This is a genomic window from Coprococcus sp. AM100_B19A, from assembly GCF_027662015.1.
Lineage (GTDB): Bacteria > Bacillota > Clostridia > Lachnospirales > Lachnospiraceae > Allocoprococcus > Allocoprococcus comes.
This window is the reverse complement of sequence record NZ_JAQDKN010000009.1, coordinates 227-57,897: the sequence shown is the minus strand read 5'-3', so window position 1 is coordinate 57,897 and position 57,671 is coordinate 227. Positions and strand designations below refer to the sequence as shown.

Here is a 57,671-nt window from a genome sequence, read left to right as displayed (position 1 = left end):
CTGGATCCGGAAGTGCAGGTTTATCCGATGGTACGTCCGGGCGGAACCCTGGAAGATCTTTTGATGGATTAATGGAGAGGAGAGGTGAAGATGGATAATACAATGAAAAAAAGATGGATTTCCTTATATGTGGAAAATCAGGTTGGTGTACTGTCAAAGATTTCCGGACTCTTTTCCGGTAAATCCTATAATCTGGAGAGTCTGACGGTAGGTAGAACAGAAGATCCGACTATCTCCAGAATGACGATTGAGACGAACAGTGATGAAGAGACTTATGAGCAGATCAAAAAACAGCTGAACCGTATGGTTGAAGTCATCAGAGTCATTGATTTTACAGAAGTATCTGTTGTTATGCAGGAGCTGATGTTTATCAAGGTAAAAAACTGTACACCGGAAGATAAGACAGAGCTTTTCCAGATCGCGCAGACCTATCAGGCAAAGGTACGTGATTATGGAAAAGACAGTGTGCTTCTTGAATTTGTACACACGGCACATAAAAATACAGCGATCATCCAGTTTCTACGTTCTGAATTCAATTCAATTGAAGTTGTAAGAGGCGGAAGTGTGGGGATTGAAGCGATCACAATGCCAAAAAGATAAAAAAATCAAAAAAAACAGAGCGCACTCTTGAATTTGAAAAACAGAAGTAATATAATAGCGATATGTAATCCGTAGGATTTAAAATACGGGAAACAAAAATTATAATTTAGATATATGTTACTGTAAGAAGCAACAAGGGAATGGAGGAATTACAATGGAAAAGAAACAGATTGACTGGTCAAGCATAGGATTTGGTTATATCCCGACCGAAAAGAGATATGTTTCAAATTACAAAGATGGAAAGTGGGATGATGGATGCCTGACAGAAGATGCCAACATTGTATTGAATGAGTGTGCAGGTGTTCTGCAGTATTCCCAGTCAGTATTTGAAGGTATGAAGGCATACACAACAGAAGACGGACGCATCGTTGTATTCCGCCCGGATATGAACGCAAAGAGATTTGCTGATTCTGCAAGAAGACTTGAGATGCCGGTATTTCCGGAAGACCGTTTTGTAGATGCGATCGTACAGGTAGTAAAAGCCAATGCGGCTTATGTACCACCTTACGGATCAGGAGCGTCCCTTTATATCCGTCCATATATGTTCGGAAGCAATCCGGTTATCGGAGTTAAACCTGCTGACGAATATCAGTTCCGTGCATTTGTAACACCAGTAGGACCATATTTCAAGGGCGGCGCAAAGCCGATCACAATTAAAGTCTCAGACTTTGACCGTGCAGCACCGCATGGAACAGGACATATCAAAGCTGGTCTTAACTATGCAATGAGCTTACATGCAATTGTAACAGCACATGAAGAAGGCTATGCAGAGAATATGTATCTGGATGCAGCAACAAGAACAAAAGTAGAAGAGACAGGTGGAGCAAACTTCATCTTCGTCACAAAAGATGGTAAAGTAGTTACTCCGAAGTCAAACAGTATCCTTCCATCTATTACAAGACGTTCTATTCTTTATGTGGCAGAACATTATCTTGGACTTGAGACAGAAGAAAGAGAAGTATATCTTGATGAAGTAAAAGACTTTGCAGAATGCGGACTTTGCGGAACAGCAGCAGTTATATCACCGGTTGGAAAGATTGTAGATCATGGTAAAGAAATCTGCTTCCCAAGCGGAATGGATGAGATGGGACCTGTTATCAAGAAATTATATGAAACACTTACCGGAATTCAGATGGGACACATCGAAGCACCGGAAGGATGGATCCAGGTGGTTGAATAATGGATAAATTCGTTACAAAGCGAAATGATCTGCTCGCTGAGCAGGTGATAAAGAATTTGAAGTCCCGTCAGATGGAGGGACATTATGTACAGACCAAAGAAGAGGCACTTGCCCTTGCACTGGAGCTGATTCCGGAAGGAAGCAGCATCAGTTGGGGAGGGTCTATGAGCATTAAGGCAATTGGTCTTCCTGAAGCACTTCATAAAGGAAATTATAAAGTGCTGGACAGAGATCTGTGTGCGACACCGGAGGAAAAAGCAGAGATGATGCATCAGGCACTTAACTGCGATTATTTTCTGGCAAGCTGTAATGCAATCTCGGAAGATGGGATACTGGTTAATATAGATGGAAATGCAAACCGTGTGGCAGCTATTTCTTACGGACCGGAAAATGTTCTGATGATTGTTGGTATGAATAAAATTGTAAGAAGTGCAGAGGATGCATATGCCCGTGCAAAGTATGTGGCAGCTCCGATTAACGGACAGCGTTTTGAAGGACTTCCGTGTGCGAAGACAGGTGTCTGTTCCAACTGTAAATCTCCGAAAAGTATCTGCTGTCAGACGTTGATTACGAGATTCAGCCATGTTCCAAACAGAATAAAAGTGATTCTGGTGAATGAAGAACTGGGATTCTAAAAAATACGAAGAGAATCAGGGGATTTTCCCTGGTTCTTTTTGTGCCTGAAAAAGAAAATTCCGAAAGGGAAAAAGTTCTCATCATAATATGACTTTTCTATAAGAAAATCCTGTGTTATACTATAGAATAATCTGGATGTCAGGATACGCAGCGGAGTGGTCCGTGGACATCGGTCAGTGCTGCTTATGGGCATTGATGGCGAATCGAAAGAGAGGAACAACAGAGTATGGAAGCGTATACAAGCTTTGCACGTGTATATGATACCTTCATGGATAATATTCCCTACGAAGAATGGTGTGAATATCTCACCGGTCTTATGAGAGAATATGGTGTCAGAGATGGACTGGTACTGGATCTGGGGTGTGGTACCGGGAATATGACAGAATTGCTTGCAAAGGCAGGATATGATATGATTGGTGCGGACAATGCGGAAGAGATGCTGGAGATCGCAATGGAGAAACGAGACAAATCCGGTTATGATATTCTGTATCTTCTGCAGGATATGAGAGAATTCGAACTGTATGGTACGGTAAGAGCTGTCATCAGTGTCTGCGATTCAGTCAATTATATTACAGAGCCGGAAGAACTTCAGGAAGTATTCCGCCTGGTCAACAATTATCTGGATCCGAAAGGTGTTTTTATTTTTGATTTTAATACACGTTACAAGTATGAAGAGATTCTTGGGGATCGCACAATTGCGGAGAACCGGGAGGAATGCAGTTTTATCTGGGACAACTATTATTACGAAGATGAGAAGATCAATGAATATGATCTGAGTCTTTTTATTGAGACAGATAAGGACAGTGGGCTTTATCGCAAATATGAAGAGACGCATTATCAGAGAGCGTATACGCTGGAGGAGATGAAGGAACTGATCCGGAAGTCGGGGCTGGAATTTGTGACAGCATACGATGCATTTTCAAAGAATGCGCCGATGGACACAAGCGAGCGCATTTATGTGATCGCAAGAGAACAGGGAAAATAGAACAGGAGAGAATTGTTATATGAAAGATTATATTGTAAGAGCAACTGCGGGAGACGGACAGATCCGTGCATTTGCCGCAACAACCGGAAATCTGGTGGAAGAGGCAAGAAAGAGACATGACACAAGTCCGGTAGCAACAGCGGCACTTGGAAGACTTCTGACAGCAGGAGCAATGATGGGAGGCATGATGAAGAATGAGACAGATGTGCTGACGCTTCAGATCAAAGGTGATGGACCACTTGGCGGAATTACGGTGACTGCAGATGCAAAAGGTGACGTGAAAGGATACGTCGATCATCCGGAAGCAATGATGCCGCCTAAGAATGGCAAGCTGGATGTTGGAGGAGCTGTTGGAATCGGTCTTTTAAATGTTATTAAAGATATGGGACTGAAAGAACCATATGTTGGACAGACTATTCTGCAGACAAGTGAGATCGCAGAAGATCTGACGTATTATTTTGCAACCAGCGAACAGGTTCCGTCGTCTGTGGGTCTTGGAGTATTGATGAACAAGGACAACACTGTACACTGTGCAGGTGGATTTATTGTGCAGGTAATGCCGTTTATATCGGATGAGGTGTTGGATAAACTGGAAGAGAATATCAAGAAGATCTCTTCTGTTACCAGTATGCTGGATAACGGACATACACCGGAGCAGATGCTGGAGCAGGTACTGGATGGCCTGAATGTGGAATTTACAGATACAATGGATACACAGTTTAAATGCAATTGTTCGCATGAGAGAATCGAGAAAGCCATCATCAGCATCGGAAAAAAAGATATCCAGGAAATGATCGATGACGGAAAAGAAGTAGAAGTAAAATGCCATTTCTGCAATACGGCGTATACATTTAGTGTAGAAGAACTGAAACAGATTTTAAAACAGGCAAAAAGATAAAGAGGTAAACACATGAAACAGGGATTTATCAAAGTTGCAGCGGTCACAGTTGATATTCGTGTGGCGGATGTCTGGCACAACTGTAAGGAAATCTGCAAACGTATGAAAGAAGCTGAGAAGGCAGGCGCAAAGATCATTGTTTTTCCGGAGCTTTGCCTGACCGGGTATACTTGCAGCGATCTTTTTACACAGGATATACTGTTAAAAGAGGTGCGCAGAGCACTTGCAAAAGTTGCAGAAGAGACCAGGCATACAGAAGCACTTGTATTTGTTGGGCTTCCACTTGCAATTGATGGAGAGCTTTATAATGTTGCGGCCGCATTAAATGACGGAAAGATCCTTGGCTTTACAACCAAGACATTTCTTCCGAATTATGGGGAATTTTATGAGATGCGTCAATTCCGTCAGGGACCGAAAAAAGCAAGAGTGATTTCTTATGAAGGGGAAGAAATCCTGTTTGGGCCGCAGATCCTGTATCAGGCGGCAGAGATGGATGAGCTGGTCGTATCGGCAGAGATCTGTGAGGATGTCTGGTCACCAGTCCCGCCGAGCATTGAGGCGGCAAGAGAAGGTGCGGTCATCCTGGTCAACTGTTCAGCAAGTGATGAGACGATCGGAAAGGATAGTTACCGGGAAGAACTGATCAAGGGACAGTCTGCAAGACTGATTGCAGGTTATGTCTATGCAAATGCCGGGGACGGAGAGTCTACGACGGATGTGGTATTTGGTGGACACAATATTATTGCAGAGAACGGGACGATTCTGAAAGAAGCAAAGCGGTTTGCCAACGAGATGATCGTCAGTGAGATTGACATTTTCCGCCTTTTAAGTGAACGGAGAAAAAATACAACTTTCCAGACAACGGAAGAACGTCATCTTCCAAAAGTACTGTTCCACATAAGTGTGGAAGAGACAGCACTTACCAGAAGCTTTGCACAGACCCCTTTTGTTCCACAGAATATGGCAGAGCGGGAAAAGCGCTGTGAGGAGATTCTGATGATCCAGGCAATGGGACTGAAGAAGCGTCTGGTGCATACTCACTCGAGAACAGCAGTCGTTGGAATTTCCGGCGGTTTGGATTCAACGCTGGCACTGCTTGTGACGGCAAAAGCGTTTGACATGGCAGGAAAAGACCGCAAGGATATCGTTGCAGTGACGATGCCTTGCTTTGGTACGACAGACAGAACCTATCAGAATGCCTGCCTGATGTCGAAGAAGCTGGGAGCCACTTTGAAAGAGGTGCCGATCGCGGATGCAGTTCATGTGCATTTCCGTGATATCGGACATGATGAAGAGGTACATGATGTGACCTATGAGAATTCACAGGCAAGAGAGCGTACCCAGGTGCTGATGGATATTGCTAACCAGGAATGGGGCATGGTCATCGGAACCGGAGATATGTCGGAGCTGGCTCTTGGGTGGGCGACTTATAATGGAGATCATATGTCTATGTACGGAGTCAATGCATCTGTTCCGAAGACACTGGTACGCCATCTGGTTCAGTATTATGCGGATACATGTGAGGATCAGGAGCTGAAAGAGGTACTTCTGGATGTTCTTGACACACCGGTAAGTCCGGAGCTTCTTCCACCGAAGGATGGCGAGATCGCCCAGAAGACAGAAGACCTTGTAGGTCCGTATGAACTGCATGATTTTTATCTGTATTATGTTCTGAGATTTGGCTTTGAACCGTCAAAGATCTATCGGCTCGCAAAGCTTGCGTTTGAAGGAACTTATGACAGCGAGACGATCATGAAATGGCTGAAGACCTTTTACCGAAGATTTTTTGCGCAGCAGTTTAAGCGCTCCTGCCTGCCGGACGGACCGAAGATCGGTACGGTGGCACTTTCTCCGAGAGGAGACTGGAGAATGCCGAGCGATGCGTGTGCGGCAGTCTGGATGCAGGATCTGGAAGCACTGGAGAAATAGAAAAGAATGTACAGGGGGTACATTCTCGCATAAAGTGTCAGTGATACTTATCAGGCAATGATAAAGGGAAGTCTGCGAAAGTGCAGGCTTCCCTTTTTTAAATTATAATTTTTAAAGCTTGATATTTTTAAACAGATCCCCAAGGCTGGTTCCGATTGCTTCTACTTTCGGAATTTCTACGTGTTCCAGCTCTTCCTCCTGTTCTTTTTCAGCATCTTCGGCAAGAGCCTTGATACTGAGGCTGATCTTACCGTCTTTGATACCGATGACTTTGACATCTACTTCGTCCCCAACGTGAAGTACCTGGTCTGCTGATTTGATTCTTTGGGTACTGATCTGGGAAATGTGAACCAGACCGGAAAGACCGTTCTCGAGACGTACAAAAGCACCGTAGGACTGAAGCGATTCAACGGTACCTTTTACAACACTTCCAACCTGTACAGATGCAAGTTTTTTTGCATCTTCTGCTTTTTTCTGTTCTCTTAAAATCTCACGTGCAGATAAGATCAGGCGTCCTTCTGCCTGGTTTGCTTCGATCACGCGGACATCAATTTCTTTTAGAAGATAAGTCTCCAGATCTTCGATATAAGAAAGAGAAAGGCGGGATGCCGGGATGAATCCTCGAAGTCCTTCGACCATGGCGATGACACCACCATTTACGATTCCTTCTACTTTTACGTGAAGATTGGTTCCTTCTTCCTGATAACGTGCGACCACATTCCATGGATTGGCATCATCGAAATGTGCTTCGTAGTCTGCCATGCTTTCTGTCTGTTCCTGTAATTTTTCGTTTTCCATCTTAACACCTCTGTTAGTTTATTTTTCTGAACGTATGCTCAATATGTTTATTAGTATAACACATTTTTGTATAGATAAAAAGTATGGATTCCAGATGGTTAGACGGTTAAATTGTGCTTAATGAGAAAAAATCGTTATTATGTACGAAAATTGTGGTAAAAATTTGTGTATATTTTGAATAGTAAAATTTATGAAAAAAGTTGACAAAAGAAAAAATAAATTGTATATTACCAACATAAGGACATGTTAAGGACAGTGTTCTAAACTAAAAGGCAAAGGAGAATTTAAAATGAAGGGAAACGTGAATTATCTGGAACTGGCAAACAGCCCTCTGATGTGGGTGAGTGCCGCAATAGCAGTAGGAATCGTAGTTTTTCAGTCCGTACTGTTTTTCAGGAAGTCGCTCAAAGCAGCAAAAGAGATTGGAATTGAACAGGAAAAGATCAATATGGCAATTAAGAGTAGTGCCATTTCCTCAATTGGACCATCTATTGTAATCCTGGTAACAATGATCTCTCTGATCGTATCAATGGGAGCACCTGTTTCATGGATGAGACTTTCTTTCATCGGATCCGTTAACTATGAAGCAATGGCAGCCGGATTTGGCGCACAGGCAATGGGCGCTACACTGGAGAACCTGACACCGGTTGCATTTGCCTGCGGTGTATGGACCATGATCTGTGGTTCACTTGGATGGCTGATTTTCACACTCCTTTTCACAGATAAGATGGATAAAGTAAACCATCTGATGTCAAAAGGAAATTCCAAAATGGTTCCGATCATTTCAGCAGGAGCGATGCTTGGTGCATTTGCAAACCTTGCATCAGGAAACTTCTTCAACGAAAAGAATCAGTTTGCATTTGGCGGAGCACCGGCAATCGCAACAATCGTAGGATGCATTCTTATGATGATCCTGACAAAGTTAGCGAAAGAAAAGAATATTGGATGGCTCAGAGAATGGGCCTTTGCAATTTCCATGTTCTCAGGCATGCTCATTGGTTACATCTGGAACACTGTATTTTAATAGGAATGAGAGGATAAAGATATGAATAAAGAATACTACAACAAAGTCTATATACCTGATATTGTTAAATGGGGAAAAATCACCATGTTATTAGGTATCATTACATGTTTTGGACCGGCACTTGTTATCTCAGTTGTGTACGGATGTATGCCACCGGTATCCGCAATCATTGCAGGTACAATCGCACAGATCAGTGTAAGTGGAGCATTTTATATTGTAGAACCGATTTCCTATTTCCCGATTCTTGGAATCCCGGGAACTTATCTGACATTCCTTTCAGGAAATACATCCAACATGCGTGTTCCGTGTTCTTCTGTTGCACAGGAAGCAGCAGGCGTTGAAATGGGGAGTGACAAAGGTTCTGTTGTATCAACCATCGGTATTGCTGTATCGATCATTGTAAATATTGTGATTCTGACAATCGGAGCAATTGCAGGAAACGCAATTATTGGTATGATGCCAGAAGGATTCAAGCAGGCCCTCAACTTCCTTCTTCCGGCACTTTACGGAGCTGTATTCGGACAGTTCGCAATCACAAGACCGAAGCTTGGTGTAGTTGCAGTAGTTATTGCATTTGCAATGAACTGGCTGATGAAAAACGGATTCTTATCCTTCTTCCCTGGAACACCGTCATACGTTGTTATCCTGGTAGCCGTATTTGGATCTATTTTCGCAGGAAAGATTATCTACAAGAAAGAGCTTGAGGACTAAGTCCGGAAAGGAAAAACGATGTTATCGAGAGAAAGATTACAGGAAAGATTTATTGAGATGATCAAGATCTACAGCCCGTCAAAAGGGGAAAAAGAGATGGCGGACTGGATAGAAAACTGGCTGAGAGAGCGGAACATTCCGTTCCAGTCAGATCATGCCGGGGAAGCTTATGGTGGAAACGGCAGAAATATCGTTGCATTTGTAAAAGGAAATACGAAGGAACGTCCACTTGGATTTGCAGCACATATGGATCAGATTGAGCCTTGCAGAAATGTAAATCCGGTGATCAATGGAAACATCATCAGTACCGACAAGACAACAACACTTGGCGGAGATGACAAAGCTGGAATTTCAGCAATCATGGAAGCGGTAGAAGATATCATTGAAAGCGGTGTACCGCACAGAGATATTTATCTTGTATTTACCTGCTCCGAAGAGATCAGTATGATGGGAACAAAGCACATGGATATGTCTATGCTGCCATGCAAGGAATTGGTTGTTGTAGATGCAACCGGTGGAGCAGAGACTCTCGCATACAAAGCACCGGCAATGGAAGCGATTGAGATTACTTTCAAAGGAAAGAAAGCGCATGCCGGAATTGAACCGGAAAAAGGAATCAATGCAATTGTTGTGGCATCAAAGGCAATCAGTAAGATGCACATCGGACGTATTGATTATGAGACAACCTCTAATATCGGACATATTGAAGGTGGATCTGCAACCAACATCGTAACAGATGAGGTTACATTTACCGCAGAGATCCGTTCACACAGTATGGAAAAGCTGGCTGCAGAGGTTGCACATATGGAACAGTGCTGCAAGGAAGCTGTAGAGGAAATGGGAGCCTGTTATGAGATGAAGCATGAGATGGCTTACCCGGTCCTGTCGCTGGAAGAAGACTGTGAATTGATCCAGGATACTGTAAATGCAATGGCAGAAGAAAGAATTACAGCAAATAAAATGATCATCGGTGGCGGAAGTGATGCAAATGTGCTTGCGGGACACGGATATAAGAGCGTCATTTTGGGATGTGGAATGATCAATGTACACACAGTAGAAGAAGCGCTTGATACAGATGAGACCTGGAAAGTGACAAAAGTACTGAGAAGACTGATGGGTGCAGAATAGGAGATGGACGACATAGATGGAAAAAGAAGAACTGAAGCAGAGATGTCTGGACGCGATTGACGAGAACAGAGATCTGATCATTCAGCTTGGTGATGATGTATATAAAACGCCTGAACTTGGCTACAAAGAATTTAAGACTACAGAAAGAATGATAAAGGCATTTCAGGAGATTGGAGAAGAGCCGGAGACGGAAATTGCATATACTGGCTGTAAGGTTTCAACTCCGAAAAAAGGGAATACAAGAATTGCCGTGATCGGAGAGCTGGACTGTATCCAGTGCAAAGAACATCCGGACAGTACGCCAGAAGGAAATGTTCATGCCTGCGGTCATCATGCACAGCTTGCAGATCTGTATGGATGTGCGATTGGTCTTTTAAGATCCGGAGTGATGAAGGAACTGGGTGGAGCGGTTGATTTTATTGCGATCCCTGCGGAAGAATGCGTAGATTATGATTATCGCGACAGTCTGATCCGTGAAAATAAGATTAGTTTTTACGGCGGCAAGCAGGAATATTTAAAACGTGGTGGCTTTGATGATGTGGATATGGCATTGCAGTGTCACATGATGGAAATTGGAAATGGCAGGCATTGCACGATTGATACCGACTGCAACGGATTTGTGACAAAGACGGTAACATTTATCGGAGAAGCTGCGCATGCAGGTTTCGCACCACATGAAGGAATCAATGCGTTAAATATGGCAGAGTTGGCACTGAACAACATTCATGCACTCCGTGAGACTTTTCAGGAGAAAGAAAAGGTTCGTGTAAGTGCAATCATTACAGAAGGCGGAGATCTGGTAAATGTAGTTCCTGCTGTTGTGAAGATGCAGATCATGGTACGTGCTTTCACAATTGATGGAATGCTGGATGCCAGTAAAAAAGTGAACCGTGCGTTAAAAGCCGGAGCACTTGCAATCGGAGGAAAAGTCGAGATTGACGATAAGATCGGATATCTTCCGATGAATACCAACCGTGAGCTTTCAGCATTATATAAAGAAAATATGATCGAATATACAGGGGCGGAAAAAGATTCATTTGTAGAGCTTTATGAGACAGCAGGTTCTACAGATCTGGGGGATCTTTCTCAGATCATGCCGTGTATGCACATCTGGACAGAGGGAATAACCGGAGGACTTCACTCCAAGGATTACCGTCTTGCGGACCCGGAACTTGCTTATATCGTTCCGGCAAAGATGATGGCGCTTACGATCATTGATCTTCTTTATGATAACGCAAAAAAGGCAAAACAGATTCTTGACAATTTCAAACCGACGCTGACAAAAGAAAGTTATCTGGAATTAAAAAAAGAGCATTCTAAGCTTGTGGTTTTTGATGGCTCTGAGTTATAATAAAAAGGAATCCCGTTTAAGGGGTTCCTTTTTTAAAGCAATTATTCAGATATAGAGAGAGAAGCTGCCAACGGCAGGTTCTCTGGATAGAAGATCGCAATACGGGGGACAAATTTGTGAAAGTTGGAGTTATCGGATCAAAATCATCTTGTGAGGTTGTTAAGAAGAGTATAAAAGAAATCGACAGTTCAGTAGAAGTAGCTTCTTATGAAGAGGAACAGGTTAACCGAAGTGACCGGCTGATTGAGGAATGTGAACAGGAGTGTGATGCGGTACTGTTTACGGGTTGTGCGATCGAAAGTTTTGTGGGGAGAAACTATCATTTCACCAGGCCACATGTGTCGGTGGAAAAATCGGTAGTCAGCATTGCGGGAGCATTTCTGCAGATGCAGAAAAGTAATATTGAACTGGATGCATTTAGTATTGATATTGTAGAAAAACAGGTCATTGAGGATTTGCTGGATGCATTTGACATCCTGGCAAGAAACATTTATTCCTGTCCGTTTCAGGCAGGAGTGGAAGAAGAACAGTATGTGGAGTGGCACATGAAGCTTCTGGATGAAGGAAAGGTCAATGTGGCACTGACTTCTCTTCGGTGGGTGTATAAGATACTGCAGGAAAAGGGATACCATGCAATTTATCTGCCTCCGACCAGGGCAAAAGTGAGAGTGGCACTGGAGAAATTAAAAAATGAATGTGCGCTTCAGGAAGCAGAATATGCGCAGGCAGCAGTTGAGATTTTTCAGCTGACGGATTATAAGAGCAGAGAAGAGAATTATTATTCAAGTATGCTTGCAAAAGCAGATATTGAAAAAGAAATCATCAAATATACAGAAGGGATTCAAGGTGCAATTTTTGCATCAGGAAGAAGAGAATATATTGTATTTTCCAATTCCGGGGCTGTACAAGAAGAATTTAACCAGCGGAAGCTTCTGAATCTGCAAAAAAAAGTGCAGGAGGAGAATAAAATCAGCCTGAATGTAGGGATCGGAACCGGAGGCACGATGAATGAGGCGGAAATGAACGCAAGACGTGCACTGGATTTTTCCCTGAAAAATGCAAAGCAGGAGATTTTCTGGATTGATGCCGGTCAGACACAGCACGGACCGCTTGGAAAGGAGATCCAGCTGGAATATCAGCTCATTTCTTCCGATCCGAAGCTACAGGAAATTTCAGAAAAAACCGGGCTCAGCACAACGTCAATTCTGAAGATCATTGCCATTGCAGATGTAAGAAAAAGTTATATTTTCGATGCACATCAGTTGGCGGAGTGTCTGGGAATTACGGTCAGAAGTGCGCGCCGGATCATGAATAAGATCATGGAAGCCGGTTATGGAAAAGTGTATGCAAAGAAGACAGCGGCAGCGGGTGGCAGACCGAAGGCACTGGTAGAGATATTGTTTAAAATTTAGTGTAATGGTCTTTTATCCGAACAAGGGTTGACGAACAGTAAAAAAAATGGCATTCTGAAAAGTAAAGGAACAAGAGATAGTAATGGAGTAATATAAAATGGATCAGAAAAAACCAAAGAAAGTATATGTGATCGGACATAAAAATCCAGATACAGATTCTATTTGTTCGGCAATTGCATATGCAAATCTGAAAAATAAAATCACAGGAGAAAAATACATAGCGAAAAGAGCGGGAGAGGTAAATGGTGAGACAGCATATGTTCTGGATAAATTCCAGGTAAGTGTGCCGTCTCTTCTGGACAATGTACACCTTCAGGTAAAAGATATGGATATCCGTCATATTGAGGGCGTATCTGGTCACATGTCCATTAAAGACGCATGGGCAAGAATGAAAGATGAGAATATTAAGACACTGCCGGTAACAAGAGGTGAGAAGCTGGAAGGGCTGATCACTATCGGAGATATTGCTACGTCATATATGGAAGTGTACGATAATAATATCCTTGCAACAGCGAGAACCCAGTACCGCAATATCGTCAAAACACTGGACGGAACACTGATCTCCGGGAATGAGCATGGCTATTTCCTGAATGGAAAAGTTGTCATTGCCGCATCCAGTCCGGATCTGATGGAGAATTTTATTGAGAAGGATGATCTTGTCATTCTTGGAAACCGTTATGAGTCACAGCTGTGCGCGATCGAGATGGATGCAAGCTGTCTGGTCATCTGCCAGGGAGCCAATATTTCCAAGACGATCAAGAAGATGGCAGAGGAGAGAGATATCGTGATTATTCAGACACCACATGATACTTTTACTGCTGCAAGGCTGATCAACCAGAGTATTCCGGTCAAGTATTTTATGAGCCGTGATAATCTGGAGATTTTTCATTTGAATGATTATGTGGAACATGTGAAAGAAGTTATGTCAAAGACGAAGTACAGAGATTTTCCAATTCTGGATAATAAAGGAAAGTTCTGTGGTTTCCTCTCCAGACGAAGACTTATGACATCCCGTAAAAAACAGGTGATTCTTGTGGATCATAATGAAAAATCACAGGCTGTGAATGGAATTGAAGAGGCAGAGGTGCAGGAGATCATTGATCATCACAGACTGGGCGGTCTGGAGACAATCGGACCGGTATATTTCCGGAATCAGCCGGTTGGATGTACCGCTACGATCATTTACCAGATGTATCAGGAAAGTGGTGTAGAGGTAGAGCCACAGATGGCGGGACTTCTGTGCTCTGCAATTATTTCGGATACGTTACTGTTCCGTTCACCAACCTGTACGATGGTTGATCAGGCGGCAGCAGAGGCACTGGCGCGGATTGCCGGGATTGATATGGAAGAACATGCAAAAGAGATGTTCAATGCGGGAAGCAATCTGCGTGGCAAATCCGTAGAAGAGATCTGTTTCCAGGACTTTAAGGTGTTCAATGTAAAAGATATCATGTTTGGAGTCGGACAGATCACATCCATGAATCAGGATGAACTGGATGAGGTGAAAGGACGTCTGATCCCATATCTGGAAGAGGCGAGAAAGACTCAGGGACTGCATATGTTGTATCTGATGATGACTAATATTCTGGAAGAGTCTACAGAACTCCTTTGCTGTGGTGAAAATGCAAAGGAACAGGTTCTTGAAGCGTTTGAACTGCCGGGAGATACGGAAAAAATTCTCCTGAAAGGTGTAGTATCAAGAAAGAAACAGATGATCCCTGTTCTGGTAACTTACCTGCAGCAAAAATAAAAACAGATGACTCTATAGGAGAGATGACTTATGGCAAAACAGATCTGGAAGCCGGGAAATATGCTGTATCCACTGCCTGCAGTTATGGTCAGTGTGGCAGATAAAGAAGGCAATCCGAATATCATTACCGTGGCGTGGGCGGGAACGGTCTGCACAAACCCGCCGATGGTTTCGATTTCCGTGAGACCAGAGCGGTATTCTTATCACATGATCGATGAGACCGGAGAATTTGTAATCAATCTGACGACGGAAAAACTTGCGTATGCAACGGATTATTGCGGTGTGCGTTCGGGAAAAGATATGGACAAATTCAAAGAGCTGCATCTGACACCGGAAAAGGCAGAATATGTGAGTGCGCCACTGATTGCGGAGAGTCCGGTCAACATCGAGTGTAAGGTGGTCAAAAAAGAAACGCCGGGGTCGCATCATATTTTCCTTGCCGAGGTAAAAGCGGTTCATGTAGATGATGCCTATATGGATCAGAAAGGGCGATTTGCATTGGAAAAGACCGATCCGATCGTATATGTGCACGGACAGTATTATAGTCTGGGTAAGTTGCTCGGAACATTTGGCTATAGCGTGAAAAAGCCGACAAAGAAGAATGGAAAGAAAAAGAAGAAATAAAAACAGAAAATCCTCTTGACAAGAAAATGACAGAGGGTATATGCTGTGTAAGTAGAAACTCAAGGGCGAGACTGCTAAGGTGCGGTCTCGTCTTTTTTTATAGGAAATTCCGAAGGAACTTCCTATGAAAAAAAGGCACTGCGTGCCGGAGAGGCGCACTCGCACGAAGATGAAGAATGTCGCAAGCGGTCTACGCTCCGCTTCGGTCGTTGCTTAACGAGCGCCACTGGCACTCAGCAACGCGCTCGGCGCGAGAATGTGCCGAGGCACATTCTTATTTAAAAGGAGTAGTAGATGATGAAAGATTTTACATTCAATGTACCACAGGATATTATTTTTGGAAAAGGCAGTTTAAAAAGACTTCCGGAGCTTCTTGAAAAAAGTGGTTCCAAGAAGATGCTTCTGATCTCCGGACCGGTTTTGAAGAAGATCGGAATGGTCGAGAAAGTCGAAGAGATCGTGAAGGCTTCCGGTATCGAAGTGGAAGTATTTACTGATGTAGAAGCAAATCCATCTGTTGCAACGGTAGATAAAGCAACAGAAGCATACAAAAAAGCAGGAGCAACCAGTATTGTAGCTTTCGGTGGCGGAAGTCCGATGGATGTGGCAAAGGCAGTTGGTGTTCTTGCAAAATACGGCGGAGAGATCGGAGATTATGAAGGTGCACACAAGGTACCGGGACCGATCGTTCCGATCATTGCGATCCCGACAACTGCAGGTACAGGAAGTGAAGTGACGGCATTTTCTGTTATTACCGATGAAGCAAGAAATTATAAGCTGACTGTGTTCAGCTATGAGCTGATCCCAAGCTATGCACTTCTGGATCCGGAGCTTGTTATGACTTCTCCGGCATCGGTAGCCGCAGCATGTGGCGTAGATGCACTGATCCATGCATGGGAGGCTTACACTTCAAGAGATGCATCTCCATTTTCTGATGCAATGGCAGAAAAGGCAATGGAACTGATCGGTGCAAATCTGCGCAGATTCGTAGCAAACCGTCAGGACGAAGAGGCGGCGGCAGCCATGCTCTCCGGAAGCATGTTCGCAGGTATCGCATTTGCATGGGCAAGACTTGGAAATATCCATGCTATGAGCCATCCGGTAAGCGCCTATTTCCATGTGGCACACGGTGTGGCAAATGCGATTCTTCTTCCAACGATTGTGGAATATAATGCACTTGCAGATCATGGACGTTATGAGAAGATCTACAATTATATCAGCAAAGAAAAAGACCCGGTGATCGATTTTGTTCCGGAAATGTTGGTAGATGAAGCGAGAGATCTGCTTCGTGATCTTGGTATTCCGCAGCATCTTGCCGATGTTGGTGTAACGGAAGATAAGATTGAACTGATGGCTGCTGATGCCATGAAGAGCGGAAATATCATGGCAAATCCGAGACAGTCTACGATCAGGGATATCATTGAACTTTATAAAAAAGCAATGTAGATCATTCAGGGGATATGAGTCAGCAGAAGCTGGTTGATATCCCCTTTTTTGATCTGAGTATAGAAAACAGGAAGAGATTGGTGTTCTGTATAGATTTTTTTAATGCAAGAGTACCGGAGGAAAGAAAGAATAAATGCGAGTACATAGGTAAAGAATCTCCCGCATATAGTAAAAAGAGAATGGGAAAAGAGGGATATCCGTATGTGGTACCGACTGCTTTATGGAACAATCAGTTTTTTATGCTTTACATGGCTTCTGTTTACCTGGGGAGTGATTGATAACGGAAAGATCAAACTGATAAGAATGAATGATGAAACGGTAGAAGCATCCTATGAGGCAGGTGGAACAAACGAGCAGTATCAGGAAAAGCCCAAGATCGCCCTCACATTTGATGATGGCCCACATCCTTCCAGTACGCCAGTGCTCCTTGACGGGCTTGCCGGGCGGAATGTGAAGGTTACTTTTTTTGTGATCGGGGAAAATGTAGTAAAATATCCGAAAGTTGTGAGCAGAGAGGCTGAAGAAGGGCATATTATTGGAAATCATACTTACAGTCATGTAGATCTCACAAAAATGTCTCAGGAAATGACAGAGTGCGAACTCGAAAAGACCAATACCGCGATTGAAGAAATTACCGGAAAAAAGACGGAATATATGCGACCGCCCTATGGAGCCTGGAAGAAGGAGATGGAAGAGAATACCGGCATGATTGCGGTGCTATGGAATGTGGATCCGCTTGACTGGAATACGGATAATGAGACAGAAATTGTCAATAAAGTAGTGACGGAAACGGAGGAAAATGATATTATTTTATTACATGACTGTTATCTGTCTTCAGTAAAGGCGGCACTTCGCATTATCGATATCATGCAGGCGAAGGGATATGAATTTGTGACAGTCGATGAATTGCTGCTGGATTAAAGGAGAGGTTTTGATGGATTTATTTGATTATATGCGGGAGACGACAAAGGAGAAAGAATCGCCCCTTGCCTCCAGACTGCGTCCGACGACTCTGGATGAAGTGGTTGGACAGCAGCACATTATCGGAAAGGACAAGCTTTTATACCGTGCGATCAAGGCGGATAAACTGAGTTCTGTTATTTTTTACGGACCTCCGGGAACCGGAAAGACTACGCTTGCAAAGGTGATCGCCAATACTACAAGTGCAGAATTTACCCAGATTAATGCTACGGTTGCCGGGAAGAAGGATATGGAAGAAGTGGTGAATAAGGCGAAAGAACTGAAAGGGATGTACCAGAAAAGGACAATCCTTTTCATCGATGAGATTCACCGGTTTAATAAAGGACAGCAGGATTATCTGCTCCCGTTTGTGGAGGACGGCACAATCATTCTGATCGGTGCGACAACAGAAAATCCTTACTTTGAGGTGAATGGTGCGCTTCTTTCCAGATCCAGTGTATTTGAACTCCGTCCGCTTTCACAGGAAGAAGTAGAGACCCTGATTCTGAGAGCGGTGCAGGATGAGAAAAAAGGAATGGGAAGTTATCATGCGGTGATCGAGGAGAACGCCCTGCATTTCCTGGCAGACCTTGCCGGCGGAGATGCCAGATCTGCGCTTAATGCGGTGGAATTGGGTGTTCTCACCACCCCAAGAAGTGAGGATGGAATGATCCATATCACGTTGGATGTTGCATCTGAATGTATACAGAAGCGGGTTGTGCGATATGATAAGACAGGAGATAATCATTATGATACCATATCCGCATTTATTAAAAGTATGCGCGGTTCCGATCCGGATGCAGCAGTATACTATCTGGCAAAGATGCTGTATGCCGGAGAGGACATTAAGTTTATTGCCCGCAGGATCATGATCTGTGCATCGGAAGATGTGGGAAATGCGGATCCGATGGCACTGAATGTTGCAGTCAGTGCAGCACAGGCAGTGGAGCGGATCGGAATGCCGGAGGCACAGATCATTTTATCACAGGCAGTTCTTTATGTGGCAACAGCACCGAAGAGTAATTCAGCATGTAATGCTGTCTTTGCTGCGATGGACAATGTGAAAAAATATAAAACGACTGTTCCAGTGCATTTGCAGGATGCACATTATAAAGGTTCTGCAAAGCTGGGGCATGGAATTGGTTACAAATACGCACATGATTATCCGAATCATTATGTAAAACAGCAGTATCTGCCGGATGAGATCAAAGATGCCGTATTCTATGAAGCGAGCGATAACGGCTACGAACAAACGATCAAAGCGCATATGAAGCGGATTAAGGATGAAGCGTAACCTATTCGCACAGGAAATCACTGCATTCACGCAGAAGGGATTGATTTGACACAGACACTCTGCTACCATATCTGTAAGCAGAAAGGAGTGAAGAATATGGGAGCAGTTCAGGACAGCTATATAACTGTTGCATGGCTGGTTCTTCTGGTAGTACTTCTGGTGATCGAGATCATAACGGTGGGACTTACAACGATCTGGGGAGCAGGAGGTGCGCTGGCAGCACTGATCCTGAATATTCTGGATGTACCGTTTGCCGGACAGGTGGTTGCATTTTTTATTGTGACAATTTTACTGCTTGTATTTACAAGACCATTTGCAATGCGTTTTATCAACACCCGCCGTCTGAAGACGAACTATGAAGGAATCATCGGAAAGACGATCCGGATCAGCCAGAAAGTAGATAACATCGGGCAGACTGGTATGGCGGTGGTAAATGGTACAGAGTGGACGGTAAGATCCGAACAGGATGACGTGATCCTGGACCCCGGAACACTGGCGAAGGTGGTTAATATATCCGGAGTAAAGTTAATTGTAAAAAAATATGAGGAGGACTAAAAGATGACGGGACTTATTATTTTAGTAATTATTATTGTGATCGCATTACTGCTTCTGACTTCCTGCATTAAGATCGTGCCGCAGGCAAAGGCACTGGTTATCGAACGTCTTGGTGCATATCAGGCAACATGGAGTGTAGGACTTCATTTTAAACTGCCGATCATTGAACGTGTGGCAAGAAGAGTAGACTTAAAAGAGCAGGTAGTTGATTTTGCACCGCAGCCGGTTATCACAAAGGATAACGTAACCATGCGGATCGATACCGTTGTATTCTACCAGATTACAGATCCGAAGATGTTCTGCTATGGAGTAGCGAACCCGATCATGGCAATCGAGAATCTGACAGCGACCACCCTTCGTAACATTATCGGTGATCTGGAACTTGACCAGACACTGACATCAAGAGAGACGATCAATACGAAGATGCGCGCATCTCTGGATGTGGCAACGGATCCATGGGGAATCAAAGTTAATCGTGTGGAACTGAAAAATATCATTCCTCCGGCAGCAATCCAGGATGCAATGGAGAAACAGATGAAAGCAGAACGTGAAAGACGTGAAGCTATTCTCCGTGCAGAAGGTGAAAAGAAATCTACTGTCCTTGTTGCAGAAGGTGAAAAAGAATCTGTGATCCTGAAAGCGGAAGCTGAAAAACAGGCAGCGATCCTCCAGGCAGAAGCAGAAAAAGAAAAGAGGATCAAAGAGGCTGAAGGTGAAGCGGAAGCCATCCTTAAAGTACAGCAGGCAAATGCAGACGGTATCCGTTTCATCCGTGAAGCGGGTGCAGACCAGGCAGTGCTTACGATCAAGAGTCTGGAGGCATTTGAAAAGGCTGCAGACGGCAAGGCAACGAAAATCATCATTCCGTCAGAACTGCAGTCACTTGCGGGGCTTGTAAAGAGCGCTAAAGAAGTGATTAAGGAAGATTAGATTAAAAAAAGAGAGAGGAAAGGTGACAAATAGATGACGGATGTATTGATCCTGGAAGATGAACTGACTTCGCTGCAGGCATTGTCAGAGATTCTTACCACATATTCAGATGATATCCGTGTCCACAAGGCATCTTCCCTGAAAGAAGCAAAAGACCTGCTGGATCAGGAAATCCGGTATGGTCTTTTCCTTTTGGATGTAAATCTAAGCGGCGAGGACCGGGAGGATATCGGTGGGATTTTGTTCGCAAGAGAGATACGGGAGAGGTTTGAATATACTTTTACCCCAATCGTGATGGTGACTGCCATTGGCAATATGGAAATGCAGGCTTACCGGGAGCTGCACTGTTACCAGTACATTATGAAGCCATTTCGCAGGGAGCAGGTGGAAGAGGTTGTTCAGAAGGTGCTGGAAAAAGAGAGCAGGGAGAAACCACCGGTGATCGTTGTGAAAAAAGACGGGATCAATTATCAGCTGAAATGCGAGGATATCCGTTATCTGGAAGCGATACCGAGAGGAACAAGACTGCATCTTGTGACGGAAAACTGGGATGTCCCTTATGTGACTCTCAGACAGATGCTGCTTAAGATGCCAAAAGGGATGTTTGCGCAGTGCCATCGGATGTATGCGGTCAATAAAAATGAAGTTGAATATTACGATACCGTCAACCGGATCATCCGGATTAAAAATTGTCCGGATACGGTAGAAATCGGTGTGACTTACAAATCGGTGATCGGAGGACTGTTAAATGGCTGATTGGGTACGCAAATTTTTATATCGTATTTTCTGCGTAATGGCACTTATGGTATCAGTCTATCTGATCGTGGATTTTCTGATCAGCGGTACCTTCGATTACCGGGTGTTTATCATGTTTGTTCTGATGGTGATCGTTGTGATCTGGGGAATTGTGGACTGGCGAAGTAATTATGTACTGATACGCCAGAAGGAAAATGAACTGCGGCTTTATCAGAACTATCTGATTCCGCTGGAAGAACTGGTCAAAGAAATCCGTGCCAAACAGCATGAATTTGACAATCATCTGAATGCAATCCTGAATATGCATCTGACCATCGACAATTATGAAGAACTGGTAGCAAAGCAGTCTGAATATATTACGGAAATTGCCAGAGAAGATGACAGCAGGAAGTATCTCCCCCTTCTGAAGATCAGCGATAAAATCCTGGCAGGATTTATCTACAGTAAAATTGTCCGTGCGCCGGAATATGTCCGGACCGATATCCGCGTGTGGAACAAAGAAATCGTTTCCGGCATTTCCGAACACCACCTGATCGAGATTGTTGGAACCCTGATCGACAATGCATACGAAGCCTGTACCGAAGAAAAAAATCAGGTACTGATCGAAATTGATTCCCAGAATGATAAGCTTATCTTCACGATAAAGAATCAGGTCGAAAATATAGGACTTGGCGAGATCAGTCATTTCTTTGAAAAAGGATTTTCTACGAAAGAAGATGGAAAAAAGCATGGACTGGGACTTTATAATGCAAAGATGCTTGTGAACCGTTACCACGGAGAAATTACGGTGGGAATGGAGGAAATAGAAGAAAGGAAATTCATCAGTTTTGTGGTGGTTATTTAGGCAGATCGGAATATGGGACGGTCTGCTTTTTTTGTAGGTTGTGGTCGGACGCGGACAGAAAACAAATAGAGCAGATTCCTTTGTGCTGACCATTCCGATGAGCCACTTAAGGCGAAAATTGTGTCAGCAAGGGCTTCCACAATTTTTGTGTCTCATCTCCATAGCACAAACATGGAATCCTTATCCATTTGTTTTCTGTCCGCGCCCGGGATTCAGCTCTTTTGGAGCAGGCATGAGGCTTGCAAGCTTTCAAGAACGCAGCTGAGATCTGCCCAAAGAACAACGTAGAGTTTTCATGTCGTGAGATTCAAGTGTATCATTGTCCAATCACAGCCTTAATTTGCGAACCGTATCATTCACATCCATCACAATAACTGAGACATCAGCCACGCATAGACGACTTGATTTTTTTTCTGCCAGTTGAGTGCAATTGCCGCCGCTTCTTTTTCAGTCGGTACAGAAAGGGTCAGATCGATCAGGGGTTCGTGATTTTCAAAGACCTGACAGCGCACGGAATATTCCTCTCCTGCATTTTTCATATAATCCGCTTTTACGGAAACTTCATTTTTCAGATCATACTGTTTTGTCTGTAAAAAGTGGTCAATATCGTCCTGGATTGGCTTTGAGATTTTATCCTGGAAAAGATGAATCGTCCCTTTCCCATCTTCCGTCAGATGGAAAAGAGTGCGGTTGTGAGTGGATTCTTTCAGGATGAGACCACCGTCCGCAAGTTCAGAAAGAGCCTGCTGGAGTTTGAAATAATCGGTATATCCTTTGTCCAGGACAAATTCAGAAATCTGGGAGTTGGTCAGAGGAAAATCAACTTTGTCCAGCATGTATAGAATGATGAGTTTATAAAGTGTAAATGCTTCTGCCATAGGGCTGCCTCCTTAAAATGTAGTATATTCTTTTCCCTGCCAGAGATTCTGCTCTTTTAAATAGCGCTGCATCTGATTGAGTACTAACCGTTTATTGCCGGTCCAGAGCGGTGCGATAAGAAGAGATTTTGGTCCGTCACCGGTCAGACGGTGAATGACAATATCCGGACGGAGCGAAGCGATACATTTTCCGAGCAGATGAAAATAAGAGTTCATATCTGGAATATAAAAAGGTTCCTGCCTGTAAAAATCTGCCAGATCGGTATGCTTCAGAACGTGGAGAAGCTGCAGCTTGATTCCGTCAATCGGAAGAGCGTTCAGATAATGGATGGTTGCGAGCATATCTGCTTCAGATTCTCCCGGAAGAAATAAAATTACGTGGGTGATGATCTGTACCCCAATCGCGTGAAGGGAATAGACCGCCTGCTCAAAGACGGAAAGTGGATAACCACGGCGCATCCAGTTGGCAGTGCGTTCGTGGATCGTCTGAAGTCCAAGCTCTACCCAGACCGGTTTTATGGCATTTAGTTCGGCAAGCAGTGTAAGGATTTCAGGTGAAAGGCAATCCGGACGCGTTGCGATAGATAAAATGCGTACTTCTGGATCAGAAATCGCTTCGGTAAAGATCCGGCGCAGATGACAGGCTGGTGCATAGGTATTGGTATATGCCTGAAAATAGGCGATATAGCTGTGTCCGTTGTATTTGGGGCGGACAAGGCCTTTTCCATAGGCAAGCTGATCGGCAACAGAAAGAGAAGAAGAAGCGGCAAAATCGCCGGATCCGCCTTCGCTACAGAAGATACAACCGCGTGTGCCGCAGGTTCCGTCCCGGTTCGGACAGGAACAGCCTCCGTTTAAAGAAATCTTGTACAGTTTTTCACCGAAATTCTGTTTCAGATAGTAGTCCAGTGCATAGTAGCGCCGTTCTCCCCAGCGCTGAGGAGTTCCTTTTTTGTAAGTAAGCCCGCAGGATATTTCCTGCGGGCGATTGCTATCATAGGTTCTTGTATTCATAAGATTAAATCAGAGCTTTGACAGCTTCGCTTACGACCTGTGATACGCGAGGGTCAAAAGCTTCCGGAAGAATATTGTCCTCGTTCAGCTCTTCATCCGGAACAAGTCCAGCGATTGCTTTTGCTGTGGCAAGCTTCATCTCTTCGGTGATCTGTGGTGCACGTCCCTCTAATGCACCTTTAAAGATACCAGGGAAAGCGACAACGTTGTTGACCTGGTTTGGGAAGTCAGAACGTCCGGTTCCGACAACTTTTGCGCCTGCAGCTTTTGCAAGATCCGGCATGATCTCCGGTACCGGGTTTGCCATTGCGAAAAGGATCGCATCCTTATTCATAGAAGCAACCATTTCCTGGGAAACAATGTTCGGGGCAGATACACCGACGAAAATATCAGCATCCTTGAGTGCATCAGCAAGTGTACCGGTCTCATGGTCGAGATTGGTCACTTTGGTCATCTCTTTCTGCATCCAGTTCAGATTCGGTGAATCAGCTGAGATGATTCCATTGATATCACACATGGTGATCTTCGGGAAACCGTAGGTGAGAAGAAGCTTTGTGATTGCAACTCCGGCACTTCCGGCACCATTCACAACGATCTTACAGTCTTCTTTTTTCTTGCCGGTTACTTTCAGGGCGTTGATGATGCCTGCCAGAACGACGATGGCGGTTCCGTGCTGGTCATCGTGGAATACAGGGATATCAAGAAGTTCTTTTAAACGGCTCTCAATCTCAAAACAGCGTGGGGCAGAGATATCTTCCAGGTTGATTCCACCGAAAGCAGGTGCAATATTGACAACGGTCTTAATAATTTCTTCTGTATCCTGGGTATCCAGGCAGATTGGAACAGCGTTGACTCCGCCGAATTCTTTAAAAAGAACTGCTTTTCCTTCCATAACAGGCATGGCGGCTTTGGCTCCGATGTTACCAAGTCCGAGAACGGCACTACCGTCGGATACTACAGCGATTGTGTTGGCTTTCATCGTGTATTTGTAGGCTGCATCCGGGTCCTTTGCAATGACCTTGCATGGCTCGGCAACGCCTGGTGTATATGCGATTGCGAGGTCTTCACGAGAGTTTACGTGTGACTTTGCAGTAGTTTCAATTTTTCCATTCCATTTTTCATGCATTTCAAGTGCTTGCTCAATTGCTGACATTTTCATACGTCCTCCTTTGATTACAGTTTTGCTGCTCTTTTATGATAACATTCTTCTGATATGAAAGCAAATCAAAAAACTTCTTTCCATTTTGTGCAAAATGTTGTATACTTGGGTTTATCAAAAGCAGATTAGTCAGTTCAGACAAGATTTCCCAATGTTAAAAGTTTAATATTTTTTTGGATAAGAAAAGTAATTGGAATAAAGGAGGAATATAGAACATATGACGAGAGAAAAATATGAGTCCCTGCCTCTTTCTACATTAAAAGAGGTGGCAAAAACGCGCGGACTTCGCGGAATTTCAACGATGAAAAAAGCAGATCTGATCGATCTTATGCTGGAAGAAGATGACAAAGTTTCAATAAAAGAGGCGAAGGAGGAAGTAAAATCCGAAAAAGCCGGAACCGCAGATATTGAACAGCTCGACAGTGGACGTACGGTGAATGGAATTCTGGAAGTCATGGATGGATACGGATTTATCCGTTCCCAGAACTATCTGCCGGGCGAGGAAGATGTATATGTATCACCATCGCAGATCCGCAGATTCAGCCTGAAGACAGGGGATATCCTGACAGGAAATACAAGAGTAAAGACACAGTCTGAAAAATTCAGTGCGCTTCTGTATCTGACCAAGATCAATGGAATGTCTCCGGCAGAAGCAGGACGCAGAATGAACTTTGAAAATATGACACCGATTTTCCCAAATGAACGTCTCAGACTGGAAGCGGGAAAGAGCAGCACTGCAATGCGTGTTATGGATCTGATCTCTCCAATCGGTAAGGGACAGCGAGGCATGATCGTATCACCGCCGAAAGCAGGTAAGACAACCCTGTTGAAGCAGGTGGCGCTTTCTATGAGGAAGAATAATCCGGAGATCCATCTTCTGATCCTTCTGATCGATGAACGTCCGGAAGAAGTAACCGACATCAAAGAAGCCATTGAAGGGGATAATGTGGAAGTTATTTATTCGACCTTTGATGAGCTTCCGGAGCATCATAAACGTGTGTCAGAGATGGTGATCGAGCGTGCAAAACGTCTGGTTGAGCACAAAAAGGACGTTGTGATCCTTTTGGACAGCATTACCCGTCTGGCAAGAGCATACAACCTGGTTGTTCCACCGAGCGGACGAACCCTGTCCGGTGGTCTTGATCCGGCAGCACTTCATATGCCGAAACGTTTCTTTGGTGCAGCGAGAAATATGCGTGAGGGCGGAAGCCTTACTATCCTCGCAACCGCACTTGTAGATACCGGAAGTAAGATGGATGATGTCATCTACGAAGAATTTAAGGGAACCGGTAATATGGAACTGGTGCTTGACCGGAAGCTTTCTGAAAAGAGAATCTTTCCTGCAATCGATATCCCGAAATCCGGAACAAGAAGAGAGGATCTGCTTCTTACGAAAGAGGAGCAGGAAGCAGTGGATATTATGCGCCGTGCATTAAACGGAATGAAGTCAGATGAAGCGGTAGACAGCATTCTGAATATGTTTGACCGCACGAAAAATAACGTAGAATTTGTCCAAATGGTCAAAAAAACAAAGTTTATTTAGAAAATTACTTGCATTTAGAAAAAAACTATGTTATGCTAACATAGCTGTTTAAAGATATTAGCCGCGTGAAAGCGCGTAAAACGAATAAAACAAGAAGAGGTGAAAATCATGAAAGAAGGAATCCATCCAGATTACTATCAGGCAACTGTAACTTGCAACTGTGGGAATACATTCGTAACAGGTTCTACAAGCAAAGAAATCCACGTAGAAATCTGCTCTAAATGTCATCCGTTCTACACAGGACAGCAGAAAGCAACTCAGGCCAGAGGTCGTGTTGACAAGTTTAACAAGAAATACGGAATTCAGTAATAAGAGAATTCAACAGGCTGGGATTGTGAAATCTCAGCCTATTTTGTGTATACGATGAATTAAAAAGGACATAACAGAATATGAAATCTTCGAATATTGGTGGTCAGGCTGTCATCGAAGGCGTGATGATGAAGAATAAAGAACGTTATGCGGTTGCGGTGAGAAAGCCTGACGGAGAGATAGAAGTTACAACAGATACATATAAAAGTGTAGTTGGAAAATATACGGCACTTACGAAGCTACCTTTTGTCAGAGGAATCTTTAATTTTGTTGATTCTCTGGTGCTGGGGATGAAGACTTTGACCTGGTCAGCAAGCTTCTATGAGGAAGAGGAAGAAAAAGAGATGACCGAAGTCGAAGAAAAGAAGCAGGAGCGTACGGAAAAGCTTTTGATGACGCTGACGATGGTTGTATCTTTTGCACTTGCAATCGGTATTTTTATGGTACTTCCGTATTTTTTGTCAGATCTGCTGAAGAAATGGATTTCTTCCTATACAGTTCGGATTATCATTGAGGGAATCATCCGCATTGCGATTTTTGTTGCCTATGTGGGCGGAATTTCGGTAATGAACGATATTAAGCGTTTGTATCGCTATCATGGCGCGGAGCATAAGTGTATCAACTGTATTGAACATGGACTTCCACTGACTGTTGAAAATGTTAGAAAGAGCTCTAAAGAACACAAAAGATGTGGAACCAGCTTCATGCTGTTTGTCATGATCGTGGGAATCGTTCTCTTATTTTTTGTAAGGGTAGAATCTCCGCTGATGAGAGTGATTGTGAGAATTGCACTTCTTCCGGTGATTGCTGGTATTTCTTATGAGTTGATCAAATGGGCAGGAAGCAGTGAGAATCCGGTCGTGTGTATCTTAAGTAAGCCGGGACTTTGGCTGCAGGGGCTTACGACAAAGGAACCGGACGATGAGATGATCGAGGTCGGGATTGCGGCTGTAGAAGCGGTGTTTGACTGGAAAGCGTATTTGAGAGAAAATTTCGGATATAAGGAAGAGGAGTAAAAGCTGTGACCTATCAGGAAGCATATCAGAAAGCCACAGGTGAATTGAAAGCGGCGGGGATTCCGGAGCCGGAAAGTGATTCCTGGATCCTGCTGGAGCATGTGACCGGCATGACAAGGACCAGATATTATGTGGATGGTTTTGAAAGAATGCCGAAAAATGAAGAAGACCGGTTCTTTGAGCTGGTAAGCTGCAGAAAAACCCGGATTCCGGTGCAGCATCTGACCGGGGTTCAGGAATTTATGGGATATGAATTTGCAGTCAATGAACATGTACTTGTGCCAAGACAGGATACTGAGATTCTTGTAGAGGAAGCAGAAAAAAGACTGCTTCTTATGAAAAAGGAAAATCCGGTAAAAGTGCTGGATATGTGTACCGGTTCAGGCTGTATCCCAATCAGCCTGAAACTGAGAAATCCGCAGATTGTCATAGAAGGTGCAGATATTTCAGAAGAAGCTCTGAAAGTGGCTGAAAAAAATGCCAAAAAGCTGGGAGTGAGCGGTAAGTGGATCCAGACTGATATGTTTGAAAATATTACAGGAACATTTGACATGATCACATCGAATCCACCTTATATCCCGACAAAAGTGATCGAAGAGCTGGAAGCAGAGGTACGTCTTCATGACCCGTATGAGGCATTGGACGGAAAAGAGGACGGTCTTTATTTTTACCGGATCCTGGCAGAAAAGGTTCCGGAATATCTGACAGACGGCGGCTGGCTTGTGATGGAGATTGGATATGACCAGAGTGCAGATGTGGAAAAATTGCTGAAAGAGACTGGATTTGAACAGGTTTCAACGCAAAAGGATCTGGCAGGTCTTGACCGTGTGGTATGTGGCGTGTACAATAGGCATAGCAAATAACAGGAGGAAAAGAAATGTTTGATAAATTAGAAGATCTGCTCATTCGTTATGAGGAGATTATGGGTGAGCTTCAGGAACCGGACGTGGTGAATGACCAGTCACGTTTCCGCAAGCTGATGAAAGAACAGAATGATCTGACCCCGATTGTTGAGGCATATAAAGAATATAAAAATTGTAAACAGAACATTGAAGACAGTCTTTCTCTTCTGGAGGAAGAATCCGATGAAGAGATGAAAGAGCTGGCAAAAGAAGAACTCAGTGAGTCTAAGAAGAGAGTCGAAGAGCTGGAACAGGAGCTCAAGATCCTTCTTCTTCCAAAAGACCCGAACGATGACAAGAACGTTATCGTGGAGATCCGTGCAGGTGCAGGTGGAGATGAAGCTGCCCTTTTTGCGGCTGAGATCTACCGTATGTATGTACATTATGCAGACAGCAGACGCTGGAAGACAGAGATGATCTCCCTCAATGAAAACGGAATCGGCGGATTCAAGGAAGTTGTATTTATGATCACAGGACAGGGAGCATATTCCCGTATGAAGTATGAAAGTGGTGTACATCGTGTACAGCGTGTGCCGGAGACAGAAAGCGGCGGACGTATCCATACTTCAACCATTACCGTAGCAGTGATGCCGGAAGCAGAAGAAGTTGACGTTGTGATCGATGAAAAAGATATTCGTATCGATGTTATGCGTGCATCTGGTAACGGTGGTCAGTGTGTCAATACCACAGACTCTGCTGTACGACTGACTCATTATCCGACAGGAATCGTGATCTACAGCCAGACTGAAAAATCACAGCTGCAGAACAAGGAAAAGGCATTCCGTCTTCTGCGTTCCAAGTTATATGAACTGGAACTGGAGAAGAAGCAGTCTGCAGAGGCTGAGGCAAGAAGAAGCCAGATCGGTACCGGAGACCGTTCTGAGAAGATCCGTACTTACAACTTCCCACAGGGACGTGTGACCGATCACAGAATCAAGCTTACGCTTCATAAGCTGGACAGCATTATGAACGGAGATCTGGATGAAATCATTGACAGCCTGATCGCAGCAGACCAGGCAGCAAAGCTGGCATCGATGAATGAGGCAGTATAAGCTGGTAAAATCGATAGAGAAATTAAAGGGAGTATGAAAGCTGGGAGAGAGGCTTTCATACTCCTTTTTGTTTATAGTGACACTTTACAAAGAAAGCAAAGATTCAGAAAATCACAGTATAGATTTTATACTCTAAGTATATTGATTGTTTTCGTGGATTCTTGTAAAATGATTTTGGAGTGATGGGTACAGAAAAGTAGGAGGTGATAATTACCGATGACTAAAGATGAATCGCTCTTAAAGCATAAGGAAAGATACAAAGAGACGATAAAAATCTGACTGTGATGAGCGATATCCTTGCGCGGAATGTTTTTAAAGACAGGAAAGCCTGTGAGTATGTTCTTCGAATTATTATGGATGATGAAGCAAGAATGGACGAGAAGAAAGATGTAGCATATTCTCTCGCTGACAGGAAAATGAGTGTTGAGGATATTTCTGAAATTATAAAAGTAAATATTGAAACTGTCAGAGGATGGCTTGCAGGACGCACTCCTGCTAAAAAATAGTAATAGGATACCCTCATACAGGTCAAGAAAACAGAAATGTCCCGTATGGGGGGATTTTTATATACCGAAAAATAAAACAGAGGCGTTGAATGAACATACAACAATTAACTTATATCGTAGAAATCGCAAAATGCAACAGCATTTCCCGCGCGGCAGAGTATCTCTTTGTTTCGCAGCCTGCTCTGTCCCAGCAGATCCGGAATCTGGAAAAGGAATTGGGATACTGCGTATTTCGCAGGACAAGAAAAGGACTGGAGCTTACCGAAAAAGGGAATCTTTTTTACCAAAAAGCGCAAAAAATGCTGGAAGACTGGAGTCGTTTTAAAGAAGAAGTGATTTCGGGAACAGAACATAAAAAATTAAAAATCGGACTTGGTGCCAGAGTCTATTCCAACAGACTGTTTCCAAGGATTGTAGGATATTTTGAGAAGCATCCGGAGCTCGAAGTGACATTTTATACGGAGGCTGGGCTGGATGCATATGCAGCGATCAAGGACGGTTCCCTTGATATGGCACTGGATCGGATGCCGGAAAATGAAATCGGCATGGAAAAATGCGTCTGTTTCGCGAAAGAGCTGATCCGTGAGAAACAGTGTGTACTGACAGCACCGGATCATCCGCTGAGTAAAAAAGGAAAGGCTTCGATTCTGGACTGCAGGGAATATACCATGCTCACAGGATTGGAGCATTCGGTGGAAGACCGTCTCCTAAGAAAGACATATGGTGAACAGAATATCACATGGAAGAGGGTCATCCGATCGGATAGTATTGATACAGTGATGAAGATGGTGAAAAGCGGAAGCGGGATCGCGATCGGACCACAGTCCTTTGCAGAATACTATGGGGTTACGGCGGTGCCACTGGTTCCAGCCAGGCAGGACAGTCTTTATTTTGCCTGCCTGAAATCAAAGAAAAAAGAGCCGGAAATCCGGGAATTTCAGAGGTATCTGACTACTCTGGTTTCCAGTGCTTGTCCAGATTAAATCCACGTCCCTGGACTTCCTGTACCTGAGAAACGATGATAAAGCTTTCCGGATCGATCAGGTGGACATTTTTCTCAAGCTGGACAAGCTCACGGTTAGATATGACAGTGAGCACCATATTCAGCTGCTGGTTCAGATAGCCACCCTGAACCGGAATGATGGTTGCACCACGGTCGATCTGTCTGAGTACAAAATTGCGGATTTCATCCGAATGTTTGCTGATGATTTGGACGGCAATCCTTGAAGTACCGCTGACGATCAGCTTATTCATGACAAGTGTATAAATGATCACATACAAAATTGCATAGAGTACTTTGTCAACCGGTTGATAAAGCGCCTGTCCCAGGATGACAAAGAAGTCGATAATATACAGACCGACTGAAACCGGGAAACGGAAATATTTATTCAGGATCAGCGGAGGAACATCAACGCCGCCGGTAGAAGCGCCGGTACGAATGATCATCCCAAGAGAGATTCCGATTCCGATCCCTGCAAAAAGTGTGCAGAGGATCAGGTTGTCCGTCAGAACATAATCTCCAAGGATCTGATTGAAAAATTCCAGTGCGATCGGATACATAAAAGAACTTAAAATTGCAGAAAAAGTATATTTTTTCCCGAGAAAAATATAGGCAAGCACCAGCATGATAATGTTAAAAGCGAGTACCAGCGAGGAAAGCGGGATACCGGTTATGCGTTGCAGGATCAGTCCGATTCCGGTTGTGCCTCCGGCAACAAGGTCGGCGGGTAGAAGAAAAACTCTTGCAGAGAAAGCGTTGAGAATATTTCCCAGACAGATGATGAGAACAGAAGCGATCTGTTCTTTTCTTTTTTCAGTAAGATTCATTGGACAGTACCTCCATAAGTCGATATCTTTAATTTAGGAGAAATGGGAGTAAATGGGAAATACATAATATGAATATCGATATAAGAAAAACTTATATTGTGACTGACACTGTGTCCTTGAAAAAAATCAGAATATGCTAAAATTGACATAAATGAGAGAACATGAGGAGGTACAAAAGATGGGACATATTGTACAGCGTTTGGTCCGGAATGCCATCATGCAGGCAGTGAACCAGGCAATCCAGAAGAAGACACAGCAGGAAGCTGCAAAGCTTGGAAACGAATGGAAGGGAAGTTTTCACTGTCTGGTATCCGGGTATTACAGCGGGATGACCGTCAAATATCTGATGCTTCCATTTGCAATCTTCTGTATTCTGTGTGCGGCAGGAAGTGGAATTGCCGGAGGGCTGACCTACAGTATCTGGTTTATCGTGATCGCAGTGGTGTGCCTGGTTACGCGCAGTTATGGAATGAAAAAGATGCGTGTCATCATTTACTGGGACAATGGCATGGCGTTTTATGACAAGAATGGCAATGAACTCGTACAGCTGCCACGGACAGCCATCGATCAGATGACAGTGAAAAATAGTAAGATCACCATCCCATGGGAAGGGAAAGAGTATAAGATCATCAGAAACCCGTTGGATAACGAAAAAGAAGTACGGGAAATGCTCAATTTCTATGGAAAAGACAGATAAGGAGTGATAGAAAATGAATTTTCAGATCACAGAATATTGCCATCACATTTTAGAAGAGTATATAGAAGAAGGGGATATCTGCATTGATGCCACCGCCGGAAACGGCGGTGACACGGAGTTTTTGTGCCAGAAAGTCGGAGAGACCGGAAATGTCTATGCTTTTGATGTGCAAGAGATGGCGATTTCTCACACTAGAGAACGCCTCGAAAGAGCGAACCTGTCGACAAGAGCCAAGCTGATCCACGATGGTCACGAGAAAATGCAGACCTATGTAAAAGAAGAAGTCAAAGCCATCACCTTCAACTTCGGCTACCTCCCCGGCAGTGACCGCAAAATCGCAACCCATCCATCAACAAGCCTCGCCGCCATCGAGTCAGCCCTTAACCTGCTCAAAAAAGGTGGCATCATAAACCTCTGCATCTACAGCGGCGGCGACACCGGCTACGAAGAAAAAGAAGCCATTTTGAATTATGTCAAAGAATTAGACTCCAAAAAATGGCTCGTAATCGTAAACGCTTACTACAACCGCAAAAACGATCCCCCACTCCCAGTATTCATCTATAGACTGAAATAGTTTTTATTTCAGAAAACAGTAGTGGATCAACTGAATCAACAAAGCCGTTTTGCGCTTTTTATGTCTGTCGAAGAAAATCATACCGGAACAAATAAAGCCGTTTTTGCGGTTACCTGTTTGGCAAAAAACTTCGTACTGAGGCAACAGTCACAACCAGTAAAGTAGATCTGCCAAGACTGCAAAATAGAACGTTCCAATTCCATTCGAGGCAATGAAGATAAGACTCAAAAATTGTGGAAGCCATTGCTGACACAATTTTTGCTTTCAGAGGCTTATCGGAATGGTTTGCCGAGTGGAATTGGAACGTTCTATTTTGCAGTCTTGGCCCACTAACTTTACAAGTAACACAAAAAAATACAAGAAAACCGCAAAAATCCACTCAAAATGTGGTATACTAACAGACAGTACCGCAAAAAAGCGGAATATGGAAGGATTTTTTATGGCAGAAGCAAAATTTAAAAGACCAGAACTGACAGACCGGGATCTTATTGATTTTTATTTCAAAAAGTACCCAAGCAGAAGCTGCGACCGTACTTTTGCAAATGTATATCTGTGGGCAAGGTTTTACGAAGTAGAATTTGCACAATATAATAACGTTCTCCTGTTCCGGGACAACAGTGCAGGTTACGGCTATGCATTTCCGGCAGGTGAAGATGAAGATGTAAAAGCAGCGATTGAAGATATCATGAAGTGGGAGAAAGAAAAAGGCGTTCCATTCTGTCTGTATGGGGTGACAAAAGAGAATTTCGCCAAGCTTGAAACATGGTTTCCAGGCAAATTCGACATCACCTATCACAGAGATGAGGCGGATTATGTCTATGAAAGTGAGAAACTTGCAACACTTTCCGGCAAAAAGCTGCACGGCAAGCGGAATCACGTCAATAAATTTAAAGCACTTCACGGAGATAACTGGAGTTACGAAACGATTACAGAGGATAATCTGGAAGAGTGTTTTCAGATGGCACTGAAATGGCGGAATCTGAATGGCTGTGAAGATGATGAAGAGAAGAATTCCGAGATGTGTGTAACACTCAATTCACTGCGCCTTTACAAAGAACTGAACCTGATCGGAGGTCTGCTCAGAGTTGGTGATGAGATTGTTGCATTTACGATTGGAGAAGCGGTAAATGACGATACCTTTGTGGTTCATATCGAAAAAGCTTATGCGGATATTGAAGGTGCATATACCATGATCAACCAGCAGTTCGTAGAGCATGAAATTGCCGGAAAATACAAATATACCAACCGGGAAGATGATGTTGGAGAAGAAGGATTAAGAAAGGCCAAGCTTTCCTACAAACCGGTATTTATGGTAGAAAAAGGTGTTGTGACATTAAAAGAAGACAGCGAAAAGGAGTGTGCAAAAGATGATATCTAAGAAGATGGAAAATATGGTGGCAAACAGCTCGGCGATTCGCGCCATGTTTGAAGAGGGAAATCGTCTTGCAAAAATTTACGGACCGGAAAATGTATTTGATTTCAGTCTCGGTAATCCAAATGTACCGGCACCGAAAGCCGTAAAGCAGGCGATTCTTGATATTTTGGATGAAGAAGATGAACTGGTGCTTCATGGATATACTAACAGCAATGCGGGATATGAAGATGTTCGCCAGGCTGTAGCTGAATCTCTGAATGAGCGTTTTGGTACTGCATTTGCAGCAAAAAATATTACGATGACAGTTGGCGCAGCAGGCGGACTGAATGTTATTTTAAAAGCACTGTTAAATCCGGGAGATGAAGTGATCACATTTGCACCGTACTTTGGAGAGTACAGAAGTTATGTCAATAATTTTGACGGTGTTCTGGTTGAAATCTCACCGAATACCGTAGATTTTCAGCCAAAGCTGGATGAATTTGAGGCAAAGATCACACCGAAGACAAAAGCAGTGATCGTTAATACACCGAATAATCCGACCGGTGTTGTCTATTCCGAAGAGACGATCAGGAAGATGGCAGAGATCATGGAGAAGAAGCAGAACGAATACGGAACAGAGATTTATCTTATCTCTGATGAGCCATACCGTGAACTTGCTTATGATGGTGTGGATGTACCGTATCTGACCAGGTATTATGCCAATACGATCGTAGGATATTCTTATAGTAAATCTCTTTCCCTGCCGGGAGAGCGAATCGGATATCTGGTGATTCCGGATGATGTAAAAGATTCAGAGACACTCATTGCAGCAGCAAATGTTGCAAACCGTATTCTTGGATTTGTCAATGCGCCAACCCTGCAGCAGAAGGTAGTTGCAAGATGTCTGCATGAGAAAACCGATATTTCATACTATAACAGAAACAGGGAGACTCTTTACCAGGGACTCATAGAATGTGGATTTGAATGTGTCAAACCGCAGGGTGCATTTTACCTGTTCATGAAGACTCCGATCAAGGATGAAAAGACATTTTGCCAGGAAGCAAAAAAATATAATCTGCTTCTAGTACCGGGAAGTTCTTTTGGATGTGCAGGATATGTCAGAATTGCATATTGTGTAGCTTATGAGACAATCGTAAATGCACTGCCGAAATTCAAAGAGCTTGCAAAAGAATATCAGCTAGGATAAGACAAAAGCAAAAGATGTGACAGAAAGGTGAGAAAGCAAGATGAGAGAATTTGAGAAAAATATCCGAAGAGTAGAACCTTATGTTCCGGGTGAACAGCCACAGAAAAAAGTGATCAAACTGAATACCAATGAGAATCCGTACCCACCTGCACCGGGAGTTCTTGCGGCAATGAAAAAGCTGGAGGGTCATGTGGACAGTTTAAGGCTGTATCCGGATCCGACATCTGATACACTGGTCAGTGCACTGGCGGACTTTTATCATGTTGGAAAAGATCAGGTTTTTGTGGGAGTGGGATCTGACGATGTTCTCTCTATGTGTTTCCTTACCTTCTTTAACTCGGAAAAACCGGTTTTCTTTCCGGATATTACATATTCCTTCTACAAAGTATGGGCGGATCTTTACCGGATTCCATACGAATGCAAGAAGGTAGATGGAAACTTCCATATCATAAAAGAAGATTATTATCCGGAAAATGGTGGTGTGATTTTCCCGAATCCAAATGCACCGACATCCATCTATGAAGATCTGGAATTTGTGGAAGATATCATCAGACACAACCAGGATGTTATTGTGATTGTGGATGAGGCATATATTGATTTCGCAGGAGAGTCAGCACTTTCGCTTCTGGACAAATATGACAACCTGATCATTACGCAGACATTTTCAAAGGCAAGATCGATGGCTGGAATGCGTATTGGATATGCAATCGCAAGTCCGCTCCTGATCAAGTATTTAAACGATGCAAAATATTCGTTCAATTCTTATACTATGAACAAAACTTCTCTGGTATACGGAGCAGAAGCGGTAAAAGATAAAGAATATTTTGCTGAGACAACACGTAAAATTGTGGAGACAAGAGACTGGGCAGAAGAAGAATTCAAAAAGCTCGGCTTTGTATTTCCAAAACCAAGCGCAAACTTCATCTTTGTATCACATCCGGAATACGATGCAAAAGAACTCTTTGAAGCAATGAAAGCAAAAGGAATCTATGTGCGTTTCTGGGGAAGCGAGCGGATTGAGCAATATCTGCGTGTGACGATCGGTACGAGAGAAGAGATGGAAGCACTCTTTGCCTTCCTCCGTGAATATATGATGTAAGTGTTAAAAACATAAATTGCGTTTGTGCTTACACAAATAAGCAATTTATGCTTATTGACACGTCGAACACCGATTTAATAAGTAAAAAATAGGAGATTTGTATGACTGAAACTTTAGTACAGTGGTTTGTAACCCATCTGGGTGGCAAGGCTGCCAAAGAACTGATTATCTTTATTATTTCAATGATTCCGATTCTGGAGCTCAGGGGAGGAATCCTTGCGGCAGGTCCGGCGTTTTTAAATATCCCGACCTGGCGTGCAATCCCAATCTGTCTGGTGGGGAACCTGATCCCAATTCCGTTTATCCTGCTTCTGATCCGTCCGATTTTTGCATGGCTGCGCAAGACGCGCCTTTTCCGTCCGCTTGTAGAAAAGCTGGAGAAAAAAGCGATGAGCAAAAGTGATCGGATCAGCAGATATGAATTCTGGGGGCTGGTACTCTTTGTAGGAATCCCGCTTCCGGGAACCGGAGCCTGGACCGGAGCTCTTGTCGCATCCCTCCTTGGCATCGACTGGAAAAAAGCTTTCGGAGCAATCGTAGTCGGCGTATGCATGGCATCGGTGATCATGTATATCCTGTCTTACGTTGTGATCGGAGGAATCTTTGGATAAAAAGTGAAAGCTTTCTCTTTGAGAGAACACAGAATGGCTGTATACGAAAGTATATGGTCATTTTTGTTTGGCGAATGATAGAGGTTGAGTGAGCACCAGCCACAAAAGGAATCGTTCGGATTCAAGTTGCGCTAACCATTCCGATGAGCCTCTTAGGACGGGAAGCATGTTCAGTAAAGGCTTCCATGCTTCCTGAGTCTCATCTCCATAGCGCAAAATAGAATCCGAACGATTCCTTTTGTGGCTGGCGCTCTTTGAACTTTATCGAATAAAATGTGGTGATATTGGTAAGATAACAGCAATTCAGAACGAAGCAGGAGAAAACTTTGAGAAGGGATGAGGAGTCTGTTGTTTAATTGAAAACATTTGACTATCGGGCATTTATTGGAAAACATGTATTATTTTCGTTAAACATCGAACCAGAGTTGAAAGGGAGAATAACAATCGGAATGAATAAGTTCCTGTTCATTCGCTTTGCTACAAGCATTCAAAAATCAGGCTGACGGGAATACACTAGAAGGGCAGAAGGACCAAAAGAAACCGGATTAATTCACTTATTATGCAATGGAGATGAGACTCAAAAATCGTGGAAGCCTTTGCTGAACACGATTTTCGCCTTAAGAGGCTCATCGGAATGGTTTGCATAATGGAATTAGTCCGGTTTCTTTTGGCCCTTCTGCCAGCACAGCGCAAAGTATGGCAGCCGTCCCTTTGTTAATTATAGTAGAAAAGAGAATGAACTTACGAATAAATTCGAACTTTCAACGGAATCCCCATCTCGTCTGCGAGTTTCTGGGACGCATCGATTTCTTCCTGTGAAATGATGCTTACCACACTGAACTGCACAGATGAGAACAGTTTCTTCGCTTTCTCGGCAAATGCAAGCATATCTGGGAACGCATTTTCAAAACAAGGCTGTGTAACTTCCTGGTAACGCTCTGCAGTTGGCGCATTCAGGCTGATCGATACGGCATCGATATATTTTGCCATTTCTTCTGCGATCGGCTTTTTATTGAAGAGTTCGCCAAGTCCGTTGGTATTGACGCGAAGGAGAACTTCAGGATGTTTTTCTTTCATGTATTTTGCAGCAGCAATCAGATTATCGTAGGCACAGGTCGGTTCCCCGTAGCCGCAGAAGACGGCTTCCGGATAATTTGTAAAATCAAAAGCATCAATAGCCGCCTTGATCTCTTCGAAAGAAGGATTGTGGTCGTGCCAAAGTTCTGTTGCCTCTCCGATGGCTTCATGCTCGTTACGGATGCAGAAAATACATTTGCAAGTGCAGAGGTTGGTGATGTTAAAATATGCATTGTTTTTAAATGTGTAAATAATATCTGACATTATAATAAAATCTCCTCTTTGAAAGTCAGGCGGATATTCAAGAACCACCTGTCATTTGCGTATAATTAAATATTTGGCTAAATTCCAAATTTGTTTTTCATTGTACTCTTGAAACCGGCTTTGTCAAGAGTGGAACCAAGAATGATAAAGATCACAGCACTTCCGCCTGACTGGGCAAGGGTTCCTACAATCGAAGGAATCAGTGCACCCCAGGTCCCGAACAAGATTACATCTGTGATATAATATCCAATAAAGGAAATTACAGCGGCAACAATAACGCCGACACAGTTGTGTACATTCACGATCTTGTCCTTTTTACATGTGATCGGAAGGGAGATCAGCATCTTGATGATGAAGGTTGCAGGTGCATATACCGGGGCAGTCAGGATATCTGCCATGGCACCACCGATTGCACCAGCAAACATGGCATATGGTGTTGGGAGAAATGCAGCGGCAAGATAGATCAGAGAATCTCCGATGTGTACATATCCGCCATTTACACCAAATGGAATATGGAAAATATAAGCAGTTGTCACACAGATCAGTGCTGCAAAAAGAGCTGTTGAAGTCAGTCTGGAGACTTTCTGATGAGAAAGTGCATTTGCAGATGGTTCTGGATTGTTAATGGTTGTAGATGACATGATAGTTACCTCCCTGGGTTTTATTTATTTTGTAAATGTCAGTCAAGCAGTATAGAAAGATGGGATTCAAAATTGATTCCATCGTTGCGCGGAATTTGGTCGGCAACGGTGTCAATCAGAGATTTTTCGATAAACCGGCATGCTTTTTCCACGCCTGCAGCTGCACTTTTTCCCTGTACCATCGAGGCACATACGACAGCGGAGAGCAGGTCACCGGTGCCAGAATAGCTTCCACCGTGAATTCCAGAGGAAATGACGCTTATCTGGTCGTTCTCGAGAACCAGATTGTAATATTTTACGGTATCATCAGAAGGAGCCTGATAAAGAATACCGGTGACGATGATCGTCTGGATCTGCGTTTTTTTCGTTTCTTTCAAAGGAGCGGCAATCCGGGCAATCCGGTCCAGATAATCCGGTTCGTCCTTATACTTGGTAAGCCCCGCAAAATCAGAGTGTGTTAAAAGACACAGCTCGGTAAGATTTGGCGTGATCACATCGGCATGGGATACAAGCTTCTGCATCTGCTGTTGGAGTCTGGGAGTGAAAATGTCATATTTGACACCGGAATCTCCCATGACCGGATCGACAAAGAGCAGAGTGGAAGGGGTTCTGAACTTCTCACAGAAATTCAGGATTTTTTCCGCCTGATCTGCGCTGCCGAGATATCCGGTACTGATCGCATCCAGGGTAAGACCACGTTTTTGCCATTCTTCTGTGTAATGATCAATCTTGTCGGTAAAGTCCGTACAGTAATAGCTGTCGTAGCCGGTCTGATTGGTTAAAACTGCCGTTGGCAGAGGACAGGCCTGCACACCCATGACGGAAAGAACCGGGATCGCAGCTGTCAGAGAGCATTTACCAAGACCGGACAGATCATTGATAACAGCGACTCGTTTTATCATTGAAGTATCCTTTCCGAAATACAAAGTGAAAAATTCTTGCATTTCTTATGTGTTTTATATAGAATAAAATAAAAGTGTCATTTGTAAAATATACAAAAAGAAATATTTTTTAGAGGTCAGTTATGAGAGTGGAATTACAGAATGAGGAACACTGCCGGTATCTGAGAGTGTATCATTATTACAGGAATCTGATTCTATCCGGGCAGATGAAGTCAGAGACAAAGCTTCCATCGATCCGTAAAGGTGCAAGCGAGCTGCAGATGAGCCGGACGACGATGGAGAATGCGTATATGCTTCTGGCAGCAGAAGGTTATATTGTGTCCAGACCGCAGAGTGGATATTATGTGACGGATATTGCCGAGAAGCAGGAAGAGGGCAGAAAGATTGCAAGCCGGCATGTAAGGAAGCAGGAGAATCCGGTTGTCTATGATTTTGCAACATCAAATGTAGATAAAGAGAGTTTCCGGTTTGAATTATGGCGGAGATATATGAAGAGCGCAATGCGTCAGGATGAGAGACTGCTTTCTTATGGAGAACCGCAGGGGGAACAGGAATTCAGGGAAGTACTGTCTGAATATATTCAGAAGACCAGAAGTGTGATCTGCAGCCCGGATCAGATCGTGATCGGTGCCGGTATACAGAGTCTTCTGCATATTCTGTGCCCACTGAATCATAAAAAGAGAACCGTATTTTTCAGGGACAGTGAGTTTGTACAGGGAATGACGGTTTTTGAAGATCATAACTACCGGATTGCAGGAAGTGCGGAAGAAGAGATTGGAATGTATTACGTGTCACCATCACAGATGACAAGATTTGGTGGGGTGATGCCGATCCAGGAAAGACTGGAACTGGTCGGACGCGCCGAGAAAGAGCATTTTCTGATCATTGAAGATGACTATAACAGTGAGTTCAAATATTTTCAGAAACCGGTTCCGTCCCTGCAGGGACTTTCGGGAGGAAGGAATGTCATTTATCTGGGAACATTTTCCAAAATGCTGCTTCCGTCTATCAGGATCAGTTATATGATACTGCCGCCGGAACTGATGGAAACTTACGAAAAAAGAAAAAATAATTACAATCAGACTGCATCCAAGGCCGAGCAGATCGCACTGACACAGTTTATCCGTGACGGACATCTGGCGAGTCAGGTCCGTAAATCCAGGAAGATCCATCTGGCAAAGGCAGAAAAGCTTGCGGACAGTGCAAAAAAGATTTTAGGAAAAGATGTGGATGTACAGGTTGGTGCTGCAGGATTTATGGTACAGTTGACCTTTGCGGAGGACTGCGCTGCAGAAAAGATTGCAGAAAAAGCAAAAAAGAAAGGAATGACATTTCTTGAAGTGGAGAAGAACAGGATGTTACTCACCTGTGCAGGTGTTTCTGCTGAAAAGTATGAGGATGCTATGAAACTGCTCAGAGAATGTACAGAGAAGGGGATGAATTAGATGGAATTTTCACATGAACTGGTCCTGCCGAATGAAGATCTTCCATTCCGGATGTTTTTATTTGAAGGAAAAGACGGAAATTATGTCAGGGAAAAGCACTGGCACCGGTCGATCGAGATGTTTGTTGTACTGGAAGGAAAGCTGGATTTTTATATCAATGAAGAAGATATCCATTTAGATGAAAAATCATTTGTGATCGTGAATTCTAATGAGCTGCATTCGATTTCGGCACCGTTTCCGAATAAGACGATCGTACTGCAGATGCCACTTCAGACATTTGAACGGTATTATACGGATGAGCAGTTTATCTGTTTTACCCACAGCGAACGCGTACAGGATGAACAACTGGTTGAACTGGTTGAAAAGATGTATGTGACGTATCAGAAGAAGAAAACAGGGTATGAATTAAAGGTACAGAGTTATTTTTATATGCTGGTCTATCTGATGGTGACAAAATACAGGAAGGTTGATGTCAGTGCGGAGATCGTGCGGGATCACAAGAACAGGAACCGACTTTCTACGATCACGAATTATATCAAGGATAATTATCAGAAAGATCTCTCGCTGGAAGGGCTGGCACAGGTTTTCGGGTATTCGCCGACCTATCTGTCACGGATGTTTCGCAAATATGCAGAAATCAACTATAAAGAATATATTCAGGGAATCCGTCTGGAATATGCCTACCGGGAACTGATAAGCAGTGATACGATGGTTGAGGAAATTGCAGAACATAGTGGATTTGCGGACGGAAGAGCATTTGCCAAAGCATTCCGGAAAAAATATGGAGTAAGACCAAGTGATTTCCGTAAAATGAGAAAGCAGGAATCGGAAGATGAAAAGTTATAAAGAAAACTGGAAGAAGATATACCAGGGAGCCAAAGATGCCGGGAAAGGAGACCAGATCCTGATCGAGAATTTTGGTGAGACACTGTCGGGTGAATATTCGACAGAAGAATTGATGGAAATGGCAATTGCGGACAGGGTAGATGGGATTATTGTACAGGTGAGTGATGAAGAAGCGGTTTCCGCACAGATTGACAAGGCAGAAGAACAGAATATTCCGGTGATCACGATCCGCAGTGATGCGCCGGCCAGTAAAAGGGTATCAAGTGTACTTTATCGCTTATGCAAACATGGGACTTCTTGCAGCCGTTATCTTTGATGTAGAATCTAAGAAACGTGCTAAATAATAAAAAATAGCATAAGGACAAGAAAGTGCAGTTAACAGGCTAAGTTTTCGGTAGCGGATACCGACTTAGCCTGTTAGAATATAAGACAGAAAGAAGGTAGAAGAAATGAAAATCAAAAAAGTAACAGATCCAGAATTCAGCAGATACGGACGTGTGATCGATGGGTATGATTTTTCAAAGCTGATCAAGGCAATGGAACACACCCCTCTTCCGGAGGATGTCATCTACGAACCATCTATTGAAGAACTGGAAGCAACGAATGTTGCAATCGATCTGAAGATGAGAGTTTACGGAGAACTTCCGATCCAGATCGGATACTGCAACGGACATAACAGCAAACTGAACGCACTGGAATATCACAGAAGTTCAGAAGTAAATGTCGCAGTGACAGATATCATTCTGCTTCTGGGGGCAGAGCAGGATATCGAACCGGATTTTACATATGACACATCAAAAGTAGAAGCATTCCTTGTCCCGGCAGGAATTGGAATCGAAGTGTACGGAACAACCCTTCACTATGCACCTTGCGGAGTAGATGGAAATGGATTTAAGGCAGTAGTAGTTCTTCCAAAGGGAACCAATACAGATCTGATGACCTGCCATACCAAATCATTTGATGACAAGCTTCTTACCGCAAAGAACAAATGGCTGATTGCACATGAAGAAGCAGGAATCGAAGGCGCTGTGTGCGGACTTAAAGGTGAGAATATCGACATCGCAAAATAGAACAGACAGATTCATATTTTAGGAGGAAAAAACAATGAATAACATGCCAGAACTGAAAATCGGAGTTGTTGCAGTAAGCCGTGACTGCTTCCCGGAAAGCCTTTCTGTATCAAGAAGAGAAGCACTTATGAAAGCTTACAAAGAAAAATACGGAGAAGAACATATTTACGAATGTCCGATCTGTATCGTAGAAAGTGAAATCCATATGGTACAGGCTCTGAAAGATATCAAGAAAGCCGGATGTAATGCACTGGTTGTATATCTTGGAAACTTCGGACCGGAAATCTCAGAGACTCTGCTTGCAAAACACTTTGATGGACCAAAGATGTTCGTTGCAGCAGCAGAAGAAAGCGGCAACAACCTGATCCAGGGACGTGGAGATGCATATTGCGGTATGTTAAATGCAAGCTACAACTTAAAGCTTCGTAATATTAAAGCATATATTCCGGAATATCCGGTTGGAACAGCAGAAGAATGCGCAGATATGATCCATGAATTTGAACCGATCGCAAGAGCAATCATCGGACTTAACAATTTGAAGATTATCAGCTTTGGACCAAGACCGCTGAATTTCCTTGCATGTAATGCACCGATCAAACAACTTTACAATATCGGCGTAGAGATTGAAGAAAACTCAGAACTTGACCTGTTTGAAGCATTTAACAAACATGCCGGAGATGAAAGAATTCCGGCAATTGTAAAAGAGATGGAAGAAGAACTTGGAGCCGGTAACAAGAAACCGGAAATCCTTTCAAAACTTGCTCAGTATGAACTGACACTTAAAGACTGGGTAGAAGAACACAGAGGATACCGCAAATATGTTGCAATCGCCGGAAAATGCTGGCCTGCATTCCAGACACAGTTCGGATTTGTACCATGCTATGTCAACAGCCGTCTGACAGCACAGGGAATTCCGGTATCCTGCGAAGTGGATATCTATGGAGCACTCAGCGAATTCATTGGAACAGTTGTAAGTGAAGACACTGTAACACTCCTTGATATTAACAACTCTGTACCGGCCGACCTTTATGAAGAAGACATTAAGGGCAAATTCGATTACACACTGAAAGATACATTCATGGGATTCCACTGTGGAAATACTGCATCATCCAAACTTTCATTCTGCGAAATGAAATACCAGATGATCATGGCAAGATCTCTTCCGATTGAAGTAACACAGGGAACACTTGAAGGAGACATCAAACCTGGAGATATCACATTCTTCCGTCTGCAGAGCACATCAGACAATGTACTGAGAGCTTACATTGCACACGGTGAAGTCCTTCCGGTAGCAACACGTTCCTTCGGAGCAATCGGAATCTTCGCAATTCCGGAAATGGGCAGATTCTATCGTCATGTACTGATCGAAAAGAACTTCCCGCATCACGGAGCCGTAGCATTCGGACATTACGGAAAAGCACTTTACGAAGTATTCAAATACATCGGAGTACCGGTAGACGAAATCGGCTACAACCAGCCAAAAGGTGTACGTTACCCAACAGAAAATCCTTGGGGCTAATTAAAACTATACACAATCATATAAGGGGCGGCTGAATGAACCCGCCCCTTTATAGTACAAAGAAACACGAATTAAAAACAGGATTTATGTTTCAAGCAGGCGGTTCAATGTCTTGAGGACCAGATTATAGAAAATAAATATGGCAGATTCCATTTGAGGCAATGAAGATGAGACTCAGAAATTGTGGAAGCCATTGCGGACACAATTTCCGCCCTAAGAGGCTCATCGGAATGCTTTGCCGATTGGAAGATGCAATATTTATTTTCTATAATCTGGTCACAATCCCTCGAATCCGTCAGGTTGATATAAAAACCCTAACAAGGAGGAACATTATGCTCTATATAGGCGTAGACCTTGGAACATCCGCAGTAAAACTTCTGTTAATGGATGAAAAAGGCGACATCAAAAAAATTGTTTCAAAAGAATACCCATTATACTTCCCACATCCGGGCTGGTCAGAACAGCATCCGGAAGACTGGTTTACCCAGTCCGTAGAAGGCATCAAAGAACTGACTTCTGAGTGTGATAAGAGCCAGGTTGCAGGAATCAGCTTTGGTGGACAGATGCACGGACTGGTCATTCTGGATAAAGACGACCAGGTCATCCGCCCGGCAATTCTCTGGAATGATGGACGTACCACAGAAGAGACGGATTATCTGAATAACGAGATCGGAAAAGAAACGCTTTCTAAATACACAGCAAACATTGCATTTACTGGATTTACCGCACCGAAGATCCTGTGGGTAAAGAAAAATGAGCCGGAGAATTTTGCAAAGATCACAAAAATCATGCTTCCAAAAGATTATCTGGCATACTGCCTGTCAGGAAGCTTCTGCTCTGATTATTCGGATGCATCCGGCATGCTTCTGATGGATGTAGAACACAAATGCTGGTCCAAAGAAATGATGGACATCTGCGGCGTAACAGAAGAACAGCTTCCGAAGCTTTATGAAAGTTACGAAGTCGTAGGAAGTCTGAAGCCGGAAGTAGCAGCAGAACTCGGACTTTCTGAAAATGTAAAAATTATTGCAGGAGCAGGCGATAATGCAGCTGCAGCTGTCGGAACAGGAACAGTTGGTGACGGAAGATGTAACATTTCCCTTGGAACATCCGGAACCATCTTTATTTCCAGTGCAAACTTCGGCGTAGATAAGAACAATGCTCTGCATTCTTTTGCACATGCAGACGGTCATTATCATCTGATGGGATGCATGTTAAGTGCTGCATCCTGCAATAAATGGTGGGCAGAAGAGATTCTTCACACGGATGATTTTGCTGCAGAGCAGAAAGATATTACAAAGCTAGGTGAGAACCATGTGTTCTATCTTCCATATCTGATGGGAGAGCGTTCACCGCACAATGATCCATATGCAAGAGCTACCTTTACCGGTATGACGATGGATACCACAAGAGCAGATATGATGCAGGCAGTATTGGAAGGAGTTGTATTTGCACTCCGTGATTCCCTTGAAGTTGCAAAAAGCCTTGGAATCAAGATTGAACGTACCAAGATCTGCGGTGGTGGAGCAAAGAGTCCTCTTTGGAGAAAGATGATCGCCAATATCATGAACCTGAAAGTGGATATCATCGAGAGCGAAGAAGGACCGGCACTTGGAGGTGCAATCCTTGCAGCAGTCGGATGCGGCGAATACGAAAGCGTAGAAGCAGCAGCTGACAAGCTGGTTAAGATTGTAGATACCGTAGAACCGGAAGCAGAACTGGTTGAAAAATACGAAAAGAGATACCAGGAGTTCCGTCAGATTTATCCGGCACTCAAACCGGTATTTCCGCATATTCAGTAATTGAATATAAGATTTTTATGGCGTCAGTCACATTGAATCTTCTTCTTTGCAGTCCCCGTTGACAGTGAAAGTTAAAACCCGTATAATGAATTATAAGATTGACATGATGTGGAGGGCTTAATTCTATGATTATTGCAAAGAATGATGAAGATAAAAGAAGCCGTGTGTGGAACTATGTGACAGGAATTACGACCGTTCTGATCATTATCGTGGCTGGATATTTCATTTACCAGGGATTTTTCGGAAATCCGCTGGAAGGAAAGTGGAAGCATGATGAGAGTGATATGATACTGGAAGTAGATGACCATAATGAAGCAGAGCTTGACTGGAAGAACCTGATCGATGGTAAGGATGTGGATGTGGAACTTGGATATACACTGGATATCAAGGCAAAGCAGATTACATTTACTGTGAAGCAGGAAGAGCTGGATGAGACAGCGAAAGAACTTGGTGATAATGTAACTGCATCGGAAGTAGAGCAGGCGATCAATTCTGTACTCACTACATTCAATTACAGTGTGGACGGAACCGAGCTTACACTTACCGAGTGGGATTATGGGGACCAGATAATTTTTGAAAAAGCAGACAAATAAAGAGAACCCTCTCTCTGTGGGCACGAAAGTCCGCAGGCAGAGGGTTTTGTGTGAGAACAGGAGGTTAAAAGCAGATGACAAGGAAGGAGACAAAAGTAATAAATATCGGAGGAAGAAAGATCGGTGGAGGCAATCCGGTAGCGATCCAGTCCATGACAAATACAAAGACAGAGGACGTGGAATCTACAGTTGCACAGATTCTTGCTCTGGAAAAGGCAGGATGCGAGATTATCCGCTGTGCAGTTCCGAATATGGAAGCAGCACAGGCTTTACAAGAGATTAAGAAACAAATCCATATTCCACTGGTTGCAGATATACATTTTGATTATCGTCTTGCGATCGCTGCAATTGAAAACGGTGCAGATAAAATCCGTATCAATCCGGGGAATATCGGAAGTGAGGACAGAGTCCGTGCGGTTGTGGAGAAAGCAAAAGAATACGAGATTCCGATCCGTGTCGGGGTGAACAGTGGTTCGCTGGAGAAGAACCTTCTGGAAAAATATGGTGGCGTGACTGCAGAGGGAATCGTGGAAAGTGCACTTGACAAGGTACACATGATCGAGAACATGGGATATGACAATCTGGTGGTCAGTATTAAGTCTTCAGATGTCATGATGTGTGTAAAAGCGCATGAGCTGATCGCAAAGAAATGCCCGTATCCGTTGCATGTGGGAATCACCGAGTCCGGGACGCTGCTTTCAGGCAATATTAAATCTTCAGTAGGACTTGGAATCATCCTTTATCAGGGAATCGGAGATACGATTCGTGTATCGCTGACAGGGGATCCATTAGAAGAGATCAAGAGTGCAAAACTGATCCTGAAAGCACTGGGACTTAGAAAAGGAGGAATTGAAGTTGTATCCTGCCCGACCTGTGGACGTACCAAGATTGATCTGATCGGACTTGCCAATAAAGTAGAGACGATGGTTGCTGAATATCCACTTGATATCAAGGTTGCAGTGATGGGATGCGTGGTAAATGGTCCTGGAGAAGCAAGAGAGGCTGATCTTGGAATCGCAGGGGGAATTGGGGAAGGACTTCTGATCAAAAAAGGAGAGATCATCCGCAAGGTAAAAGAGGATGAACTTTTAGATGCACTTCGTAATGAACTGGAACATTGGGGCGAATAGAAGATGACAAAGCTATTTTTTGATGTGTTTCCAACATTGAATATCGATAACGACAGCCATATGCTGTTTGAAAAGGTGGAGGTGACGAAAATCACCTCCACTTCAGCCAGAAATCATATCAAGGTTTATATTTACAGTACCCATCTGATCCCGAAGAAAACGGTATGTTATGTGGAGAACCAGATTGAGGAACAGCTGTTTTCGCAGGGAAATATTCCGGTGACGATCATCGAGGAATACCGGCTTTCCGAGCAGTATACGCCGGAGAACCTGATGCATGCCTACAAGGAGAGTATTCTTTTTGAGCTGGAGCAGAAAAGTGTGCTGGAGAAAAATATGTTCCAGAAGGCAAAGTGCCGCTTCGAAGGGGAGCGTACTATGTGTCTGACTATGGCGGACACGATTGTTGCAGAGGGAAAGACCAGCGAGATCACCAGCTATCTGAAGGATGTCTTTGAGAACCGTTTCCACGTGCCGGTGGATGTAGAAATTGATTATGAAGAAGTAGGAGAGAGCAAATACAAGAAATTCAATGAAATGCAGCTTCAGCAGGAAGTAGATGCGATCAGGGAAAGGAATCAGAAGCTGCAGGCACAGCATGCCACGGAAGAGGCGGCAAAAGCAAAAGAAACGGAAGGCATATCAAAGAAGAAAGCGGAAAAAGCAGAAGATGCCGCTAAAGAAGCAGATGCATCAAGTACGCAGAATAAACAGGAACAGAAGAAACCGGAGACTCCGAAAAAGCAGGAATTTGCAGGAAAGTCCAGTGGGTTCAAAAGTGGCAAGGGAAGCTTTGTGCGTCGGGATTATCCGCTCAAGCGCTCCGATGACCCGAACGTAATCTATGGACGGGACTTTGACGATATGCCGATCGAGCTGAAGACAGTTACCGGAGAGATGGGTGAGATTACTTTCCGGGGACAGGTGATCAGCTTTGATACCCGTGAGATCCGGAACGAAAAGACAATCGTCATGTTTGCCGTGACCGACTTTACCGACACGATCATGGTCAAGATGTTTACCCGCAATGACCAGCTCCCGGATCTGCTTGCGGAGATTAAAAAAGGTGTATTTCTGAAAATCAAAGGAGTTACGACGATTGATAAATTTGATGGAGAGCTGACCATTGGTTCTGTAACCGGAATCCGCAAAACTTCGGATTTCCGTGTAACAAGAAAAGACAAGTATCCGGAAAAACGCGTGGAGCTTCACTGCCATACCAAGATGAGCGATATGGATGGTGTTTCTGAGGCAAAAGATCTGGTAAAGCGAGCACATGACTGGGGGCACCCGGCGATTGCGATCACCGATCATGGTGTGGTGCAGGGGTTTACCGATGCCAATCATGTGATCGAGGATCTGGATAAAGATGATCCATTTAAAGTTATTTATGGAGTGGAAGGATATCTGGTAGATGATCTGACTAAGATCGCAGAGAACGAAAAGGGACAGGATCTGGAAGGCACTTACGTGGTATTCGATATCGAGACAACCGGTTTTTCCGCTGTGACTGACCGGATCATCGAGATTGGCGCGGTAAAAGTGGAAGACGGGAAGATCACAGATAAGTTCAGTACCTTTGTCAATCCGAAACGTCCGATCCCGTTCCGTATCACGGAACTTACCGGCATCACCGATGAGATGGTCATCGATTCGCCGGATATTGAGACGATCTTGCCGCAGTTTATAAAATTTATTGGCGATGCGGTTCTGGTGGCGCATAATGCTTCTTTTGATGTGGGATTTATCGAGCAGAACTGCAAAAGGCAGAAGATTGAGGCTGATTTTACTTATGTAGATACCGTTGCACTTGCCCGTGTTCTTCTTCCGGCACTGAACCGTTTCAAGCTGGATACCGTTGCAAAAGCTTTAAATATTTCCCTGGAGAATCATCACCGCGCAGTTGATGATGCAGGCTGCACGGCAGAAATCTTTGTGAAATTTGTGCAGATGCTCAAAGAACGGGAACTGACAACGCTTGCAAAAGTTAATGAATTTGGGAATCTGAACCCGGATTCTATTAAAAAGCTTCCGACTTATCATGTCATTATTCTTGCAAGAAATGACATTGGTCGTGTGAATTTGTATCAGCTTGTTTCTGCATCCCATCTGGTTTACTATAATCGCAGACCCCGTATCCCGAAAAGTGTGCTAAATGAGCACCGGGAAGGTCTGATCGTGGGAAGTGCCTGCGAAGCCGGAGAGCTTTACCGTGCACTTCTGGATGGAAAGCCGGATGAAACGATCGCGAAGATCGTGGATTTTTATGACTATCTGGAAATCCAGCCGCTTGGAAACAATGCATTTATGGTAGAGAGTGACAAAGTAACTTCGGTCAATTCTATGGAAGATATCATGGATCTGAACCGGAAGATCGTGCATCTTGGGGAGCAGTTCCACAAACCGGTCGTGGGAACCTGTGACGTACATTTCATGGATCCGGAAGATGAGGTATACCGTCGGATCATCATGGCAGGAAAAGGATTTGGAGATGCCGATAAGCAGGCACCACTATACCTTCGTACAACGGAGGAAATGCTGGATGAATTTGCCTACCTTGGTTCGGAAAAAGCGTATGAAGTTGTGATCAGGAACACCAATCTGATCGCGGATATGATCGAGAAGATTTCTCCGGTCCGCCCGGATAAGTGTCCTCCGGTTATTGAGAATTCCGACCAGATGCTGCGAGATATCTGTTATAATAAAGCCCATTCTATGTACGGGGATCCCCTTCCGGAGATCGTACATGAACGACTGGAAAGAGAACTGAATTCCATCATTTCCAATGGATTTGCGGTTATGTATATCATTGCGCAGAAGCTGGTATGGAAATCCAACGAGGATGGTTACCTGGTAGGATCCCGTGGTTCGGTAGGATCTTCATTCGTTGCAACTATGGCAGGAATTACGGAGGTCAATCCTCTGGTTCCACATTACTATTGCAGCAATTGCCACTATAGTGATTTTGATTCGGAAGAAGTGAAAAAATATGTGGGTGGCTGTGGACACGATATGCCGGATAAGAACTGTCCGGTCTGTGGACAGAAGCTGGTCAAAGACGGATTTGATATTCCATTTGAGACTTTCCTTGGATTCAAGGGAAACAAAGAGCCGGATATCGACCTGAACTTCTCCGGAGATTACCAGAGTAAAGCGCATAAGTATACGGAGGTTATTTTCGGAAAAGGTCAGACCTTCCGTGCCGGAACCATTGCCGCACTTGCAGAAAAGACGGCTTATGGATATGTGAAGAATTATTATGAGGAGCGTGGTGACCGTAAGCGAAACTGCGAGATCGATCGTATCGTAGCTGGCTGTACCGGAATCCGCCGAAGTACCGGACAGCATCCGGGGGGAATTGTGGTTCTTCCGCATGGAGAGGACATTAACTCTTTCACTCCAATCCAGCATCCGGCAAATGATATGACGACCGATATTATCACCACTCATTTTGATTATCATTCCATCGACCACAACCTTTTGAAACTGGATATTCTCGGACACGATGATCCGACCATGATCAAAACGCTGGAAGAGCTGATCAATTCCGATGCGATGGACAATAAATACGATGGAGTGAATAATGTATTTAAAGCGACTGATATTCCATTGGATGATCCAGGTGTAATGGGACTTTTTGCAGGAACAGAGGTGCTCGGTATCACACCGGAGGACATCGACGGATGTCCGCTTGGTTGTCTGGGAGTCCCGGAGTTTGGTACAGATTTTGTTATCCAGATGGTAATTGATACCAAGCCAAAGACGCTTTCGGACCTGATCCGTATTTCAGGTCTGTCTCATGGAACAGATGTGTGGCTGAACAATGCACAGACCCTGATTGAAGAAGGAAAGGCAACCATTTCCACGGCAATCTGTACCCGTGATGATATCATGACTTATCTGATCAACAAAGGTGTTGAAAGTGAAGAATCCTTCACAATCATGGAACGTGTGCGTAAAGGAACCGTCGCAAAAGGAAAATGTAAAGAGTGGTCACAGTTTAAAAAAGATATGCTGGAGCATGACGTGCCGGAATGGTATATCTGGTCCTGTGAGCGGATCAAATACATGTTCCCGAAAGCCCATGCTGCAGCTTATGTCATGATGGCATACCGGATTGCCTACTGCAAGATCAATTATCCGCTTGCCTATTATGCGGCATACTTCGGAATCCGTGCATCTGCATTTTCTTACGAACTGATGGGACAGGGAAAAGAAAAACTTCTCTACCATATGAAAGAATATAAAAGAAGAGCAGAACTCAATCAGCTCAGTAAAAAAGATCAGGATACCTTAAAAGATATGAAAAATGTACTGGAAATGTATGCCAGAGGATTTGATTTTTTACCGATCGATATCTACAAATCCAAAGCATCCAAGTTCCAGATCGTCGGCGATAAGCTCCTTCCACCGTTCAACACCATTGACGGCATGGGCGATAAAGCCGCCGAGGCTATGGAAATTGCCGCTAAAGACGGACCATACCTCTCTAAAGACGATTTCCGTCAGAGAACAAAAGTCAGCAAGACATTGGTTGACTTGATGGCAGATATGGGTTTGCTGGGCGACCTCCCGGAGACCAATCAGTTATCCCTGTTTGATTTTGCCTAAATAAAAAGTCAAAGTACTTAAAGATAAGTTATCATTCGATATAACTTAAAAAAGTGCTTTGGCTTTTTTGCATATAAGAGAAAAGTATAAATTTGCATTTGGTTAGGTTAAACAAAGCCTTTTGCTGCATTTTGCCAGTAACGTAGAAGCCAGAGTTCCGTTCCGACTATATCCATTTCCAATTCCGTTGAGTGCAATGGAGATGAAACACAAGTCGGAACTTTGGCACCACCGATTCCACACCCATAAAAATGCACAAAATCATCCCTATTTTTTTGGTAGTTATTTATGGCTGAAAATGATTGACTTTGACTGAAAAAGGCGATATATTAAAACTAAAGATGAATGAAAAAGAAAATAAATGATTGAAAATGACTGAAACATAAAATACAATTGAATAAATCAGTCATAACCAGTCGAAATGGAGGTGAGATAAGTGCTTGCAGAAGAAAGATTCAGTGAAATTCTGAAATTAGTGAATGAACACAAGACAATCACTGTTCAGGAACTGACCGAGCTTCTGGATATGTCAGAGTCAACGATACGAAGAGATCTGACAACACTTCATAAAAAAGGAAAGCTGATCAAGGTACATGGTGGTGCAACCGCAGTCAATATGGCGCAGTACACCAGAGATGAATCTGTTGCAGTCAGACAGGATCTGAACATTGATGAAAAGGTGCAGATCGGAAAGTATGCATCATCTCTGATTGAAAAAGATGATTTCGTCTATATCGATGCAGGGACAACCACTGATTTCCTGATTGATTTCCTGACAGAGCAGGACGCTGTGTATGTGACAAACGGAATCATGCATGCGAAGAAGCTGACACAGAAAGGTTGTATAGTTTATCTGATCGGTGGGGAATTAAAAGAAGCAACGCTGGCACTGGTCGGAGAGGAAGCAATGAAAACCCTGGGAAGATACCATTTCACAAAAGGATTCTTCGGAACCAATGGGATTCATATAGAGAGTGGATGCACCACACCGGATATCCGGGAGGCTGCGATCAAAGAGATGGCGATCTTAAGAAGCGCAAAGGCTTACATCCTTGCAGATTCAACCAAATTCGGTCAGGTAGCACCGGTAACATTTTCAGAACTGGATGCAGTGGACATCATTACAACAAAGCTTAAGGATGCTACATTTAACAAATATAAAAATATTGTGGAGGTTGCAAAATAATGATTTACACAGTGACATTTAACCCGTCTTTGGACTATGTGGTACAGGCAGATCAGCTGATCCCGGGAGAGATCAACCGGACAACAAGCGAACATATTTATCCGGGAGGAAAAGGAAACAACGTATCTGTGATCCTTTCCAATCTGGGACTTAAGAGCAAAGCGCTTGGATTCAAGGCAGGATTTACCGGAGATGTACTGGAAAAGATGCTGGAAGAGTTCGGATGTGAGACAGATTTTATCCCGTTAAAAGAAGGTAATAGCCGAATCAATGTAAAGATCAATGCAGGAACTGAGACTGAGATCAACGGACAGGGACCGGTTATCACAGAAGAAGCAATTCAGGCATTATATGAAAAGTTGGATAAGCTGGAAGAAGGCGATGTACTGATCCTTGCAGGAAGTATTCCGAATACTCTGCCGGAAGATATTTATGAGAGAATCCTGGAGAGACTTTCCGGAAAAGAAATTCGTTTTGTAGTGGATGCAACCAAGGATCTTCTTTTAAAAGTTATGAAATATCATCCGTTTCTGATCAAACCGAACAACCATGAGTTAGGTGAGATGTTTAACGTAGAACTGAAGAGAAAAGAAGACATCATCATTTATGCGAAGAAGTTACAGGCACTTGGAGCACAGCATGTACTGGTATCCATGGCAGGTGACGGAGCGATCCTTGTGACAAAGGATGGAAAAGTCTATGAGACCATGCCTCCGAAAGGAAAGGTTGTCAATTCTGTTGGCGCAGGTGATTCTATGGTGGCAGGATTTATTACCGGATATCTGAATACAAAAGATATGGAAAAAGCATTCCGCCTGGGTGTGGCGGCAGGAAGCGCTTCGGCATTCTGTTCGTGGCTCGCTACAAGAGATGAGATTGTTGCACTTCTTGGAGAACCGGCAGAAGTGTACCATATATAAAAGCAAATGGGAGGAATGACAAGATGAAGATTACAGACTTACTCAAAAAGCAAAGTATTTGCCTCGATGGCAAGGCAGACTCCAAAGCGCAGGTCATCCGTGAAATGGTCGATCTGATGGCAGAAGGCGGGAACATCAATGACATTGACACCTATCGTGAAACCGTCTTTAAACGAGAAGAAGAAGGAACTACAGGAATTGGTGAAGGCATTGCAATCCCGCATGGCAAGACTGAAGCGGTAAGCGCACCGGGACTTGCAGCCATGGTACTTCCGGAGGGTGTAGATTACGATTCTCTGGACGGAGAACCGGCATACCTTATTTTCCTGATCGCAGCACCGAATACAGAGGACAATGTACATCTGGAAGTACTCAGTCGTCTGTCCATGCTTCTGATGGATGAGGATTTCAGAAACAAGCTGCTTCATGCAAAGGATGTTGATGAATTTCTTGCTTATGTTGATGCAGCCGAGAAAGAAAAATTCCCGGAAGAAGCAGAAGAAAAAGCAGAAGCTCCGGCGGATGCATCTGCAAAACCGTATCAGATCCTCGCAGTTACCGCATGCCCGACCGGTATCGCCCATACTTACATGGCGGCGGAAGGTCTGGAAAAGAAAGCGAAAGAAATGGGAGTTACCATCAAGGTAGAAACAAACGGATCTGGTGGTGCCAAGAACGTACTAACACCGGAAGAAATCGCTGCCTGTGACTGTATCATCATTGCAGCCGACAAGGATGTCGCAATGGCAAGATTTGATGGCAAGCCGCTGATCAGTACAAAGGTATCTGACGGAATCAACAAAGCACAGGAGCTGATTGAACGTGCCTTGAGTGGAAATGCTCCAGTTTATCACAGCAAGGGTGGAGCAACAGAAGAGGGTGGTGCGTCATCTGACGGAGATACCATCGGACGCAAGATTTATAAGAGTCTGATGAATGGAGTATCCCATATGCTTCCGTTCGTAATCGGCGGTGGAATCCTGATCGCACTTTCTTTTCTGGTTGACGGTGCAAATGCAGGTACAGCAGCATTTGGTAGTGGAACTCCACTTGCAAAATTCTTCAACACCGTTGGAAATACAGCGTTTGGGATGATGTTCCCGATCCTTGCCGGTTATATTGCAATGGCAATTGGTGACAGACCGGCATTGATGCCTGGTATTGTAGGCGGACTTCTTGCAAAAGCCGGAACTTCTGTATTCCTTGCAGAAGACGCATGGATTTCATCCGGATTCTTCGGTGCACTGATCGCCGGATTTGCAGCAGGATACCTGATGATCGGATTGAAGAAATTGTTTGACAAGCTTCCGAAAACTCTGGAAGGGACAAAACCGGTTCTTCTGTATCCATTCTTTGGGATTCTGATCATGGCAGCATTTATGATCTTTATCGTAAACCCACCGGTTGGAGCATTTAACACCTGGCTGAATAATGTCCTTTCCGGAATGGGAGAATCCAGCAAGATGCTTCTGGGAGCGGTTCTTGCAGGTATGATGTCCATTGATTTTGGCGGACCGTTCAACAAAGCGGCATATGTATTTGGAACGGCATCCATCGCAAGTGGACAGTTTGATATTATGGCATCTGTTATGATCGGAGGTATGGTTCCACCGATCGCAATCGCACTTGCCACCACATTTTTTAAAAACCGTTTCACAAAGGGTGAACAGCAGACAAGTATCACAAACTACATCATGGGACTTTCTTTTATCACAGAAGGAGCCATTCCATTTGCAGCATCTGATCCGCTTCGAATCATTCCGCCATGTATAGTTGGTTCTGCAATAGCAGGCGCATTATCCATGATGTTTGGATGCGGATCAAGAGCTCCGCATGGAGGAATTTTTGTCATCGGAATTATTGACAATCCATTGATGTTTTTGATAGCATTGGTTGTAGGAGCTGTCGTAGCAATGGCGGGAATTGTATTACTCAAAAAGCCATTGAAAGCAGAGTAGTAACTTATTAATTTTCTAAATATTTTTTAAAGAACAGGAGTGTTGAATCATGAAAGAATTTAAGTATGTAGTAACAGATGCACAGGGAATCCACGCAAGACCGGCAGGAATTCTGGTAAAAGCAATTGCGAAAAAAACTTCAGATATC

General features: G+C 43.8%; 55 protein-coding genes (1 of these 55 cut by a window edge). 47 read left to right on the top strand and 8 right to left on the bottom strand.

Annotated elements, in window-relative coordinates; genetic code table 11:
• The 7 genes from ilvB to PGQ33_RS10500 form a co-directional block, all read left to right on the top strand.
• On the top strand, positions 1-72 hold the 3' end of the coding sequence (gene ilvB / locus PGQ33_RS10530; RefSeq protein ID WP_008369614.1) for a biosynthetic-type acetolactate synthase large subunit. The gene continues 1,659 nt to the left of window position 1, outside the view; the window shows 72 of its 1,731 coding nt (coding positions 1,660-1,731); the start codon falls outside the window, past its left edge; its stop codon occupies positions 70-72.
• Between the two features lie 18 nt (positions 73-90).
• A complete protein-coding gene (ilvN, locus tag PGQ33_RS10525) occupies positions 91-600 on the top strand; it encodes an acetolactate synthase small subunit (protein ID WP_022221140.1) in 510 nt (169 codons plus the stop codon).
• 154 nt (positions 601-754) lie between these two features.
• Positions 755-1,780 (top strand): branched-chain amino acid aminotransferase, encoded by a 1,026-nt coding sequence (locus tag PGQ33_RS10520; protein ID WP_008369610.1) that lies wholly within the window; start codon positions 755-757, stop codon positions 1,778-1,780.
• Positions 1,780-2,415: a lactate utilization protein gene (locus PGQ33_RS10515; RefSeq protein ID WP_022221141.1), complete on the top strand. Its 636-nt coding sequence runs from the start codon at positions 1,780-1,782 to the stop codon at positions 2,413-2,415. Before PGQ33_RS10520 ends, PGQ33_RS10515 begins: the two co-directional genes overlap by 1 nt.
• A 203-nt stretch (positions 2,416-2,618) precedes the next feature.
• Positions 2,619-3,401: a class I SAM-dependent DNA methyltransferase gene (locus PGQ33_RS10510; protein WP_270205714.1), complete on the top strand. Its 783-nt coding sequence runs from the start codon at positions 2,619-2,621 to the stop codon at positions 3,399-3,401.
• A 19-nt stretch (positions 3,402-3,420) separates the two neighbouring features.
• Positions 3,421-4,299: an Hsp33 family molecular chaperone HslO gene (gene hslO, locus PGQ33_RS10505; protein WP_008369602.1), complete on the top strand. Its 879-nt coding sequence runs from the start codon at positions 3,421-3,423 to the stop codon at positions 4,297-4,299.
• A gap of 12 nt (positions 4,300-4,311) precedes the next feature.
• Positions 4,312-6,228, top strand: coding sequence for an NAD(+) synthase (locus PGQ33_RS10500; RefSeq protein ID WP_270205698.1), 1,917 nt, complete (start codon positions 4,312-4,314; stop codon positions 6,226-6,228).
• 111 nt (positions 6,229-6,339) lie between these two features.
• Here the strand turns inward: PGQ33_RS10500 and PGQ33_RS10495 are convergent, their stop codons facing one another.
• Positions 6,340-7,026 (bottom strand): S1 RNA-binding domain-containing protein, encoded by a 687-nt coding sequence (locus PGQ33_RS10495; protein WP_022221145.1) that lies wholly within the window; start codon positions 7,024-7,026, stop codon positions 6,340-6,342.
• Positions 7,027-7,315: 289 nt separating this feature from the next.
• Here PGQ33_RS10495 and PGQ33_RS10490 point away from each other — a divergent pair, with 289 nt between their 5' ends.
• The 14 genes from PGQ33_RS10490 to PGQ33_RS10425 all read left to right on the top strand — a co-directional run bounded on the left by PGQ33_RS10490 (position 7,316) and on the right by PGQ33_RS10425 (position 21,811).
• Entirely contained in the window at positions 7,316-8,050 is a 735-nt protein-coding gene (locus PGQ33_RS10490; RefSeq protein ID WP_008369597.1) for a DUF5058 family protein, read from the top strand.
• A gap of 21 nt (positions 8,051-8,071) precedes the next feature.
• On the top strand, positions 8,072-8,761 hold the full coding sequence (locus PGQ33_RS10485) for a hypothetical protein (protein ID WP_008369595.1): 690 nt from the start codon (positions 8,072-8,074) through the stop codon (positions 8,759-8,761).
• 18 nt (positions 8,762-8,779) lie between these two features.
• Positions 8,780-9,889 (top strand): M20/M25/M40 family metallo-hydrolase, encoded by a 1,110-nt coding sequence (locus PGQ33_RS10480; protein WP_008369593.1) that lies wholly within the window; start codon positions 8,780-8,782, stop codon positions 9,887-9,889.
• A gap of 16 nt (positions 9,890-9,905) precedes the next feature.
• Positions 9,906-11,240 carry an amidohydrolase gene (locus PGQ33_RS10475; RefSeq protein ID WP_118199022.1) on the top strand — a complete coding sequence of 445 codons (1,335 nt, stop codon included), beginning with the start codon at positions 9,906-9,908 and terminating at the stop codon, positions 11,238-11,240.
• A 116-nt stretch (positions 11,241-11,356) separates the two neighbouring features.
• Positions 11,357-12,652: a GTP cyclohydrolase IIa gene (locus PGQ33_RS10470; RefSeq protein ID WP_117834260.1), complete on the top strand. Its 1,296-nt coding sequence runs from the start codon at positions 11,357-11,359 to the stop codon at positions 12,650-12,652.
• Between the two features lie 97 nt (positions 12,653-12,749).
• Positions 12,750-14,402: a putative manganese-dependent inorganic diphosphatase gene (locus PGQ33_RS10465; RefSeq protein WP_022221151.1), complete on the top strand. Its 1,653-nt coding sequence runs from the start codon at positions 12,750-12,752 to the stop codon at positions 14,400-14,402.
• A gap of 30 nt (positions 14,403-14,432) precedes the next feature.
• On the top strand, positions 14,433-15,026 hold the full coding sequence (locus PGQ33_RS10460; protein ID WP_270205697.1) for a flavin reductase family protein: 594 nt from the start codon (positions 14,433-14,435) through the stop codon (positions 15,024-15,026).
• 297 nt (positions 15,027-15,323) lie between these two features.
• Positions 15,324-16,472 (top strand): iron-containing alcohol dehydrogenase, encoded by a 1,149-nt coding sequence (locus tag PGQ33_RS10455; RefSeq protein WP_055156811.1) that lies wholly within the window; start codon positions 15,324-15,326, stop codon positions 16,470-16,472.
• A gap of 303 nt (positions 16,473-16,775) precedes the next feature.
• Entirely contained in the window at positions 16,776-17,393 is a 618-nt protein-coding gene (locus PGQ33_RS10450) for a polysaccharide deacetylase family protein (protein WP_179961127.1), read from the top strand.
• Positions 17,394-17,406: 13 nt separating this feature from the next.
• Positions 17,407-18,726, top strand: a complete 1,320-nt coding sequence (locus PGQ33_RS10445) for a replication-associated recombination protein A (protein ID WP_117558926.1) — start codon at positions 17,407-17,409, stop codon at positions 18,724-18,726.
• Between the two features lie 96 nt (positions 18,727-18,822).
• Positions 18,823-19,281, top strand: coding sequence for an NfeD family protein (locus PGQ33_RS10440; RefSeq protein ID WP_117834468.1), 459 nt, complete (start codon positions 18,823-18,825; stop codon positions 19,279-19,281).
• Between the two features lie 3 nt (positions 19,282-19,284).
• Positions 19,285-20,211, top strand: a complete 927-nt coding sequence (locus tag PGQ33_RS10435; protein WP_055156817.1) for an SPFH domain-containing protein — start codon at positions 19,285-19,287, stop codon at positions 20,209-20,211.
• Between the two features lie 33 nt (positions 20,212-20,244).
• Positions 20,245-20,967 (top strand): LytR/AlgR family response regulator transcription factor, encoded by a 723-nt coding sequence (locus PGQ33_RS10430; RefSeq protein WP_008369569.1) that lies wholly within the window; start codon positions 20,245-20,247, stop codon positions 20,965-20,967.
• Positions 20,960-21,811: a sensor histidine kinase gene (locus tag PGQ33_RS10425; protein ID WP_117558922.1), complete on the top strand. Its 852-nt coding sequence runs from the start codon at positions 20,960-20,962 to the stop codon at positions 21,809-21,811. The genes PGQ33_RS10430 and PGQ33_RS10425 overlap by 8 nt, the downstream gene beginning before the upstream one ends.
• A 365-nt stretch (positions 21,812-22,176) precedes the next feature.
• On the opposite strand, the gene PGQ33_RS10420 is transcribed toward PGQ33_RS10425, so the two are convergent.
• From PGQ33_RS10420 to PGQ33_RS10410, 3 genes are read right to left on the bottom strand one after another with little or no spacing between them, the layout of a single operon-like run.
• Positions 22,177-22,689, bottom strand: a complete 513-nt coding sequence (locus PGQ33_RS10420) for a DUF4364 family protein (protein WP_117558920.1) — start codon at positions 22,687-22,689, stop codon at positions 22,177-22,179.
• 12 nt (positions 22,690-22,701) lie between these two features.
• The gene (locus PGQ33_RS10415; RefSeq protein ID WP_270205696.1) at positions 22,702-23,703 is read right to left on the bottom strand and encodes a TIGR01212 family radical SAM protein; all 1,002 of its coding nucleotides are present in this window, start codon (positions 23,701-23,703) and stop codon (positions 22,702-22,704) included.
• A 4-nt stretch (positions 23,704-23,707) separates the two neighbouring features.
• Positions 23,708-24,856 carry an NAD(P)-dependent malic enzyme gene (locus PGQ33_RS10410; RefSeq protein WP_270205713.1) on the bottom strand — a complete coding sequence of 383 codons (1,149 nt, stop codon included), beginning with the start codon at positions 24,854-24,856 and terminating at the stop codon, positions 23,708-23,710.
• Between the two features lie 223 nt (positions 24,857-25,079).
• On the opposite strand from PGQ33_RS10410, the gene rho reads away from it, so the two are divergent.
• The 7 genes from rho to PGQ33_RS10375 all read left to right on the top strand — a co-directional run bounded on the left by rho (position 25,080) and on the right by PGQ33_RS10375 (position 31,173).
• Entirely contained in the window at positions 25,080-26,405 is a 1,326-nt protein-coding gene (rho, locus tag PGQ33_RS10405) for a transcription termination factor Rho (RefSeq protein ID WP_008369555.1), read from the top strand.
• Between the two features lie 108 nt (positions 26,406-26,513).
• Positions 26,514-26,714, top strand: coding sequence for a 50S ribosomal protein L31 (gene rpmE, locus PGQ33_RS10400; protein WP_008369554.1), 201 nt, complete (start codon positions 26,514-26,516; stop codon positions 26,712-26,714).
• Positions 26,715-26,794: 80 nt separating this feature from the next.
• Positions 26,795-27,730, top strand: a complete 936-nt coding sequence (locus PGQ33_RS10395; protein WP_173685091.1) for a DUF1385 domain-containing protein — start codon at positions 26,795-26,797, stop codon at positions 27,728-27,730.
• Between the two features lie 5 nt (positions 27,731-27,735).
• Complete coding sequence (gene prmC / locus PGQ33_RS10390; protein WP_117824618.1) at positions 27,736-28,593, top strand: peptide chain release factor N(5)-glutamine methyltransferase; 858 nt, start codon at positions 27,736-27,738, stop codon at positions 28,591-28,593.
• Between the two features lie 14 nt (positions 28,594-28,607).
• Positions 28,608-29,684, top strand: a complete 1,077-nt coding sequence (gene prfA / locus PGQ33_RS10385; protein WP_117824617.1) for a peptide chain release factor 1 — start codon at positions 28,608-28,610, stop codon at positions 29,682-29,684.
• A 371-nt stretch (positions 29,685-30,055) separates the two neighbouring features.
• Entirely contained in the window at positions 30,056-30,190 is a 135-nt protein-coding gene (locus PGQ33_RS10380; protein ID WP_270205695.1) for a hypothetical protein, read from the top strand.
• An 89-nt stretch (positions 30,191-30,279) separates the two neighbouring features.
• Positions 30,280-31,173 (top strand): LysR family transcriptional regulator, encoded by an 894-nt coding sequence (locus PGQ33_RS10375; RefSeq protein WP_270205694.1) that lies wholly within the window; start codon positions 30,280-30,282, stop codon positions 31,171-31,173.
• On the opposite strand, the gene PGQ33_RS10370 is transcribed toward PGQ33_RS10375, so the two are convergent.
• The gene (locus tag PGQ33_RS10370; protein ID WP_117824615.1) at positions 31,142-32,017 is read right to left on the bottom strand and encodes a YitT family protein; all 876 of its coding nucleotides are present in this window, start codon (positions 32,015-32,017) and stop codon (positions 31,142-31,144) included. The two genes, PGQ33_RS10375 and PGQ33_RS10370, sit on opposite strands and share 32 nt — an antisense overlap.
• A gap of 178 nt (positions 32,018-32,195) precedes the next feature.
• On the opposite strand from PGQ33_RS10370, the gene PGQ33_RS10365 reads away from it, so the two are divergent.
• The 6 genes from PGQ33_RS10365 (at position 32,196) to PGQ33_RS10340 (ending at position 37,559) form a co-directional block, all read left to right on the top strand.
• On the top strand, positions 32,196-32,714 hold the full coding sequence (locus tag PGQ33_RS10365) for a hypothetical protein (protein WP_270205693.1): 519 nt from the start codon (positions 32,196-32,198) through the stop codon (positions 32,712-32,714).
• 13 nt (positions 32,715-32,727) lie between these two features.
• Positions 32,728-33,288: a tRNA (mnm(5)s(2)U34)-methyltransferase gene (locus PGQ33_RS10360; RefSeq protein WP_270205692.1), complete on the top strand. Its 561-nt coding sequence runs from the start codon at positions 32,728-32,730 to the stop codon at positions 33,286-33,288.
• 439 nt (positions 33,289-33,727) lie between these two features.
• On the top strand, positions 33,728-34,666 hold the full coding sequence (locus tag PGQ33_RS10355) for a DUF2156 domain-containing protein (protein ID WP_044998728.1): 939 nt from the start codon (positions 33,728-33,730) through the stop codon (positions 34,664-34,666).
• Complete coding sequence (locus PGQ33_RS10350; RefSeq protein ID WP_008369542.1) at positions 34,656-35,849, top strand: pyridoxal phosphate-dependent aminotransferase; 1,194 nt, start codon at positions 34,656-34,658, stop codon at positions 35,847-35,849. The genes PGQ33_RS10355 and PGQ33_RS10350 overlap by 11 nt, the downstream gene beginning before the upstream one ends.
• A 40-nt stretch (positions 35,850-35,889) precedes the next feature.
• A complete protein-coding gene (hisC, locus tag PGQ33_RS10345) occupies positions 35,890-36,948 on the top strand; it encodes a histidinol-phosphate transaminase (RefSeq protein WP_270205691.1) in 1,059 nt (352 codons plus the stop codon).
• 101 nt (positions 36,949-37,049) lie between these two features.
• Positions 37,050-37,559 (top strand): COG2426 family protein, encoded by a 510-nt coding sequence (locus PGQ33_RS10340; RefSeq protein WP_022220948.1) that lies wholly within the window; start codon positions 37,050-37,052, stop codon positions 37,557-37,559.
• A gap of 741 nt (positions 37,560-38,300) precedes the next feature.
• Here the strand turns inward: PGQ33_RS10340 and PGQ33_RS10335 are convergent.
• The 3 genes from PGQ33_RS10335 to PGQ33_RS10325 form a co-directional block, all read right to left on the bottom strand.
• Positions 38,301-38,900 (bottom strand): TIGR04100 family radical SAM protein, encoded by a 600-nt coding sequence (locus PGQ33_RS10335; protein ID WP_270205690.1) that lies wholly within the window; start codon positions 38,898-38,900, stop codon positions 38,301-38,303.
• 77 nt (positions 38,901-38,977) lie between these two features.
• Entirely contained in the window at positions 38,978-39,541 is a 564-nt protein-coding gene (locus PGQ33_RS10330) for a TIGR04002 family protein (protein ID WP_055297516.1), read from the bottom strand.
• Between the two features lie 38 nt (positions 39,542-39,579).
• Positions 39,580-40,443, bottom strand: a complete 864-nt coding sequence (locus tag PGQ33_RS10325; protein WP_270205689.1) for a pyridoxamine kinase — start codon at positions 40,441-40,443, stop codon at positions 39,580-39,582.
• A gap of 122 nt (positions 40,444-40,565) precedes the next feature.
• On the opposite strand from PGQ33_RS10325, the gene pdxR reads away from it, so the two are divergent.
• The 13 genes from pdxR to PGQ33_RS17030 form a co-directional block, all read left to right on the top strand.
• Positions 40,566-41,888 (top strand): MocR-like pyridoxine biosynthesis transcription factor PdxR, encoded by a 1,323-nt coding sequence (gene pdxR / locus PGQ33_RS10320; protein WP_055156839.1) that lies wholly within the window; start codon positions 40,566-40,568, stop codon positions 41,886-41,888.
• Positions 41,889-42,734, top strand: a complete 846-nt coding sequence (locus PGQ33_RS10315; protein WP_055156841.1) for an AraC family transcriptional regulator — start codon at positions 41,889-41,891, stop codon at positions 42,732-42,734. It begins immediately after the preceding gene.
• Positions 42,721-43,050, top strand: coding sequence for a substrate-binding domain-containing protein (locus tag PGQ33_RS10310; RefSeq protein ID WP_270205688.1), 330 nt, complete (start codon positions 42,721-42,723; stop codon positions 43,048-43,050). The genes PGQ33_RS10315 and PGQ33_RS10310 overlap by 14 nt, the downstream gene beginning before the upstream one ends.
• A 133-nt stretch (positions 43,051-43,183) precedes the next feature.
• On the top strand, positions 43,184-43,804 hold the full coding sequence (locus PGQ33_RS10305; RefSeq protein WP_173826505.1) for a DUF4867 family protein: 621 nt from the start codon (positions 43,184-43,186) through the stop codon (positions 43,802-43,804).
• A gap of 34 nt (positions 43,805-43,838) precedes the next feature.
• Positions 43,839-45,323, top strand: a complete 1,485-nt coding sequence (locus PGQ33_RS10300) for an L-fucose/L-arabinose isomerase family protein (RefSeq protein WP_270205687.1) — start codon at positions 43,839-43,841, stop codon at positions 45,321-45,323.
• Positions 45,324-45,655: 332 nt separating this feature from the next.
• Positions 45,656-47,125, top strand: a complete 1,470-nt coding sequence (gene xylB, locus PGQ33_RS10295; RefSeq protein ID WP_022220940.1) for a xylulokinase — start codon at positions 45,656-45,658, stop codon at positions 47,123-47,125.
• Between the two features lie 125 nt (positions 47,126-47,250).
• The gene (locus PGQ33_RS10290; RefSeq protein ID WP_117836286.1) at positions 47,251-47,718 is read left to right on the top strand and encodes a hypothetical protein; all 468 of its coding nucleotides are present in this window, start codon (positions 47,251-47,253) and stop codon (positions 47,716-47,718) included.
• A 74-nt stretch (positions 47,719-47,792) separates the two neighbouring features.
• Positions 47,793-48,848 carry a flavodoxin-dependent (E)-4-hydroxy-3-methylbut-2-enyl-diphosphate synthase gene (gene ispG / locus PGQ33_RS10285; RefSeq protein WP_008369525.1) on the top strand — a complete coding sequence of 352 codons (1,056 nt, stop codon included), beginning with the start codon at positions 47,793-47,795 and terminating at the stop codon, positions 48,846-48,848.
• 3 nt (positions 48,849-48,851) lie between these two features.
• Positions 48,852-53,459, top strand: coding sequence for a PolC-type DNA polymerase III (locus PGQ33_RS10280; protein ID WP_270205686.1), 4,608 nt, complete (start codon positions 48,852-48,854; stop codon positions 53,457-53,459).
• A gap of 436 nt (positions 53,460-53,895) precedes the next feature.
• Positions 53,896-54,645: a DeoR/GlpR family DNA-binding transcription regulator gene (locus tag PGQ33_RS10275; protein ID WP_008369518.1), complete on the top strand. Its 750-nt coding sequence runs from the start codon at positions 53,896-53,898 to the stop codon at positions 54,643-54,645.
• Positions 54,645-55,565: a 1-phosphofructokinase gene (gene pfkB / locus PGQ33_RS10270; RefSeq protein ID WP_008369517.1), complete on the top strand. Its 921-nt coding sequence runs from the start codon at positions 54,645-54,647 to the stop codon at positions 55,563-55,565. Before PGQ33_RS10275 ends, pfkB begins: the two co-directional genes overlap by 1 nt.
• Before the next feature lie 23 nt (positions 55,566-55,588).
• On the top strand, positions 55,589-57,523 hold the full coding sequence (locus PGQ33_RS10265; protein WP_270205685.1) for a PTS fructose transporter subunit IIABC: 1,935 nt from the start codon (positions 55,589-55,591) through the stop codon (positions 57,521-57,523).
• A gap of 49 nt (positions 57,524-57,572) precedes the next feature.
• Positions 57,573-57,671 (top strand): HPr family phosphocarrier protein (locus tag PGQ33_RS17030; protein WP_270205712.1); only part of this gene is annotated, 99 nt, incomplete at its 3' end.

What these genes read in the sequence shown, in the direction of transcription:
- PGQ33_RS10350 (WP_008369542.1), top strand. Translation starts at nt 34,656, where the DNA reads ATGATATCTAAGAAGATGGAAAATATGGTGGCAAACAGCTCGGCGATT.
- PGQ33_RS10485 (WP_008369595.1), top strand. Translation starts at nt 8,072, where the DNA reads ATGAATAAAGAATACTACAACAAAGTCTATATACCTGATATTGTTAAA.
- PGQ33_RS10475 (WP_118199022.1), top strand. Translation starts at nt 9,906, where the DNA reads ATGGAAAAAGAAGAACTGAAGCAGAGATGTCTGGACGCGATTGACGAG.
- PGQ33_RS10455 (WP_055156811.1), top strand. Translation starts at nt 15,324, where the DNA reads ATGAAAGATTTTACATTCAATGTACCACAGGATATTATTTTTGGAAAA.
- PGQ33_RS10500 (WP_270205698.1), top strand. Translation starts at nt 4,312, where the DNA reads ATGAAACAGGGATTTATCAAAGTTGCAGCGGTCACAGTTGATATTCGT.
- PGQ33_RS10315 (WP_055156841.1), top strand. Translation starts at nt 41,889, where the DNA reads ATGGAATTTTCACATGAACTGGTCCTGCCGAATGAAGATCTTCCATTC.
- PGQ33_RS10445 (WP_117558926.1), top strand. Translation starts at nt 17,407, where the DNA reads ATGGATTTATTTGATTATATGCGGGAGACGACAAAGGAGAAAGAATCG.
- PGQ33_RS10490 (WP_008369597.1), top strand. Translation starts at nt 7,316, where the DNA reads ATGAAGGGAAACGTGAATTATCTGGAACTGGCAAACAGCCCTCTGATG.
- PGQ33_RS10280 (WP_270205686.1), top strand. Translation starts at nt 48,852, where the DNA reads ATGACAAAGCTATTTTTTGATGTGTTTCCAACATTGAATATCGATAAC.
- PGQ33_RS10450 (WP_179961127.1), top strand. Translation starts at nt 16,776, where the DNA reads ATGAATGATGAAACGGTAGAAGCATCCTATGAGGCAGGTGGAACAAAC.
- PGQ33_RS10265 (WP_270205685.1), top strand. Translation starts at nt 55,589, where the DNA reads ATGAAGATTACAGACTTACTCAAAAAGCAAAGTATTTGCCTCGATGGC.
- PGQ33_RS10430 (WP_008369569.1), top strand. Translation starts at nt 20,245, where the DNA reads ATGACGGATGTATTGATCCTGGAAGATGAACTGACTTCGCTGCAGGCA.
- PGQ33_RS10415 (WP_270205696.1), bottom strand. Translation starts at nt 23,703, where the DNA reads ATGAATACAAGAACCTATGATAGCAATCGCCCGCAGGAAATATCCTGC.
- PGQ33_RS10520 (WP_008369610.1), top strand. Translation starts at nt 755, where the DNA reads ATGGAAAAGAAACAGATTGACTGGTCAAGCATAGGATTTGGTTATATC.
- PGQ33_RS10325 (WP_270205689.1), bottom strand. Translation starts at nt 40,443, where the DNA reads ATGATAAAACGAGTCGCTGTTATCAATGATCTGTCCGGTCTTGGTAAA.
- PGQ33_RS10495 (WP_022221145.1), bottom strand. Translation starts at nt 7,026, where the DNA reads ATGGAAAACGAAAAATTACAGGAACAGACAGAAAGCATGGCAGACTAC.
- PGQ33_RS10360 (WP_270205692.1), top strand. Translation starts at nt 32,728, where the DNA reads ATGAATTTTCAGATCACAGAATATTGCCATCACATTTTAGAAGAGTAT.
- PGQ33_RS10435 (WP_055156817.1), top strand. Translation starts at nt 19,285, where the DNA reads ATGACGGGACTTATTATTTTAGTAATTATTATTGTGATCGCATTACTG.
- PGQ33_RS10340 (WP_022220948.1), top strand. Translation starts at nt 37,050, where the DNA reads ATGACTGAAACTTTAGTACAGTGGTTTGTAACCCATCTGGGTGGCAAG.
- PGQ33_RS10310 (WP_270205688.1), top strand. Translation starts at nt 42,721, where the DNA reads ATGAAAAGTTATAAAGAAAACTGGAAGAAGATATACCAGGGAGCCAAA.
- PGQ33_RS10480 (WP_008369593.1), top strand. Translation starts at nt 8,780, where the DNA reads ATGTTATCGAGAGAAAGATTACAGGAAAGATTTATTGAGATGATCAAG.
- pdxR (WP_055156839.1), top strand. Translation starts at nt 40,566, where the DNA reads ATGAGAGTGGAATTACAGAATGAGGAACACTGCCGGTATCTGAGAGTG.
- PGQ33_RS10330 (WP_055297516.1), bottom strand. Translation starts at nt 39,541, where the DNA reads ATGTCATCTACAACCATTAACAATCCAGAACCATCTGCAAATGCACTT.
- PGQ33_RS10380 (WP_270205695.1), top strand. Translation starts at nt 30,056, where the DNA reads ATGGACGAGAAGAAAGATGTAGCATATTCTCTCGCTGACAGGAAAATG.
- PGQ33_RS10440 (WP_117834468.1), top strand. Translation starts at nt 18,823, where the DNA reads ATGGGAGCAGTTCAGGACAGCTATATAACTGTTGCATGGCTGGTTCTT.
- PGQ33_RS10290 (WP_117836286.1), top strand. Translation starts at nt 47,251, where the DNA reads ATGATTATTGCAAAGAATGATGAAGATAAAAGAAGCCGTGTGTGGAAC.
- hslO (WP_008369602.1), top strand. Translation starts at nt 3,421, where the DNA reads ATGAAAGATTATATTGTAAGAGCAACTGCGGGAGACGGACAGATCCGT.
- PGQ33_RS10335 (WP_270205690.1), bottom strand. Translation starts at nt 38,900, where the DNA reads ATGTCAGATATTATTTACACATTTAAAAACAATGCATATTTTAACATC.
- PGQ33_RS10410 (WP_270205713.1), bottom strand. Translation starts at nt 24,856, where the DNA reads ATGTCAGCAATTGAGCAAGCACTTGAAATGCATGAAAAATGGAATGGA.
- ispG (WP_008369525.1), top strand. Translation starts at nt 47,793, where the DNA reads ATGACAAGGAAGGAGACAAAAGTAATAAATATCGGAGGAAGAAAGATC.
- PGQ33_RS10355 (WP_044998728.1), top strand. Translation starts at nt 33,728, where the DNA reads ATGGCAGAAGCAAAATTTAAAAGACCAGAACTGACAGACCGGGATCTT.
- PGQ33_RS10365 (WP_270205693.1), top strand. Translation starts at nt 32,196, where the DNA reads ATGGGACATATTGTACAGCGTTTGGTCCGGAATGCCATCATGCAGGCA.
- pfkB (WP_008369517.1), top strand. Translation starts at nt 54,645, where the DNA reads ATGATTTACACAGTGACATTTAACCCGTCTTTGGACTATGTGGTACAG.
- PGQ33_RS10300 (WP_270205687.1), top strand. Translation starts at nt 43,839, where the DNA reads ATGAATAACATGCCAGAACTGAAAATCGGAGTTGTTGCAGTAAGCCGT.
- PGQ33_RS10305 (WP_173826505.1), top strand. Translation starts at nt 43,184, where the DNA reads ATGAAAATCAAAAAAGTAACAGATCCAGAATTCAGCAGATACGGACGT.
- PGQ33_RS10375 (WP_270205694.1), top strand. Translation starts at nt 30,280, where the DNA reads ATGAACATACAACAATTAACTTATATCGTAGAAATCGCAAAATGCAAC.
- PGQ33_RS10460 (WP_270205697.1), top strand. Translation starts at nt 14,433, where the DNA reads ATGGCAAAACAGATCTGGAAGCCGGGAAATATGCTGTATCCACTGCCT.
- PGQ33_RS10465 (WP_022221151.1), top strand. Translation starts at nt 12,750, where the DNA reads ATGGATCAGAAAAAACCAAAGAAAGTATATGTGATCGGACATAAAAAT.
- hisC (WP_270205691.1), top strand. Translation starts at nt 35,890, where the DNA reads ATGAGAGAATTTGAGAAAAATATCCGAAGAGTAGAACCTTATGTTCCG.
- PGQ33_RS10395 (WP_173685091.1), top strand. Translation starts at nt 26,795, where the DNA reads ATGAAATCTTCGAATATTGGTGGTCAGGCTGTCATCGAAGGCGTGATG.
- PGQ33_RS10515 (WP_022221141.1), top strand. Translation starts at nt 1,780, where the DNA reads ATGGATAAATTCGTTACAAAGCGAAATGATCTGCTCGCTGAGCAGGTG.
- xylB (WP_022220940.1), top strand. Translation starts at nt 45,656, where the DNA reads ATGCTCTATATAGGCGTAGACCTTGGAACATCCGCAGTAAAACTTCTG.
- rho (WP_008369555.1), top strand. Translation starts at nt 25,080, where the DNA reads ATGACGAGAGAAAAATATGAGTCCCTGCCTCTTTCTACATTAAAAGAG.
- prfA (WP_117824617.1), top strand. Translation starts at nt 28,608, where the DNA reads ATGTTTGATAAATTAGAAGATCTGCTCATTCGTTATGAGGAGATTATG.
- PGQ33_RS10370 (WP_117824615.1), bottom strand. Translation starts at nt 32,017, where the DNA reads ATGAATCTTACTGAAAAAAGAAAAGAACAGATCGCTTCTGTTCTCATC.
- PGQ33_RS10425 (WP_117558922.1), top strand. Translation starts at nt 20,960, where the DNA reads ATGGCTGATTGGGTACGCAAATTTTTATATCGTATTTTCTGCGTAATG.
- ilvN (WP_022221140.1), top strand. Translation starts at nt 91, where the DNA reads ATGGATAATACAATGAAAAAAAGATGGATTTCCTTATATGTGGAAAAT.
- rpmE (WP_008369554.1), top strand. Translation starts at nt 26,514, where the DNA reads ATGAAAGAAGGAATCCATCCAGATTACTATCAGGCAACTGTAACTTGC.
- PGQ33_RS10420 (WP_117558920.1), bottom strand. Translation starts at nt 22,689, where the DNA reads ATGGCAGAAGCATTTACACTTTATAAACTCATCATTCTATACATGCTG.